The following is a 44038-nucleotide window of genomic DNA, read 5'->3' as shown; positions in this document are numbered from 1 at the left end:
TCTTCATTTGGTGTGCCATATGCATGAGAGCCAAAAAGGATGATTTTTTGGACAGAAGATACAGTTTCACGAATCTTTTGCACCAATAGGTCCAATTCCCTTTGTACCTCTTCGTTAATCCGAATCACCCCTCGGATAATGTAATTAAATTGACGTTTAAGTATATTATACATGCGTTTCTCTTCTCCCTGCTATTATATATTTTTTTTTATTGTTTTCTGGTTTTCCAACGTTTTGCAATGCTTGATAACATTTGTATACCTGCTTGAAGTCTCGCAAGAATCCACCATCAGAAATACTATGAAATCCTTTGAAGTTCTTTCTACACCAATATAAGAGATCAGAATCATCCTTAGCTAAAAAAGAATCCGGATTAGAATGAATCAAAGCCTCTGCTAAACAAGCCAGAAGTAATGGTATCATTTCAGAATCATGCTTGGATAAATCCAGTACAGATACAACGGTATACTGTTTATATTGGTAGTATTGTAGAACAACATCACACCTGTTTGTTGGTGTTAATGTACATTGTAATTGAGTGGAATCTAATTGATATACTCGCATTTTGTCCCCTCCTATATCATTACTCTTCAATTGGCGCTGCTTTCATAAAATCTTTTTGAGCTTGGAAAATGATATAGTGATTTGATACGGTCTCCTCATCAAAAATTTCATTAACAAACTATGAAACAGACAATGCAGCGAATTTGTTTGTAATAACGCGCTGTGGTTCTGAAGCAGCTAATTCGGAACAACTTAATTGACTTGGAGCTGTTTCTTCTTACTTTCTAAGATTTTTAGCTCGTTGTTTTTATGTTCAAGACCGATGAATTCACTTTTGAATTTCTTAATCGTTTTAAGTACCGGAGCAGCTGCAAAAAGCATCTTCCCCGGTTCAGTACAATCCCCACTGTTTACATTAAAGCGAGTTACTAATGTTACTGCTTCTGTACCGTCTGAATCCATTAGAATCATTCCCTTTGAATTACAATCTAATAAAACACCTTGTAATGCGGGAATTGGGTTTTTAACGTCTACAGTAACACTAGCTTTCTCTAATTTTTCGATAAATAATGTACGGTTAATAGTAAATTGCATAATAACCCCTCCAAAAAGTAATAAAAAAAGAACAGACCTCATATCCTGTTCATTCGTTTCCTTGCTGCATAAATGAGACTTAAGCTTACTTTTAAATCTCTTAAATCAGAAATAGTAATATTCATAAATGTCGTAGCTTTCGTTTTGAAGTTTTGATTGTGCGCCTGTAGCAGTGATACAGAACTGATCCATAAAAGGATTAGCTAGTTCTTTAATTTCCTCAACAATGTCATGTAAATGAACATTATTTTGTAAATTTACTTGTGATTTTTCCATGATGTTTCCCCCTTGGTAATAAAATAATCGCCTAAAGTGCTGGTTATATAATAACTTCTAACTTGAAGACAACACAAAAAGGGCTTCTTCAAGTCGATTAAAAATGTGCATAGCAAAATAAGCTATATATACACTAATCGGCTCAAAGAAGCCCTTTCATAATTGAAATAAGACGCAACTTGCTTCTACAACTCAACCACAACACAAAAAAGGTGTGGGAATAAACGGAATCAATTAAACAATAAATATATCTGTATATTAAACTATCTTTATTTTCAATGCAAGAAAAAAAGGTGAAGCTCTTGATACAACCCCACCTTTTTAGTATATAACGAATCATTTAATAATTTAACAGTATGTTTTTAAAGTCTCTATATTTTAGAAAACTTTACAATAAAACAGTACTTCCCTATTTTTTTGAAGAAACAGGATCCATTTTTAATGTTTTTATTCCTTCTTTCAATGTAAACGCATCTGCTCTTAATGTTTTCCAGCTGTCTTTCGCTGCATTCAGGTTAGGTTTTAAGAATTTAAATTTATTTTGATCTGCTTTTTGGGATGCTTTATCAATATGATTAAGCACTCCTGAATATTGAGAATCTAAATCATGCCATTGTGCTGACATATAGGTAAGAGCATTAATAGCTGATCCAATTGCATTTTGCATTTCAGTAATATTATTATACGCAACTCCAACTACACGATTTAATGTTATTTTATAGTCTACGGTTTGGCGTAATTGCGCTAATAACGGCTCTAACGTACCTAAATTATTTCTTGCTACTCCTATCATCACACCTCCAGCAATCCATGTAGGGATTGAAGGATATGATACAGTTATTATTCCATCCGATTCTACTTGTTTAAAATGTCTTATTTGCTCTAAAACATCATTTAGGCGTTTTTCATCTTCATCTATTCCAGATGCTTGATTTTTTAAAATCGATTGCAAGATATCTTTATGACCTCCAAATGCTCGGACATCTTCTCCAATACTATCTCTTAACTTAGCTAGTTCTTGTATTAAATTCTGTGTATATGCTTGGTTTTGTTTAATCTCACCTTGTAAATCTGTAATGCCCTCTTTTAATGTATCTGCATCTCCTTCATTAATTGCTTCTACTAATGTATCGTAATAATTGTCAAATGTGGTATCATACTCTACAATTCCTGTCAGGGTATCTAAAAGTTGTTTTTTTATGTGCGCGTCCCATTTTGTAGCATGCTCTCTTGCATTCTTTTGATCTTGTACAATTTGACTAGGTAGATTTGTATATCCTTTAATATCAATTCCTTCAAAGTTAACATCTGGATTATTAATTAACAAATAAGAGTAATCATTCATGGATTTTGCAAATACCCCAGCATCTTGCAAAGCTTTTTTCATCTTTCCGCTGTTTACAGAAAGAGATATATCTTCAGTACTCGTTTGTTCTATTTTACTTTCACTTGCAAAAGCAGCTACTGGGGAAACTACAGTAGTTGTTGTCAGGGTTAAAAACGTCGATACAGCAAGTAGTTTATAAGGAAAATTATTATTCACTTTAATTCCTCCTATTAATATATATTAATTTTTAGTTTGTTTTTTCTTGTTTAAAAGCAATGTCTTTTGAAATGAATTCTGCGTCCTTATGAATATCATTCCAACTTTGTTTAGCAGCTTTTAAATCGTCAGGTATTAACGAAAGTTTATGTTCTTGCATTTGATCGATATTATCATATAAATCTTTATAATTAGCTCCCATTTTATTCCATTGTTGCTGAATACTTGTTAGAGACATTATTGCTTGATCCACTGTCTGATACAAATATGTTAGAGTGTCTTTCGTATTAGTAAGTGAAATAACCGCTTGATTAGCCAGATCAGCTTTCATACTTAATTCTCCGATTTTATTCGAAATTTCATTATAAGAATTCATATGATTAGATGCCTCAACACCAGCTGCTGTTCCTAAACCGATACCAGCTGCTCCTAGAGCTGTAAGACCGCCAACAACAGCTGGTGTAGCTGTACCACCAGTCACAACAATTACTACCGCTCCTGCAATCGTTCCAATAACTAAAATAGCTGCTCCTAGTCCACCGCCAATTGACCAGGCTAATACATTATCAAAATGTGATTTCTGTGTAGAACGTAAATTCTCAATTTCGGCCTGAAGTTGTGGGACTAGTGCTTGTTTTCCCGCTAATATAGCCGTCAATCCTCCCTGTCCATCTGGACCACCAACATTATTTTTAAAATCTACAGTATTTGTATACAACTTTGTTTTGAAAGCCTCTAACATCTTAATGACGTCAGTAACTTCATTTGAATTTGTATGAATTGTATCGATTAAATCCCCTATTCCTTCTTTAAGGCTCATCTTATCTTTCTTTTTTACAGTATCTACTAATGTGTCGTAATAATTTTGAAATTGCTCATCATAATTTACAATATTACGAGCTGTTTTTTGAATGTTTGGCTTCGCTGTATCTAACCAGTAATTTGCATTGATTCGTGACAGTTCCTGATTCAGGTGGATATTTTTGATTAATTCTCCTCCTCCTGAACCTAATTCAATGTTGGATAAATTTACATTCGGTTGCTTAATCATAGTTTTTGCGTACAAATCCATTACAAGAATATGAGAGCCAGTTGCAGCCAACGCTTTCTTTAATCCTTCAGGTCCTAACGCATAATTTTCTATTTTCTGTTCTTGAGCTGTCTGTTCTTGTGCAAGTGCATGAATAGTACTACCATTCGTAGCAGTTATAACCGTTGCTAAAGTGGCTAAAGTTATGACCTTAAATGGAAATTTCATCATATGATTCTCCTCCTTATTTTCAGTTGCATTATAATCTTTTCGATAAACCTATGTTCTTAATATTAAAATTTATAAACTTGTTCTTCGAGTTGAGTTGTTACACTTTTTAATCGTCTTAATGTATCCTTTTGAGACTGAGTGTTATTGGTATCAACTTCAGTCGATAATTTTGTAATACTATTATTTATTAGATCCAAATCCTCTTTGTAACGTGTCATTAGCTCAATTTCTCCATCTACTTGGTTAGCAAATGTATGCAAATCATTTTGCATGAAAAGAATCATTGATTTTTGTAAATCTGCTACTGTTAATTTAGTTGTTAAGTCATATAATTTCTGATTTTGTTTCTCTAAATCGTTTAAATATGCACGTTGCTCTGCTGTTAGTTTATTAATTTCAGCAAAAGTATTATATGTTTTTTTAATTTTTTCAGGATCAATCACTTTCATAAGATCATACTCTTTCGTTTTTGTAACTGCAGCTGCAGCGATTTCGCCTTTTTTACTTTTTTCTATCGCTTCACGTGCTTCTTTTTTGGCAGCTTCAATTTCTATAGCTGATTTTCCCTTTTCTTTTGCTTCTTGCTCTGCTTTCTTCTCTGCGTCTAAAATGGCATTGTTTATTTCTTTTCCTTTGTTATACGCTACTACTGCTGTTTGAGCAGCCGGTTCAATGATATCTTTCGATAGACTATAAATTTCTTGGAATACCTTTAGCCCTTGTTCATTTAAAGCCCCTGGTAATAATGCTATTTGCTGTAAATCATTTTGAATTGATTTTTTTGTATCTAGCATTTCATTTTTTAACTTATCTATTTTTCCTGTTCCTTCTGAATTAAGGACACTCTGTGCTTTTATCACATCAGTATCAAGATTTTTCAACTTCTTATCTACCTGTAGTTTTAGATCTGTTAACTCATTAATTTGACGTTGCACACTTTCTTGGTTTGTTATGGTCATGTCTTGAAGGACTTCCAGTCTATCTGTAACCCCTTCTTTATCTTCCCCATTATCTATAAATCCTTTTAATGTTGGATAATAGCTATTAAATTTAGTTACAAATCCTTTACTTTTTGAATTTAATAGAATTAATTTAGGATAAAGTTCGGATGACCACTCTTTCATATCTTGTTTAATTAGAAATTGAGTTGTATTTAAAGATGGAACTTCTTCAAGTTGTACATTCGGACTTGCTAAAGCTCCATCGATAAAGGTTTGTGTTAACTTGGAGTGTGCACCTATTTTTCGTAATGCTGAGGAAATATCTATATTATCTTGTTTTGTTTCTGCCTGAACAATTGGCGTTGCGAGAGTATTGATAGGAATACTCGCCCCGGTAACAATTGATGTTATTAAAAATCCTGCCATAATTTTGCCCTTCATTCCGTACACCTCTTCACTATTATTTTTTATGATTATAATCGTATATGCTGTAAAATCTAACGTTAGAATTTCTTCAGACACACTTGAGAATAGAATTTTCTCAAAAGAGTAATTGCATCTCGTTTTTTATTTGCTTTTGATAGAATATAAGGTCCTTACTTCCCCCCCATTTTAATCACTATGTTTTTCATAAGTAAACTAGAAAATTGCATATATAATATTTAAATTTTCTGATATTAAATGTTTGATTTTTTTCTAATTATATTTAAAAAGTTTTTATACTATTATCACTTCATGAAGTGAAATAATTTTACTACTATAATTAAACATAAAATTTTTTGGTATCATTGAATCTTAATAAAAATCATATAAAAAAATGTTATTACTATAACTTTATGGGATTTTATGTATTATGTATTTTATATGAATATGTACAATTGCATACTCATATAAAGTACTATCCTTGAATAACATACAAGGCAGTCACCATACATCCCTATCAACTTAAGAGTTTTTACTTCCCCAATTGTAAAAAAGTTGTTATTTCTAAAATTTAACTAGAGCGATACCAGTAACAGAAGAATCTTATCACCGTAATTATCTAAAATACCAGGAAGAAACGTTATTTAGGAAATATGCATATGATCAGGGAGTGAATCCCCATGCATATATCGCTTTAGAAATTGAAATGCGTGAAAAACTAAAAGTTCGTGGCCATAAAGAACGCACAATTCCAAGTCATGTACGTGAATGGTTTATTGAAGCAATTGATAAACTACCGCAAGAACAACTTCGTGTGATTGAGCTACCAAAACAGTTTAATTTACTAGAGTTTATACGTATCTTCGAACGTTTAGTGCGTGCCGGTGTAACAATAACGGCTTCAGATCAGGTGCTAACCGCAATGGAAATAAGATGATAGTAACAAGCTCTCTATTTTTGAAAAAATCGAAAGTGGAGGGCTATTCGTAGTTGTTTCATTCATACTCCTTTTCTACTACTCTATTTATAAATACAAAATCAGAAGAATATTAATAAAAAAGTGAATATGAGGACAAATATGATCAAATGTGAATATTATTTTACCAATATTGTTGGGGATACTAATGTTATTGAATTCATCTAATGAAAATCATCAATAATAATGTGAGTTATGTGTAAATACTGTGTAATGTAAACAAATAGCTACATTATCTGAACAAAATATGGATAATTGGATGCTACATACTGGTTGTTTACCAAAATAAAATAAATGAAGCTTATTTTCATAGTTGAATAAATATAAAGTGATTTGTATCAATTTCTTTCCGATTTCATGTAGAAACATATAATTTTCTTTCTGCTTTTTTGTAGAATTGAAAGTCTAATAATTATTGAATCTACGGATACATTTTCTACTATTTATGATTTTTTACGTTTTAATATCCAATTTCCCCTTGTGAGAGTAAGTCTTTTCTCTATTTTTGATAGCCTATAAAAGTTTTATCTTTACTTCTTTTTAATATATAAGATATATATTTATAATAGATTTTACTATTACTAATATGATTATTAATAAGATGTCAGACCTAATTGAAAATATTTGTAAAAACCGTTATAATAATGGTAATTAAACATATCATTACTCCCATGTAAAAGGACAAATCTACGAATCCTTATTAGGACTAGATTTGTCTTTTTGTCATTGAAAATAAAAAACAACATATAAAAAAGGAAAAGGGTTGTTTGTCCGTTTTCCTTTTTTATATGCCAGCAACCGAGCGTAGCAAAGGGCGGTAGCCGGTCTTTCACTTATTTTTTGTTATAATATATGATAAGAATTTAAGTAATTATAATAAACAAAGGTATTAGTTTAGAAGTAGCATTAGAGGCATTTTCTGCTTATTTAGCAGAAAATGGACGTAATCAATCTAGGATTGAACGTTATATTTACCATATTAAAGGTTTTTATAAGTGACTAAGGGCAAATGAGAAGCTCCTACATATCAAATCATGGAGCGAACTACCTAAAGAAAATTATTAGGAGTATTTCTATGAACTAGAAAACAAGGCACTGAATATGGCCGTTCTTAAATAAATGGAACATGTCTTTAGCGATAGATACTTCAGTAGATAATTTTCACCTCTCCTTAATTCCTGATCAATCACTAAGTGATAAGGATTTTATTACCGAATCAGAAGAAAAACTATCAAAACAAACTATACTTTTAACAAAAGGATTAACAGAAAGACAAGTTAAATATCGCCCTCTTATTATGGATAGAAAGGCTTGTATAATAAATTTAGTTGTAAACTATGGGTTGTCCTTACAAGGGCTTGTATCGCTTAATATGAGCCATATACAGTTTGTTAGAAATACGTTAGTAGTTCGTGGAGAGAATATGATAAGAAACAGTTCTACAAATACTATAAAACTATTCCAGAACCTGTAAGGCCTTGACAATATACAAATAATCTCCTATTTGCGGCATTTAATTTTATTCGGGGAACATATCGTTGGGTGTACGAAATAGATGTGCCAAAGGCTTTGTCTGAGGTTATTATACAAAAGATAATACGACTTGAGGTGAAACGGTCTGAGCCTTAGCAAATTAGGCGAGTATTTGGTAATAACAGGAGGTGCGATATTTTCTTGGGAATTAAGGAATAAAGAACCGAACTTTGATACTACAAAAAAAATGTAAGCTATTTTGTGGTTAGTACGGACAACTTGCTAAATCAATAAATTTTTAGATAGTGAGGAACATAAACAAACGTATTTTGACTAGTCAAAATACGTTTGTTTATGTTTTTATTTATTTTGTAAAAGGTGTATAGGTTTAGCCGATAATGATTGTTTTGCTGCTATCCATACCACAATTATGGTTGTTATAACAGATAGGAGTATGCCTAAAATGGACCAAGTCATATCTATTTTCATCGGCATTTGGAATAAGAAGCGTAAAGTGATGCCTGAAAAAGCTAGGGCAATTCCAGCACCAACTAATCCAGCTGATAAAGAGATAATCGTATTTTCTAATAAGATGGACTTCATCAAATTACTAGAAGACATACCAACTGTTTTCATAATAGCAACATCTCGTGTCTGTTGCATTAAGCGAATGACAACTTGATTTCCAATTGTAAGAACAGCTGTTAAAAATGCGAACAGCGCTACAATTGAGAAGAAAGCGCTTTGCATTTGAATAATATACTGAAGACTATCAATTGCTGTAGCGGCAATTGAATATGCCATTGCTGAACTAGGAAGCTTTTCATTTAATTTTGTTAATATAGCATTGGTTTTTTGAGGATCACTATCTAAGGAATAAGTAATTCGGCTTGGTTTCCCATATGTAGATAGTGTTTCAGTTGGGATACGTATACCAACTGTTTTAACTACACCAGATTTAAAAAAACCTATAATTTCGCAGTTTACTAATTCATTTCCAATTTGAATGTCAACTGTATCGCCAATTTTCATACCTAATTTCTTATAGCTGTCCAAAAGAACTGCTTTTTTCCCTTTTACATCCGATAGAGATAAATCATGTCCTTCAGAAATCGTATAAGCTCTAGAATTAAGGGTTGTATCCACGCCTTCTATAGAAATTTTAGTTGAACTAAAAAATTTATCATCTTTTGCATTCTTCGTAAATATAGATGCTGCTTCTACCCCGTTAATATTTTGGAGTCTTCCATCTAGTTGATACCCTTTTTTCCATCCTTTTATGTCCTTTATAGAGTTTAGTTGTTTTTCAACTTTCTCTTCATCATGAATGGAACTGGTAATAAGAAGATTTCCCATTGCTTCTTTTTCTAATTGGCCTTGAACTGATTCAATTAAATTGTCTGCAAATACATGGCTAGAGACAACAGAAACAACACCAATAGTTAAAGTAACTGCCAATAAACCACTTCGTTTACTTGTAGTAGCCATGTTGTGTAAAGCAAGGAATAGAGCTTGTGGCATTATGTTTTTCATAGCACCAATTAATTTAAATAATAAAGAATATATAAATCCTATAAAACGGACAAAAGCAAAAATAAACAATAGAACTGCAGTTGTAAGTAAAAAAGCAAGAAACCACTTAAAGATGGCGTTGCCATTTGTATTTGTTGTAAAAGTTATATTATAAACATAAATAGAAAGAACACCACAAATAAATATAAAAAGTTGAAATTTCTTTTTAAATGGTAAAGTATAATTCACACTTGTATTCTCAGTATCACGTAACATTTGAAGTGGTGATACACGCATGCCACTTTTTACTGGTATCCAAGAAGCTATGAAGGTTACAATTAATCCCACAATAATTGTTGTGAAAATTACAGACCATGAAATTCCCCAATGTAGAGGTAGTGAAAGCACGTCTGCTAGATATGAAGTTAACCAAACGCTAGCTAATAAGCCAAGTACAATCCCACCAACTGTTCCGAGAATCGCTAGCCATAATGCTTCTAATAGAAAATATCGAATAATATATTTAGTTTTCATTCCTACTGACTTCATAACAGCGATATCATGCGTACGTGAAGCAATAATGACTTTCATTGTGTTAGAAGTAGTAATAGCAGCAATTCCAAGAGCTAATACACTGAAAAGTTGAAGAAATGGTAACAACATCCGTAAATCTTTTTGTCTCTCTAGCTCTTTATCCTGAATATCTATTACGCTACTTTGTGGTAATTGTTTTTGGATATTCTTTTTAAAAGAAGTAGTATTAACATTTTCATTTAATAAGATTAATGCTTCATTAATTGTGCCTGTAGGTACATTTAAGAGTTGCTGTACTTGATCTAAATGTAAATAGGCAGTTCCAAAAATTGAAGCATCGCCATAGGATTCTTGGACACCTTCTACTAAACCACTGATTTTATAAGAGGTCATTGCCCCAGTAGAACGATTAGGAATCTCTACTCGATCTCCTATTTTGACTTGCAAACGGTCAGCTGTATTTTTGGAGAGTAGTAGTTCATCTTTATGTAAAGTACGAATCTTAGGAAACAGATTGTCACCGAAGAAAGGATAGTGATTCGTTTCAATTCCTTTTACGATTAAGCTTGTTGTTTTTTGATCAGATTTGACCATACTTTGACCTAGTAAAGAAGTTGTGAGCGCTTTTTGTTCTTCTTTAGGTATAGAAGAAATAAGGGTTTCACGATCCATCGGTTTTAAATAGGATTGGACTGACACATCCCCTCCTAAAAGAATTTTAGAAGATTCGTGAATAGATCGAGGAACTAGCTCTACCAACATAGACATAGAAAAGAAACTAGCGACCCCTATTAAAATACTGAACACCGTAAAAAAAGTTCTTAAACGATTACGTGTTAAACTACGTAGTGCAGATTTTAGTAGCATGATGTTATGCCACCTTCTTGTTCACTAGATTTTGTATGGTTGTTAAGGGTTTCTTGAACTAGGAGACCATCTTCCATTTTTAAAACACGATCTGAAAGTTTTGCCACATGCGTATCATGTGTAGCGATAATAAATGTCATCTGAAGTTGATCACGTAGCTGAAAAATTAAGTCCAAAATATTTTTTCCTGTTTTTGAATCTAAGTTCCCAGTGGGTTCATCAGCAATAACAATGGTTGGATTATTTACTAATGCACGAGCAATTGCTACACGCTGCTGTTGTCCCCCAGATAGCTGACTTGGTAAATGGTGATATCGCTCTTTCATCCCAACAAGGTCCAACATTTTCCTAGACCTTGTTATCAATTCTTTTTGGCTTCTTACCCCAGCGCACATAAGTGCCATCATAACATTTTCTTGAGCAGTCATTGTTGTGACTAAATTATATGATTGAAAAACAAAACCAATTTTTTTGGCACGGAAATCAGCTAGCTTTTCTTCTGACATGGAGGTAATATCTTGTTGTTCAATAATAATACGTCCTTCGGTAGGTGTATCCAATGATCCCAGTATTCCAAGTAGTGTGGATTTTCCACTTCCACTAGGACCAATAATACTAACCATCTCTCCAGAATAAAATTGAGTACTAAGACCTTTTAAAATTTGGATTGTACCTGCTTCGGTTTCATAAGATTTTTTTATTTTTTCTACTTGAAGGATGGCTTGTTTGCTTAGCATCCTTTTCCCCCCCAGACCTATTAAATTTTAATGTAAGAACAATTATAGTTCTAATCAAAACTATAATTATTACAATAATGGCACCTTTTGCATTTCCCCATGTGAACGAGTCTAGTGACTTAAATAAATAGAAGGTATATCGAAGAATGAACCAGATGGCCGTGATAACTGAACCAAAATATATACTAGCATATGTAAGAAATGCAATTTTATAGTGCTTGTTCATCTTTTTAATTGTATCATTAAATTGTTCTTTATAATCAGATTTTAAAAAAAGGTATCCTAGTAAACCACTTTTTACAAGTTGAAAAGTTCTAGTATGTAAGTTTGCAATTCCTAGAGCATCAGTAAGGACCCAAAATCCATCGTATTGTAAAAATGGATATAAATTATATAGAACAGTAATAAGTATGAATTGATTTGCTACAAAGAATCCTTGATATCCTGAAATAAAATAAAGTAACTCAAAAAATATAAATATCCATAATTCAAAATAAATACCACCAAGGTCAATAACTACTCTCTGTCCTCTTGGCAATCGCCAAGTATCGCTTAGATCGACAAATAAAACAGGTCGCATCATATACAGACCAACTCCCACATCTCTCGGCTGTATTTTATATCGATAAGCAGCGACTATATGACCAAATTCATGGATAATCAAAGAGAATAATAGCAGTAAAATTGCAATAGAAAATTTATAAATTGACCCAAATGTATTCGCTATATCTTCTGTATTTGTCTGAAGAAAATAATGAATCAGGCTTATAGTGAAGCAAATACTGAATAAAAACAAGACTCCCCAAGAGTAAAGAAATTCGAAATACTTGGAGACTTTTTTTAAGTGCGAGGCGTGGAATACTGCTATTCTAAATGTAATTGCAGAGTGATGAGACGCCTTTTTTTCAGAACCAACTAAAATTCCTTTTGGTAATAGATGTTCATTTATAAGTTCTGTTAATTCGCTTATAGTAATGTTGCCATCATGGTTCTTCTGTACCATTGTACATATATCCTCTATGGATGTAGTTCCATCCATATAATTGAATAAATTTCTCAGTGATTCAGTGACTTTTAACTGTAATCCGTTATTAAATTTTATTAAATAACGAGGTCCCTCTTCCCAAACATCCATATTATAAACTTTAAATGGAATTAGCTTGGGAAAGGAGTTTTGTGATGCTGTCAAATTAATCACATCCTTTAAGAGAAATTAACTCCACAATGGTAAAAGTATTTGTGGAGTTAAATCCTTCTATTTAATTAGTTCTAAAAAGGCATTTTCATTTTTCTTAATATAAGTCGAAATGGTTTGATGTGAATAATTACAGTAAGGTTTATTAATAGCACCATTGCGCATTAAATTAGCATAAGCACATCCACCACCACAAAATAGTGAGATACTACAACTACTACACTGTTCTGAATTAGTGATGTCTTGATCCCAAATAGCATGCTTATCAGCGTCTAAATTGTATTCAGGAAAAAAGGAACCCACTGCGGTTTCGGGCTTACCTACTGCCTCAGGACAAGCATATATTAAACCTTCTGCACCAAATGCATAGAAACGGTGTTCTCGTGCACTACATTCTTTGAAATAGGGTAAGCTATGCATGACAGGAGGACAGGAATCAAGTTCACTTACCTTCTCCCAGTCAAAAGTGCGTATGGCTTGACGGATCCTAGAAGTACGAATGTTAAGGTCTGTACCAAGTTTTGCGTTAAACTTATCCATGAATTCTTCTAAATCTCCAAAAATATTATAAATCTCTGCGAGTAATTCATGCTCTGGAAGGTGATTTGGTAGATCATCTCCATAATGATCAGTAACAGGAGATACCTGCCAACCAAAATTAGGATAAGTATTCCAATTTTGATCTTCTATAAAGGTAGCTAATTCCTTTACATATGGAAGATTATCTTTATTCACATTGGTACGTAATCCTACTGCAAAACCACGCTCTAATGCCAGTGAAATATTAGCAGCAATTCGATCGAATGTTCCTGTGCCACCAGCTGTAATACGTCTTTGATCATGAATATGTTTCGGTCCATCAATAGAAATTTGAAAATAGTCCCAGTTCTCTTTGTAAGGCTCTAGAAAATCTATAAATTCATGTAAGAATGTCCCATTTGTGATGGCGTACATACGAAATCCATATTCTTCTACTCCACGTTTAACAACCTGTTCAACTGTTTTTCGAGTTGTTGGAAGTAATGGTTCACCACCATATAACATCATGCGATGAGTTGCATTCTCAAATCGACCACGTTCATGTTCCATAGATAGGATGTTATCTACTGCTTGGAACATTTTATCTACCTCTGCAGGGCTTAGAGCATGTGAAATTTTATGTATTTCATGACCTTGGTAACAATAAGGGCATCTAAGGTTGCACATATATGTTGTGCATACGTTAAATGTAACTCCGGAATTACTATTTGCTAAAGATTCCGTCATTCGATCGCGAATAATAGTAAGTTTATTTAATTCTTCATCACGGTCTTTAAAAAGATAGCCACGTTTTGTTAAAAATGAGAGAAGTTCTTCTAGTTCAGGATAAAGAGTTAACTTTTTATTACGCTTAATATCATCTAAAACCTTTTTTATGTCCGTATTAATTACATCGAGTGCGCCACTTAGTGAATTGATTAGAACGTAATTTCCATCGGATAATTTATACGTTGAATTATAGGTACTTGCTATCATAGCTTAGTTCCTCTCCTTATATCAAAATCTCTTCTTTAATGCTATTTAAATATTCGAAAACCTGTGTATCTGTTTGTGGACAATTTGGTTGATTCAAATTCCCATGAACTATAAGGGCTTCAGCAGCACACCCTCCTCCGCAAATAGGAGATGAAGCACAAGATTTACATTGTGGAATGGTAAAGGAGTTGAATTGTTTCCACTTTTCCCACTTCCAATCTTGGCGAGAGAATTTAGGGAAATAATCTCCAATTTTGAAATCTGGTTGTCCAACTAAATCAGGACAAGCATATATATGGTTATCTGGTCCAAATACAACTCGTTTCCCTTCAGCAGATTCACAATAAACTATATTTGGTACAACCATTTCAATTTTATTTTTTAATTCCGAATCTAATTGCATAATTGGCTTAAAGAAACGATACATATCGGCTCCGAAGTTAAGAGATTTTTGGTTTTCTAATTTTTCAAAATCAGGGATATCTCTTTGTAATTTTTTTACGATTTCATAACCCTTCATTAAGTCTTCGCCTAGGCCTTTACATGTATGATCTGTGACAGGCGAAAAAGAAATCGACAAATTTTCATCTTCAAATAACTTGTTTTGTTTGTAATAGTCTACAAGAAGTGGAACATAATCAATATTCGTTTGGTCTATATTGACTCTTACAATGGTACGAATACCATGATTAAGTGAATCACAAATACCTTTTTGAATTTGATCAAATGTCCCTTGACCTCCCGTCATTATACGTCGTTGATCATGAATATTCTTTGGTCCATCAACTGTAATCATAATACTCATTCGATCACGGTAGTTTTGAAAAATTTCTACAAAGGAAGAAAGGTGATAGCCATTCGTATTGCAACCGATTTTGAAGTTACGCTTAACAGCTTCTTCACAGATTTGTTTGACTATATTTTGGGTAAAAGGAAGGAGGGGTTCTCCTCCAAAAAGGTTAATCATACCGATTTTATAACCACTTTCTTTATGAAAGATGTCTATGGCTTGCATAGCTGCTTGAAGTTGTTCCTCGGTTAAAGTTGTTATTTTCTCATGAAGGCTATGGCTTTCAAAACAATATGGGCAACGGAAGTTACAGGTATATGTAGGACAAATAACATATTGCATTTCATTTCCGGCATCCACAATATTTTTAGCCTGCCATAATCTATGATCTCGATCCTCTGCGTTCTTAAATATGTAACCTCTATCAATTAAAATTTTAGTAGCTTCTTTTTCTTCATCAGTTAATTTTTTATAATCTGTATATGGTAATTTATCGATTAGGTTGATTAAGTCATGAGAAAAAAAATCTACAGCACCAGTTAAGGTATTAATCATTAGAACTTCCTCTTCTAAAGGATATCGTAAATGATACTTGTTAATAATCATAAAATCACCCTCGTATAAATATTTTCTGTTCTTGCCTAGCAAGAACAGAAAATATTGAATTTAGCACCTAAATTTATTAAAAGATATAAGCATTTTGTTTGTTTAGTTATTACTGTAAGTATAAATTAGACTTGGAAGCAGCAATTAAAGCAGCAATTATCACAGCAAATTGAGCAATTGAAGCATGCCATTTCATCTCGATTTTCTAGTGTTTCCATTTGATCAGCTAATTTTGTCCATAACTGATCGTTTTCATTAACCGAACGAATTTTAAAAGATTTATTTTCCATTTTCAAATCCCCCTCTTTTATAATTGCTATGTTTTCATATAAAATAAAATGAAAGTTGATCCTGATATAAAATAAATTGATATCGATGGAAAATTACTTTGGTATACCAGTATTTTTCCATTATTTGGAGCCGGCTCAATAATTATAATAAATGGAATCATATGTAAATGGCAACTCTATAAATCTGAATATTTCGTGACAGACTTTTTAAATATTTAAATATAAAAATAATGTTATAATTCTTAAATTAATAGTATTTAAGAACGATATTACACACGTTTGTTGGCATTAACTTATGTTGTAATTGAGTGTTTTCTAATTGATACACGCTCATATTTTCTACGATTATACCGATTCATCGGTTGATACTACGCTCATAAAACCCTTTTCCGCCTAGTAACTGATAAATTATATCCTATTCATTTTTTTCTGTAGTTTATTAAAAAAAGACATTGAACCAATAAGTTCAATGTCTTCTAGTCCCTTACAAAATTGTATATTCAAAGTACAATTTTTCAGGTTTTCCATACATGTTAAGTTCATTTTGATATACGACAGCTAATTGCTGAGACATCTCAAATCTTTCCATATAGGATAATGAAGCAGTTGCTTCTATTTTTTCTTTAATTTCATTAGGTATAATTGTGTAAGATAAGCTATCCATTTTACTTCCTAATTTAGTATCTGTAGCAGCTTCATAATAAATCTCGGTAATTAAAATTTTATTATCTTCCGGATCATACATGTATCCCCGATTAACTGTAATCATATTATATAACTCCTCTCAAGTTTCATACTCTAATTCCTTGTGCTTTTAGCATTGCAACAAGTACTTTACATATTTAAATTCCCTTGTTCTTCCCTTCCGAATGCCATTATGAATTAATACTTATTATCTTACTTCATCGTCAAATTTTGAAGTTTTCAACAATATAAAGAGGCGATAAAGGTTTGCTTTTATAGATAGTAAGTTCATAACTTTTAACGTGTTAATTAATTTTTTTCTTTTGAAAGTTTTAAATGATTTCCCCTATTGATAATGTTGGCTTATCTAAAGTAATTGCATGTACATATTTCATCATAAATATCCTCTTTTCTAAATAAAAAGCACGAAATATGTGCGTTTTATCCATATTTTTTATGCTATACTCTGTAAAAATTCATATAATCTCTCCCCTAAATTAAACAAAAAACACAAAATTTATTCTTTCTCATTTAGCATACTTTTAGTCCTAAAGGTTTATGTATAAGTGATTCCTAACTTGAAGACAACACAAAAAGGACTTCTTCAAGTCGATTAAAATGTGCATAGCAAAATAGGCTATATATACACTAATCGGCTCAAAGAAGCCCTTTCATAATTGAAACAAAAATATAACTTGTTTCTAAAACTCAACCACAACACATAGGGCGTGGGAATAGACGGAATCAATTAAACAATAAATATAGATTTATATTAAACCATTTTTATATTATATTCAATTGTTTTCAATAGAACAGGGATAAGAAGGAAGTTTATATGCAGATCCCACATGTATTGTATAATAATGCCCCTGATTCCCCTGCTATAAATCCCCTCTTATATTCAGGCCCTGGTGTTACTTCATGTACTGTATTTCAAAATATAGTTTTTCGGGCTTTTGATTTTGAACTAAATAACAAAGTATTTCCTTAATATTTTTTTCTTCTACTTCAACATTTTCCATATAGGTCATACTTTCGTTTTCCTGGACCTTTTCAAAAATAGCAATAGGTACTTTAACTGGATCAAATATCCCCATTTTACTGCCTAACTTTTTTTCTGATGTACCATCATAGAAAATTTCATTTACTATTACCTCATTATTATCAGGATCGTACATGTACCCTCTTTGTATACGTAGCAATATAGTACTCCTTTCTTGTATATTCCTCCAATGAAATAACTATATTTGTATATAATGTTATTTTATTAACAGGTGTCAAAGAATATTATTTCGCAAAATCCTTGCTTTGTATAGAGGTAGATACAGGATTATTAATTTTGTTAAGTTTTTTTGAATATTCCAAGCTAATTATAAAATAAACAAGCCACCTTGAAGCGAAAGCTTGTAAGGTGGCTTAGTTTTCTATAAATAGCTTTGTATCTAATTGTTTGATCTCCCCTTCTGCAAGAGGTTGATAAAAAGCGTGTTGTAATCCTTGAAAATGTAAAGATTCTCCTATGCATAACAATACTTTACCAGGAATTAAATCAAGTAATAGTTCATTATTAATTTGCTTTGCTTGTTTTTTAGTAGAAACATAAATAACTAAGATTGTAGGGTTATTCCCTAAGTCCTGCATAATAACATCTTTTCCTGACTCTACAAAAGTCTTCCATCTAGCAATTATTCGTTTTAATCGATCCTTTTGATCAGATAATAAGGTGGAGTATACAACAAAATTAAATTTACGTTCTTTTCCTCCATTTACTATAAAACTTAAAGAAGGGGTAAAAACCCCTTTACTAATAGATGGATGCATAATATGCCCTAAAAATGAAGGAGCATAGCGTAAATGGCAAAGTAGGTCTATATCATGCCAATAACGCAGGTGAATATATTTACCATGATTGTCAAGACGCTCTGGGGCAAAGAAGAACATATTTCCTTGCCAGTATTTTAGTAGTTTAAATCCATTGTTGGATAAGGTATATGTTTCTTCAAAGATTTCCATATCAAAAATTTCTACTTGCCATTTTTCGATAAGTTGATAGTAAAGTAATCCTTGAAGTGCATTATTAATTTTCTTCCGTGAAAATTTATTCTTAAATAGATATAATAAATGATTAAACCGAACGGATGTATGAACACCAATAAAATTGAGTATAGCATATTGTTCCTCTGTTAAAAGTTGCTTAAACTTAACTAATTCGTCATAAGAGTGGAATACATAGGTTTTATCCAAATCATGTATTCGATATATTTGAAGTCCTTGTGCATCCTCACTTGATAAATGAGGAATAGAAGGGAAATAAGTAGACATTTGTTTCTCTATTGTATGCATAATCATCCATTAAAATTTGTAAATTGACGAATTAGATTTTTTACTTTGGCCTTGCGGATAATTTAGGATACGTACTGTTCCTCTTCTATTTTTAGCATCAATATTAAGCAACTCACATGTAACAATTGTTTGGTTTATTGCGTCATCCATGGTTGGATTTGCCAGATTACGACCTTTTAGTCCTTTAAACTGAATACCTGGTGCAACCTCTACGAAAATTCCAGCAATAGCATCTATCCCTACAATTTTACCTATAAATCGGTCACGTCGTTTTTTTAATTCTAAGAGTTTTTCCATTGGATCTGTTTCTAGTTTCTTTTTATTTCCTCTAAACTCATATCGCCCATTCTTTTCCACTACTTTATCGATGATAAGCTCTACAACATCACCAATAATAATATCCGTCGAGCGGACGAATGAATGAGACCATTGCGAGTATCTTACTCCTACTGTTACACCATGAACTTCAACCAGAATAGTTTGTGCAGATGGAATATGTCCAGAAACTGTTCCTGTGTATACTTTATTCCCCTCTTGCTCTACTATTTCTTCATATAATTTTCTTTGCAGTGCAAGTTCTCCTGCAGTGATAGATACAACAGCAAAGTTCCCTTCCTCAGTTTTTTGGAAATGCTCAATAATAAAAGGTTTTGTTCTACCTATCAGCCATTGAGGATTTTTAGGAATATTTATACCTGCCTTTGTAATTGGACAATATGCTGTCGTATGAGTACCAATTTGCATTGTGAGCACTTGTATTCGCTCAGATGTCCCGTTTTTAGTTGGGAATAATTTTTCAGATACTACGGTAATTAAGCCTTTCCCTACAGTACGTTGACGTTTCATACGAGCTAATTCATCTAATTCATGTTCACGTATTCGTTCAAATTGATTGAAAGTTGTTTCTATAAAGGTTTCCTCTAGCGTGCTATCCGGTTCAAATACCATCCCTAGCTCTTTTGCAATTTGAGTATTTACTTTACCTTCTATTGTCGATAGGTAAGTCTTTGAGTTTATCTCCAACTTTTCCCCCGATCCGCACCGTACGTGCCACTTTCATGGCATACGGCGGTCTACCTAAATTGTAGTTTTCGTCTCACCTAATAATGATAAGTTCCAAGTGAACAACGCTAGTTGTTCGTTTTTTGATTCCACTTCGTTTTGTGATTCTATACAGATTTCATTGTTTTCGACTAATTTCCGCAACTTATTAAGTTTACCTAGTTGTTCCTCGTTGAGTTTTAGTTCATTGAGTAATTGGTTTATGGTCTCTGTTTTGGTTGCGTGTATTAGTCTATGGATACTTGGTTTGATGATTGTAAGGTTTTTGTAGCTGTCATCTTTTGTTTCACTCCACAATTTCTTATGGTGACAGTGCATGTCCCAAGGGAAGAGTTTCTCACCTGTTACACTACATTTTCCTTTTTGTGAGACATAAAGGGAAATTCGATTGTCACTGTACTCTACGGTTGTCCGTTTGTTTATGACTGGATTTTCTCTTAACCATTTTAGTTCCGTTTCGGTTATATCTGCCAAGATTTTATGTATCGAGGCTCGACCTTCTACGGTGTATTTGTTAATGGCTTGTTTTTTCATCATCGGGTTTTTGTTTTGAATATAAGAGATTGGTAGGATAGGACGTTTCATTAGGTATCTAATTTGTTTTGAAACTAAATATGGCTTGATACCTTTGTCTTTTCCGTTATACTCTCCTATATTCGTGTATCCGTTTGTGTTTCGTTTACCACTATTTACTACTTTTGGGAAACGGTTGTACATCATTTGGATTAATCCTAGACTTATTTTTCTGAAGTCTAGGTTGACATGTGTCGCTATTTTGTAATAGTTATGTTTGCCAATGACCATGCTGTTGTATATGCCGATTCTCTTTATTGTTTCGATAGAGGTTGAGGTTTTCTATATTTTCTTCACTTGGTTGGCTAAGTCTTGTTTTGTCTTTCTCAGTGCTTTTGGAGATACGTGTGTTTCCGCAATATATCGTGTGTCACCATTCTTCTTTTTACCTTTCTTCGCAGCCTTGAGCGTGAATCCTAGGAATTCACTTTCTTGTCTTTTCAGATTGGTTACTTTAGATTTCTCGGTTGAAATGGGTAGCTTCAAACGTTCTTCTAACCACATTTGGCTTTCTTTGAAGATTTTCTCCGCATTACTTCGTGTGTTTGTGAAGATTTTGAAGTCGTCTGCGTATCTTACGATATACATTGGTTTCATTTTGGATGTTATTATAAGTTGATTTGTTACGTTATCGTTACTCCAGATTCCATCTTTGTATCTCGGTTTTACCTTTTTGGCTTTAAACGTTTCCCATTGATCGCTTACCCACCAGTCAAATTCATTAAGATTGACATTTGCAAGTAGAGGACTAAGAATACCACCTTGTGGAGTACCTTTTGTTGGGACTATTGTTTTACCATCGGGCATTTGCACTGGTGCTTTTAGTATTTTTCGAATGATAACTAGTAGTTGTTTATCACGTATACCTAGTGTCCATAATTGGCGCATAAGTTTAGCATGATTAACTTCATCGAAAAATCCTTTAATATCTACATCCACCACATATGTAAGATTTTGTTGATTCACCTTTTTGATACTGTCCGCTATTGCATGTTCTGCTCTTCTGTTAGGTCGAAAACCTTAACTCCTTGTACAGAACTGCGCTTCACAGATAGGCTCTAAGACTTGAAGAATACACTGTTGGATAATCCTGTCCCACATACTAGGTATTCCTAGGGGTCTTATTTTCCCATTATCTTTTGGTATGTCTTTACGTCTTACTTTCTGCGGCTGGTAGTTTTGAAAGCGTTTTTTGACTTCATTCAAGAAATAGTCTTGTTCCATTCTCCCAATATCCTTAATATGTACATTGTCACAGGCTGATGTTTTACTTCCTTTGTTACCTTTGATGTTACGAAAGGCAAGAAGTATGTTTTCGTCTGATGTTATGATAGACATTAAGTTTTTGAATGAATTTCTTTTAGTTGCTTTTAGGTATAAGTTATCTAGGACAGGTTGAATACCGTAATATTCGTTGTGTCTTAATTTCTTATCCTTTAGCGTGGGCTTAGAGTTGTCATTCATGGTCTATCACCTTCTCTCATATTGATTTGGTGACCTTTTGAGTCTTACCAGAATCCATGCAAGATTAGATGAAAGTTCAGTTCCTACAAAATAGGCTTGTGGCTGTTCCTCCAGTCCCATTACAGAACCTTCACAGGTCGTACCACTACTCTCACCACTATTAAGAATACTTCCCTCGGTTACCCGTTTCGCATTCAGCTGTATCCGTCGATAGAGTCATTGACTCAACGCTAGTGGCTTTCGACGTTCCGTTCAGACTATCATTGTTTTAAAGGTCCGCAGACCTCCGATTTAGGTGCTCACTATACCCCGTGTCTAGCTCCGTTGCCTATAACAACGTTTAGGATTATTGAAAATGGCATTTCTCTAATCCTTTAGACAAGTCTTATTTTCAGACCCCGAATCATTTCTGACCCGTAACTGTATCGAGGCGTACATTCGCAAGTTCGTCAGTGTTTACACATTCTCACCATGTCGGTTGACAGCATACAATACTTAATCAGTTCCATTTGGTTTATTATTCCCAATGGCTTTCGGTTGCCCGGTCGGGTACTACGGATTTTGACTGCATGTTTTACCCTGCTTCCTACATCACACTATACCTAGCATATGCAGTTGGGAATCTCACTGGGGTAGTTTCAGGTCGTTACTCCATCATTCCTACCACTCGTCTGAACAGTTATCCTGCTCTTAATTGTTTTTGTTGTTTCTACAATCTAGAACAGTCCTCGTTGTCGCTTATGCTTGCGCATTACTTAATCGAGAACGTCTCGCACACCATTATATTTTCCTCCTAGAACGTAAAAAAGGACACACCTGTACCGTTGGAATGGTACGTAAGGTGTGTCCTTCACGTAAGTCATGACTTCTGTTTTGGTATCTATACTTATTTGTCTCCGAAATCCTTGGTCATAAAGATATCTTATCTTTTCACCGTTTTTAGTTTTGTATCGTATACCAAATTTCCCAATAGTTTTATATTTGTTGAGTATTTGTTTAACACTTTTTTTGTACTTGCTAGCGAGCGTTTTATACATACTATATTCCATTATGTATTTGTATTTATTTATAACACTTACGTTATTCGCCAACTTGTAGTATTCATATAGACCACGAATTTCTGCGTTGTAGATACTTAAAATCTCTAAGTCGTCATTATCTTTTAGATAGGTTCTGTGTTTAGGTTTCCAAGTACCTGTATTTTTATCAATTGCTAGTGCGTCTTTTTGAAATAGGTTCTTTATCCATTTGTTTTTGGGTACGTATAGTTTGGGTGTGAAAGAGAATACCCTTTTTGTCCTTCTATGGGTTGTTTTTGCTATTGCTTCTTCTCTTGAGGTTGTAATATCGTAACCGAGAAATTGTACTAATTTTTCACTATGGGTTATGAGAGTCTTTTCCTGTGACAACTCGAGTTCAAGGGTTTCTTTAAGAAAAATCGTAAGATTTTCTTTGGCTTGAATAGCGTCTTCTTTACTACCTATTATTCCTATGAGGAAATCATCTGCGTACCTGGTATATACAATTCTTTTGTAGTTTTCGTCCATAGGTTCTTTTGAATGTATAGAGAGCTGTTCTTTGTGTAGTTTGTTCCACTGTAGTTTAACTTCTCTTTTTTCGTCCTCTGACATTGGTCCCCATTGTTCCTCATGTTTTTTTCGTAGTCGGTATTTCTTATCTGAAAGGTACGCATAATCACGATTTGTCTTTCTTCTTGCTCCATTATCAAATTGTTGTTTATAGATCTTCATAAATTTGTCTAGTTCATTCAAATAAATATTTGATAGTATGGGACTGATTATGCCTCCTTGAGGGGTGCCAGAGAATGTGTTGTTATATGTCCATTCTTCAAGATAACCTGCTCTGAGAAACTTCCAAATTAACCTTATAAATTTTTCATCATCAATCCTTCTTTTAAGGATATTTATAAGTGAGTGGTGATTTATGTTATCGAAGAAACCTTTTATGTCCCCCTCAACAAACCATCGTACCCCTCTATATGTCTTTTGAATTTGAATTAACGCAGTATGACAGCTCTTTTTAGGTCTAAACCCATGTGAATCATCGGAGAACGTAGATTCATATATACTCTCAAGGATACTTCGTATTATTTCTTGTATGATTTTATCATCCATAGAAGGGATGCCTAGTGGTCTTTTACCACCATTAGCTTTGTTCCTATAAATCCGTCTAGCTGGATAAGGTTTGTAAGTCTCGTGTTTAATTTTGTCTATAAGAGTGTTAATTCTTTCAATACTCATTCCATCCGTAACTTTGGTCATGTTGCTTTCTTTGGCGTATATCTTAGAATATGCCATATAATAAAATTCTGGGTTATACAGGTTTCTGTATAGTCTCTTGAACTTGTAATCTGTATTACTAGCCATGGTACGTAGGCTGTTTAATACCTCATTTGGATTTCTCAAAGAGCCTCACGCTCCTTCCTAATTTGTATTAAACTGATAAACTGTTTCCCTTCGCCCTGTAATAGGCTTTCCCTATCTCTGACTACTACGGAAACTCCGTTACCTTATTGGATATTCAGAAGCCACATACCTTGATTTACACTTGGTATCATCCTTAATAGCCAGTTTGTATTGGCGTTCCAACTTAGGTAATCCCCATTTAGTACATTTAGAGATGAGCTTGCTATAGTGTTGGATGCGACTTTCGTCCTTTTCCACCTACAGTGGATAGTTAGTAATGGATCTCTGGATTTGAGGATGAAGACCTCGTCCTTCTATACCATTTAGCGTACACCTGGTTAAATGGTCATTACTACATAACGTTACTAGTTACCTTTCGTCATGGGGTTCGATATCCCCCCTTGGACTATCGTTTAAGCAGTTTAGCTTTCATCCTTGTCTATACGTTTCATCTGGCCATTCAGTCGTAATTTGGTAACTAATTAACTTATGGCTTTACCAACATGCTACACTCCCCGTTCAGTTTCCTTCACGGATAAGTTGGTTGATGATAGGCTTTTGTGAGACCTGAGCCTACAACTTTGCTAGAGTTGAATCTCTAAATGCCCGTATGGGCGCACATGTACATCGAAATCAAAATCGGATTTTCCAAACAAAACACGACGTATTAATACGTTTGAAGCTAAATCTTTTAAGATATTACGCAAACCCTTTACATATTCTTCTTCTTCTCTATCATAATGCATCAGTTGTCCGCGATATTTTCCTGATTTATAAACGGCCGGTTCTCCTTGGAAATCTGTTTTTTCACAGATTGTATTATATAGCAATAGGTAAGGTTTTGAGGCAATCTCCACCTTTTCCCCTGCTCCACACCGTACGTGCGATTTTCACCGCATACGGCGTTCCATCATTAAATTAACTAATCAATAATATCCAAATTACATTTCTGACGAAACATATTGAGTTTTTTCAATTGTTTTCCATCCAATTGAAGTAAGTTTTTATATTTAACAATCGTCTCTTTCTTTGTAGCATGTATAAGTGTATGAACTAATTTATGAACAATCACAAGGTTTTTAAAGTCATCTTTTCCTCCTAATTTTCTGGGGGTTACATGATGACAATGTACCTCTTCAGCTTCTAGGAATGTTCCCAAAATTGAGCATTTCCCTAACTGCATGGAGTACCTAGAGATTCGATTATCCTCGTACTCCAAGTTGTCATTTCTTTGTGTGAACATCATTTTATTAATTTCGTGTTCTACACTTTGTTTAATTCTCTTGTGATTTTTTCTTCCCTCAGTGGTGTAATTACAGATATTTTGACTGAAATTCATTGCATTTTCAGTTCGAATATCTGCTATTGGATATAAATAGACTCCCATTATTTTGTATGTTTTATAGTTGTTTTTATGAAGTCGTTTATATAAAACCGAAGGGTTTATTGGTTTTTCAAATACATGGTTTTTAAGTCGATTATATAAGGTTCGTGATAGACGATAGGCTATTAGGCGAAAATTATAATTTACATGCGTAGCAGTTCGGTAGTAGTTTTTGATTCCTAATATATATTGATTATATTTGTTGACAGATATTACAGTTGGTTTATGTTGAATTTCTTTGATTAATTTTTTGGTTTTAGCTAAAATAGTTTTTATTTGTTTACTTGAAACATGAGTATTAGCAACAAATTTATTCTTCTTTTTAACTGCTTTTAATTTGAATCCTAGAAATTCTGATTTACCCTTTGTAATATTTGTTATCTTTGACTTTTCTCTTGATATATTAAGCTGTAGGTGATTTTCAAGGTATTCTTTGACCGCATGGAATATCTTCTTTGCAGATTCGTGAGAATCTGTAAAGATTTTAAAGTCATCTGCATATCGTACGATAAACATTTCTTTTAACTTTGTAGACTTCAGTGCTCTATATTTGTGAAGGCTTGTGTACGTGTGTTTCGTATCCATGTTCTCCCATTGGTTCGAGATCCACCAGTCTAGATCATTCAGTACAACGTTCGATAGTAGTGGTGATAGAATACCACCTTGCGGTGTTCCTTTTGAAGGTATACCTACGCCTTCTATCGGTGATTTAAGCATTTTTGAAATAATGCTTAGCACCCTGTTATCTTTTATTCCAATGTTGTATAGCTGTTTTATTAGCTTGGTGTGATTTACATTGTCAAAGAAACCTTTTATATCTACATCTACTATATGATGTTTATTCCCTTTATTTATAAGAGATTGACATCTAGCTATTGCATGTTTTGTCGCTCGATTAGGTCTAAATCCATAGGAATGATTGTAGAATTTTGCTTCACATATTGGTTCGAGAACTTGTTTAAACATTTGTTGGATTAGTCTGTCTCTCATTGTAGGAATACCTAAAGGCCTTGTTTTACCGTTTTCTTTAGGTATCGCTACCCTTCGTACTTTTTGAGGTTTATAATCATTTAAAGCTGTTCTAATGTCCTTTATGAAGTTTTCTACATTTTTCATTTTGTAATTATCTATGGTTATTCCATCTGTACCTCTTGTCTTTGAGCCTGTATTGGCTTTGATATTGCGGTATGCGAGTAGTATATTTTCTTTTGATGTTATAATTTCATATAATCCTATTCCTTTTGTGCAGTTATATTTACTGCGCTCATATAGCGTGTCAAAGGTGGATTGCATACCGTAGTACTCGCTGTTTCTCAGTGTAGCGTTCATCGATGGATATATTGCTCCTTCCTTTTGGAAAGTCCCATCATCATACTCGACCTTATGAACTTCATTTGGTTACTATTGTTTAATTTCTTTAATGACTCGGGGTTATCCCTCCACTATGTTTCCATAATTTCATCGGTACTGTACCCCTGCTTTCACGAGAGTAAATCAATTTCGGCTTTATACCTTATATGAACCAACCCCAAGATAGTGGTTTAAATAGTTGTCTCTCGCTTCCCACGTTCCGATTTAACTAGCTGTACATCTAATTTTAGGTGGATACTATAGGCCTGTAAGTTCTCTATGTTCATTGTTACATAGTACGAATTTCATAGGTTCGATTCTTACTTTTCGTTGACTTACCCCATACAAGGGATACAGTTTTCACTGTATTCGAATTTTAGACCCGTACATTCGTATCTTCGTCAGACCAGTTGGTCATTCTCACCATGATTAGTTTATAGCCAACCGCATTATCAATTGCCATATACATGTTGTCATGTACTTAGGCTTTCTTCATGCGTCTTCACCTAGCTTCATACAGTGCAGTCTATCAACTTTCTCTGCATGTAGGAGTATTATTGGGAGTGTTTCAGCTCAACATGAAGGCTTTCATTCCACTCACTCGTTAAATCAGTTATTACTATCTGTGTTAATCTAGATAGTCTTCTCATTTCATAGTTATTAACTATTTATAGAGAAACGTGTCGCACCAAACCACTCATCAATTCCTTTTATAATCTTATACTCGTTTTTTTGATCACGTGAAGCAGCCCCGGTTTGAACAAAATCATATAGCTTTTCGACCTGTATTTTTAATAGTTTGTGCATACGGTGGACACGCTCTACATCGTCATACATGCTTATTAAATCATCAAAGGTGACATCTTTTTGTGGATTATGCAGTTTTAATAAGTAGATATGTTGCTTAAGGTGGTTACGCTGCGCTTGTTCAAAGAATGCATTGTTAGATTCAGACAAACCTTGAATAACCATTGCGAAAACTTCTGCTACTTTATCAACCGGTCCACGCAGAATGTTTATATTTTTGGTATCAGGATTGGTTGGATCAATGTAGTAAACCGAGCTTGCAGGAATCTTATGTGCTTGTACTAATTTATATACCTTTTGACATAGATCATTACTGGGTTCAATAACAGTGACACCATTTAAGAATGTTCCTTTTACTTCTTCTGAATCATAATCGTTCTTTTTATACACAGTTTCGAACTTATTTATGAAACGCACCATCCAGTGTAAATCTTGATTTATCATAGGAATAATTAAACTTGATGTTTTACCAGAACCAATTGGACCAATAATAATTCCATTTAACGTTCTATCTTTCCCCTTAATACGAACCATCTCTTTATGCTCAATATGAGGTCCAATTTCTACATCAGGATATATTTGTTCTCCTTGGCTATTAAACCATTTTTGTAACTTGTGATTTTTATATTCGTATTTTTGTACCCACTTTAATATTTCTTCTCTGTAACGAACAATATGGCCACTATACCAAAGTGTAAACAAGATCATAAAGACTGTAGGTAAAAAGACAAAAATCATAGTGAGTGTGTGGAAATTCCCTGTTAAGACATGACCTATGGCTTCATACTCACCAAAGTTAACATGTTTTGATTTATCCGTAAGATACGGAATAACTTTTGCATGGATCGGAGCAGTTGCAAACCATAAAAATTGAATATCAACTGCAATATGAGAAACAATTAATATTATTAATTTCCCATTTTTCACATGCAAAGCAGGAATACGGCTGTAAAACCTAAAGCTGAATTCTCCTAATAGCAAAGAGAAGAACATTAAAATAAGCGGTACATATGTAATTTCTATAGGATAAGACGGTGGTTCAAATGCATAGTAGAGTAACTTGATGTAGTTTACTAAACCGAATCCAAATGAAAGAATAAATCCGCTAATTAAGCCAATTGTAGTAAATAACGGTAATCGTTGTTTAAATGTCTGCATATAGGCTCACCTACCTCTTACAGATATAATTGAGCTTTATGCTTAAACTTGAATCGATTATTGAATTCTGGTTGGAATAATTCCTTGGATTTTTCAAAAAAGAATTTTGCTGCGTCTTCAGTTTGTTTTAAATATAAATCAATACTATCTCTATCACAGAGTTGGTTATATTCTTCTTGGGAAAGTACTGCAATATTTACTTCTATTTTTTTATTTGTTGCTGTTTCAATGATTACATCATACCAGTAGTAATTCGGTTTTCCTGGGATTTGGATATCTTGTAGAGAAACGCTAAACGTTGCGCCCTCTTCTGTCATATGTTTGAGGACTAGTTCAGGGTTTTTAAACGCTTCTCTAGCAGAGAGCCCCCCAGTATTAGAAGTTGCATATTGTAAACCCATTTTGATTTTCCACCTTTCTCCATATAAAAAAAGGCAAGCGACACCCACTGTAAAAACAGCGTGTGTCGCTTGCCTTAATTTCATATGTTCTGATTTGATTGTAGTTTTTTGTGTTTAGTTCAAACATAATTCTATCACCTTAAATAATAAAAATCAATAAAATTGTATAAAAGTATATAAAAAACAATGGATTAATATAATTCTACAAGTTTGCGTCTTTTCGGGTGTATGTTATTTGCAGTACGTACCATGATTTGTTCATCCGCGTCTATAGTGACACTTTCATTTTGGAGGGATAGCAGTAGCACATTGTCATAAGTGTCCATTAAAAGTATATCTCTAGCCTTTTTACGCTTTGGATAGATCACAACAAGTGGCACCCCCTCATCACCTTCTCTTCTTGAAAACACAACATCGTCTAATCTAGCAATCATTCGGTAATCATTTTCATTCCCAAAAATAAAGAAGAAATCTTGCATAGCCTCTTTATCTCTCCTATACGTTCGTCTAAGACCACCATCTATTGTTTCCTTAAATGTTTGAACTTTTTCAACAAATGCGTAGCGCCAATCGGCATCTCCTACTGTACGTTGAGATAAAGGTAAAAGAATATCCTGTTCAAAGTTTTGATTATCATCTATTCCTAGAATGATATCTGAAATAACATCTCCAGCATCTTTCAATGAGCAAATGTGTACATTTAGATTTGGTATATTCATTAATAGTTCATGATACTTCCGCATAGAAAATAATAGATTTTTCATACGTACGTATGGCGGTTCTGCATCTTCTGCAAGGAACATTGATTTGTCGTACATAACAAAGACAACAGTTACATCTTCATTTGTTTTTTTTGTATATTCTATGTACTTCTCTACTTTTTCAACTAAGGTAGAATTGGTTTCTTTACACATATCCATCTCAATATGGATATTTTTATCTTGATATGAAATATGTTCATCAGGAATCAAAGTCAATTGGTTGTCCTCAATTTTCACATTTTTTTTCTGGTAAAAAGAACGAATATCCAATTCATATAATATTTCATTGGTTTGTTTCTTCTTTGTAGTCGCTAAAAGAGTACGGATCATGACCTCACGTGAACACATTGTGTGAAAAGAAGTTGCTCTTGAGTAACGTCTTTTTGAACTTTTTTTTGAAATTCTTCCTATTTCCATTAAGAATTCAATTGTCTTTTCTTTTAAGGAAAATAAAGCACGTTTCGTAATACTGTCAGCCTTTTTATCTATTCTTTTAGTTAGCATAGCTCCATATTGTGAGTAACGGTCAAGTTTTGTAAATATGCTAGCTTCAGAACATTCTCTTCCCTCAAATGCACTATATAACTGAGTGATTTGTCTTGTTGTAAGTGCTCTTTTGTAATATAAAACTGTAAAGACAAAAATGTCAGCTTCTTTTAAGTGAAAATGTTTTTTGGTACCTGATCTTCTATATTTATACACTTTTCCGGACAATGCATACACCTCTTATATTGAATTAAACTTAAATTAAATACTTATTATTTTTCATATATTATTACATTGATATGGTAGTTGTAAAACAAGAAAAAATGAATAAGAGATTTTAATCTTTAGAGATACCTTATTTTGTACATCGAAGTTGAGATGATAACTGCTCTTATAAATCTCTTATAAATTATTGATTTATAAGGCTCTATTAAATCCTTTGTTTTGTTAGGACGAGCTACTACTAGACACCTAACAATAGTTATAATGAAATTCCATTTGTAAAATAATATTATGACGTCCTAACATTTATTAGATAGTAAAAATACCATTTTAATTGATTAAAATTATTCAAGAATTATAAAAAGGCTTATTGATAATAAAGAGTAATTTTCTCTATCTTTAACTCGAAATTCAACTTTTTATATGTGATGAAGCGCTCTTTCTAAATTCGGGTATTGACTCAATTTAAAATTCCAACTTTTTCTTTTAGTTGTTTTTATTGTATAGAATCATAAATTCGCTTAGACAAATATTATTAATTGTTTCTACCAAATCAAAAATAAGTTAGAAATATGTCTACAGGTACTTAACATATAGGTTTTAGTCACTTGAACTACTTCCCCTTTTGCTTCGTAGAGAAGGAGTAATCCTAACTGAAATGATAAAATTAACCAATTGTTAATTTTATGTAAGGTTATAATTGTTATCATCATTCCTCATGCATTACAAAAATTTTTATTGTAATGTAAGTATCACTTTGATGTTAATAAGATGAGATTTCACTTTTAATAATCTAGTTTGAACAAATGTTTCTTTTTCATAGTAGTGATGTGATTGTTAGCCTACTACTTTTAGAATGTCAAAGTTGATTTATCCTTGTACTTCCTTTTTAATATGTTGAATATTGAGGGTATTGATGCTGTTCATATGAAATTAACAACCTCTTCTACTGGCTTTCAAGGAATGAATGAAATTGACAAGGAATTGAATTCAAATGAGGAACAGAGGATAATTTTTCTTATAACATATATAATAATGTGAACTAACAAGTACTAAGTGAAGAACAGTGCATTAACATAACATTAACAATGAGTGGTATTATAAGTGATAAATCCTGTTAAAATAGCTAGGTAATAAAGAAAACCTTAGTGTGAATTGCTATAAGAACGTCTTGAAATCTCTTTAGTAATATAAATACACACGACTAATATAAGATGTTAGAAAATTGAAAAAACAAAGCTGGATTATATAAGTTGTACAAGTACGGTTTATATATAAGTTTTATATAAGAGTCTTATATAAATAATTTTGTTAATTTGATAGGTAATTCTTCGTTTTAATATTGATATAAAAGTATTATTTTATACATCTTATATATAAAACTTATATATAAGATGTATAAGTTTTTCTTGGATTTTCATGTTAAAAAAATAGGTGATTTTTAATCAGTTTTTTTAAATTTTAATCTAGATTTTTTAATAATCTTTGTTGAAATGTAAAACACATGAAATTTAAGATTGATATAACATGTATACGCATTATATATACGTCGTACATCTAAACCCTTATAATATATAGATTAATTCCAATTTTATTTTTATAAGTCTTATATATAAGACCTTTATATAAGTTTTATTTATAATGACTTGATATACGACGTGTAATGATGTACTATGTTTCTAGGAATAATTAACCAATGTTTTAAGGGGGGGGACAACTTGAACGAAGTTTTAAGTGAAAAATATCAAACAATCAAGTTTGCAGATGAAGTAGTAAACATGTTTGCTGATATACTTGAACAAGATGAGATACTCTATAGTGTATTTCTATACATAGGAAACATAGTAAATAAACAATTTCAAGAGACGAAGTACATGAGGGGCATATCTATTAATGAAATAGTGGAAAATGTAGTTATTGATAGGAGAGTAAAGAAAAAAAAGGGAAAATCCTATTCATTAGAGGTTGAACGTACGAATATATCTAGACGTTCAGCTGAAATAAGTGTGAGTACGCTATCATCAATGTCTTTAATCTATGAAAAAACCATGCACCCATATAAATTTTTGATCTCAACTTATAGAGGGCAACAAGTACTGATTGAGTTAGGGAAAAGAAAAAAGATAAATAAGGAGAGATAAAATAATGGCAAAAAACTTCTTAAAGAATGAAGTAGCAGTTAAAATGACGATGATCGGTTTTGGTCAAGCTGGTACTAGAATGGTAGATAAATTTGCGGAATATACACATACAGATGGCACAGCAGTATATAATTGCTTAGCACTAAATAGTAATGATGGAGATCTAGCTGAATTAAAAAATGTACCAAAAAGTAATCAAGTTTCACTAAAATTAGGTGGTTTAGGTAAGAATCCTGAGCGTGCAGTAAAAGTCCTTGATTCAAATGAGGAAGCAAAAGAAAAGCTAAAAGAATTTATTACTGAACGTGTAAGACCTACGGATGAACTTGTTTTATTTTTTGCAGGTTTAGGTGGAGGAACTGGAACTTCTACAATCATTAAGGCCATTGAAGAATTTTCGGCTTTTCATAACAAGCCAGTAATCAGACAAGAATTACAAAAGGTTGCGCAGCTATATCCAATGGCTGAAATTAAGGCGAATCAGGCAAAGTTTGCAAGAATAGCCTTTGAAAATGCTATTGAGCGCAAAGACTTTATTAAAATGGGGATTGTTGTAACTCTTCCCGTCCGAGCGGATGGGCCTGATGTATTACGACAAGTAAATAAATTTTCACAGGAAATTTGGAAATTAGCAAATGATAAATCAAAAGGTGTAGCATTTGTAGTATTTGCTGATAACCAGCATTTTTACGATGAATTTAAGGAATTAAATGAAAATGAGAAAAAAGGTGTCGCTAATTCACGAGATTATGCAAATCAACGTATTAGTGAAATTATTCATGAGTTAAATACCGCTGCTAATGGATCTGGTACATCTGTAATACTGGATTCTCAAGACTTTAAACGTATTTTACTTGAGAAAACGGGCTGTTTAGTAATTAATAAGGTTTCACGTAATATGAATCAAATAGAAAATAGTCATGCAATTATAGAAATGTTTCAAGAATCATTAAGAGGAAGCTCTTTCCATCCCCCAATTGATTTGATGAAGAAGAACGATGATGGTTCAGTTGAAGCATCAAAAGTACATCATTTTGGTATGCTTGCAATCCTAGATGAGCAAAAGAATATTAATGATTCCTTTATGGATGACGCTAAGGTAGAAGTTTCAAATAATTTACCTATAAATGGCACAGTCTTTAATGGATATTTGGTGAGTAAGAATGATTTCTTAGGAAGTGTATATACGTTCTATAAAACTGATGCATTACCATCGAGATTATCTAAAGGTTTAGTTGAAGAATTTAATGAGTTTAAAGAAAGACAAAGCCAAATTCAGTATAAAAAGTCTCAAATTAGTACGATTGAAAGTATAGATGAGGATGAGGATTTAGGTTTTGCATTTGGAGATTTTATCGATATGGGTAGTGACGAAGAAAATAATAATGCTGGAGCAAATGAAGATGAAGATCTAGCAGATTTTTTAGATCCAGATAAAATGTTTGGTACTACAAAATAATAAAAAAGTCTGGACTAAGTTCCAGACTTTTTTATTATTCTACTGAATTCATAAGAGATTTTATATACTCAATAATATTATCTTGTATGTACTGCTCTATGAAGAGTTGTTTTTTACTCAAATCTTCCTCTTTTTTAAACCAGCCTGCTTTTCTAGTACGCTCTTCCTCAGGTTTATTATTCCATAAGCTCTCTGCTTGTTTTCTTAATTCTTGGCGTGCTCTATGCTCAATAATAAAATTATCAAGCCTATCTTGGCGTTGGCGTAATTTTAACGTTTCTACATCTTCTGGTTGTGGTAACTGCTTTAATATACTCTGTACCTTCTCTTCATAATGAGATTCAATATGTTTTATTTTTTCTTCTAACTGTTTAGTTACCATTTTTTCAATAATTTCTGCAGTAGCTTGAAGGTTTAATTCAGTGGATACCTCATTTGTTTGATGTTCTGGTGACACTGGTCTTAAATCAAACTGGTGTGGTAAAAGGTCAATAATTGCATCTAAAGACCATTTCTCATCCCTTTTCTGCTTTATAAATAGAGCAATTTCAAGGTCTAAAGCATTATAGAGTTTTTCATTTGTATTTTGAGTTCTTAAAGTTTCATGAAGTCCCTTTTCTTCTAGGATATTGAACCAATTATAAACTGTATTATGATGACGTCCTACTAGTTTTGAGAATTCTGTTATCCGCCATGCTTTTTCGAAAACATTATCATCTAATATATCATCATCGTTAATTTGATGGTCTTGTTTTTCATTTTTTTGCTCAATCATTGTAACTACCTCCTCAAAAATCAACTCATAAACAACCAATTATAATTAACATGTGAGCTGAAATTAACATGTTAGCTAGTATTTCGATAATATGGGTGAAAATCCCTACCAATCCAGTGAATTATATGAAATATGAAATTAACATATAAACATACACTTGTTAACAAAACATTAACGTTCAGTATAAAATTCAGTTGAATTAGTAACTTTATTACCAATTATATATTTCAAATTGGTAATGTTTTGTTAATGGGAATATATTTATTATGTTAGTAGCACTACTGATAGTTGCTATGAGATTAACAAATTAGGCTACTTAATATTAATGATAAGGAAATAAAGCTATTTTGTAAATAAGTTATAAGGATATAATCCAGGTATATAACGGAAAATACACATAGTAACGTCCAAAATGTAATTATCACGTATAAAAACTAGTAAAAAGTAAATAATATTAATGTAGATTTAGTATTGTTCAATAAACAAAAAGGTATTTAAGGATATAGGAGCACAATCATAATACTTCGAAGAGGTTCGTTCCTACCCCCTATTTACTTGCTACGGATCTATTTATGTATATTAATTTAGTATAGAATGTACAATTTAAGCTGTATATTGCATGTCATGATAGAAATTTATGTAGTCAGTATCAACAAAACGATCTTTATCAGTATTTAAGAACAAACTGAGCCCGTGAATTAACATTGATACAAAATGTAACATTGACATGAAATCTATACTAAAACAACCTTCTAACAACACACAAACACATATTGTTAATGTTTTGTCAACTATAATAGACATATTAACCCTATGTTTACATGTTGATCTAAAAAGATTACCTTTTAACATGAAATGTGAATCGTAAACGAAGAATTTTATGGGGAATTTTGAGGAAGTATTTAAGATACTAAAGTTTGATTTAGAATAATCCTGATGATGTGTTTTTGTAGATATCCGATCTCTAGTACACGCTTGCATATATTAATAAAATCATAAATAAGATGATGAGATTGACATGTTAATCAAAATTAGATAAGTATACTTCGAATATCCATAAAGATAACATTGACATGAAATAAGAAATCGCCATGAGATTAATGTAACATTAACAAAAGCTATTCAAACTAAGGACGGATCATCCTAATTGTTAATGTCATGTTGATCAGAGATAGAAACTACCATTTAGACTTAGAGATACTAGTTATTCTAATGGGTGTTTATGACTTAAACCCCTTAAAAAGTTAATAAAAGTAATTGGTAATAAAATATAGCATGCGCTGGTTTGCTAGTTGTTACATTCTATTAACTTAAATGTAGATCTACCAAATAGTTTTGCGTTGATTTATATCTGGGTATCATCAGAGTGATATAACATCTTAAATATTGATATGAAATTAACATCTACACATTTTCGTTTCATTTCACATTAATGTCAATCGATATGTCAATCTCAATCATAGGTATTAGTGTTAGTTAATTGTTTATATGACATTAACACGTCTGGGTTGTGTACTTCAAATTATGTTGAGAATTAAATGGAGATAGATTTTTTTATAAATCTTCTTGACCAAGGAGGTTTATAAAAAGAATGGTGTAGCATATTTGAAATTTAGTTGTAATGTTCAGGTATAAGACTTATTTAGTTGGGTATACTATAAGTATGAGTTCTTTTTTATGATAAAAAGTGCAGCTAATATCTTTATAATCTATAAATATAGATTGTAGTTTTTATAGTATTTGAGTGGAAGAAATGGTTTTGAAACTTAGCTATAATAGAAATGATTTTGTACATCATTCAAATTTAAGTATGCGCAAACTAAAAGTCATTTTAATTCTTACGAGGAAAACATGGTATGGATGTATATTCATCATTTGCATGCTTTTTTGTCTAATAATTAAATTAGGAACTCAAAAGTTATTTTATAATCTTTGTTTGCGAAATATGTGATTAATAAGTTGGTTTAGGTATGAACTGGATGGGTTAGTTTAACTTATATTCATCTATCAATATGTAATTTTATGTCAATGTCAGTTGATATGTTAATGTCAACTGAACGTGTTTGTACTGCCTTACTGTTTACATAACATTAATATGTTTTAGTTGTTTGCTGTTAGTTATGCTATGAGTACTATAAAGATTGTTTTGTATCTAAAGTTCTCTAAGTAAGGAATATATTAAATGAATGGTTTTTTACTTTTGAAATTTAGTTGTAAATATAAATCGAAATTTTGGTATGAAAACCCTGTACTTAGATATACTAATAGTATTACCTGAATTAGGTGATTAAATGACATATGCAAAAAAAGAAAAAGGTTAATCAATTAGAAGCATTATTTTTGTGAGTTTAATTAATAGTTGCGAAGTAGTATTGACATTTAGATATTATAGAGATAATCTTATGCATAAGTTTTATTGTTTAAAATTAATATACAAATAGATATATATTTAATTCTTGCTAAACGGACACACCGAGGGCATATACCTGCCATTGGTGTGTCTTTTTTTATTTAATAACTAGAAAATGATAAGGAGAGTATTAAAGAATGAATGAAATTATTAGTGAAAGTAAAAGAAGATTTGATAAATATTGTAAAGATAATCAAGTTTTTGAGGAGAGAATTAATTCTCTTATTAACTACTATTTTTTACTGCTTGCTGATCGTGTAAACATTTTACAAGATAGAGAATTTAATAACGAGGTCGAAGAGAAGCAATTTAAAAGCAGTCTCAAAAGATTTGAAATATTATTCCCAGCTGCTACTAAGAATGCATTTCTAAAAGGAGATCAGCTTGGTTTAGAGTTTTTCAAACATCCAGAGACAGTGATTCCGGGTTCGCTATTTACAAATCCTAATTTTGTACAAGATATTCCTTTTGCAATCGTAAATGCTGCGGAATTTAATATTTATGAATTAATTAGAACAGATGAAACTCAGGAATTTAGTGTATTTGCTGTTCGAACGTATGAAGGCATTAAACCCATAATGGAGCAAGTGTTTTGTGAAATTGCATTGTTTGGTGCGGAAATTGCACTTGAGCATGAACGTGAGGAAAGAGGACTGAAAGTAGTAGAAGGAAAAACAACTACATTTACAAATGTTCCAGTAGATCGTTTATTTACAATTACTCCATCTGTAGCTGCTAATGTTGTGCATGCAGACGGTCGTTGTGAAATCTGGAGTCTAAACTGGAATACGAAATTAACTTTAGATAACCCTTTTATTGAATTAGCACAAGTAACCATTGTTTACAAAGACAAGACAGAAATACAAAAAAATCTTCGAGATGGATTTATATATGAACAAAGTTTATTTAGTGAGGTACCGTTAGAAGAAATTGAGGATCGTTTAGAGGTTAGAGTCAAATACAACCTTATTGATAATATGCCATGTAATTTTGAGGGATTTGAAATAGAATCACTTCTCACCAAACTATTAACAAAAATACAAAACGCAACAAAAGTGCCTTTTGAAAACATGCTATTACTTTAAAGTGATTTTCTATCAAAGAGGAGTTTTTCATAATGAAAAAGATTGTATTAGCTATTAGTGATACTGTGTATACGGCATATTTACGTGAGGATTTTGTTGGTGCAGGATTTGAAGTAGCTGATAGTGATGTCATGCACATAAAGTATTTAGATGAAATTCTAGATACGGAGCAACCTGATATTCTATGTATTAATGACAAACGATTAAATATTGATGCGGGACACGAAGATAAGCGAGAATTAATTATTTTACAGAAGTTAAGAGACATTCGCTTTCAGCGGGATATTCGCATTGTAGTATTTACAGAGCGTGAAAATAATGATGAATTTTTAGCGAAACTGATTTATCTAGGTATCTATGACATTTTTAACTCTCGTAAAATTGACATTGATAATAAAGGCATCCCGCAGCTGCTACAGGAATCGGATATTAAAAATGTAGTGGAAATTGTAGGAACAAGTCAAGCACCGCAACAAACAAAGGTGCCCAAGGTTCTTGTTGATGAGGAAGAAGAGGAAGTATCAAGTGAATTAGAGGAAGGTGGCAAAAATGAACCTTTTTCTAAATCCAATAAACTATTTAAAAACAAACAAAACCGTAAGTCTATTCAGAAGGAAACGTCAAAAGCGCCAATTATTAAAAAACAGTATAAATTGGCTTTTGAGCCAGTATATGAAAAACAAATTGGTATTGCTATTCCAAGAAGAACAATTGTGTGGCCAGCATGAACAGGAGAAGTGGTGCTACTTTTGTTTCACATCTTTTAGCTGCTTACTTAAATGAACTACAGATTGATGTGAATTATATAGAGAATCTATATGATGATGGTTATACGTATCCGTTATTAAAGGGATATACTGAGGCACCAGAAAACTATCGTAGTGAATTTATGTTGCAGCGGTATAAAGAGATGCTACAGAAGGAATTTGATATATTATCAATTCCAAAATGGAAGCAAGGCAAAATAAATTATATTGTAAAGAATCCTATTGTGGATCAAGAGCTAAAAAACAAGACAGAGCAGGATTTTGACCATTTTATTAAGGTTTTATTGGCTAACCAAGAAGCACCTATATCTATTATTGATGCGGGGAGCGATTGGGATAAAGATTTATACCATGAGATATGTGAAATGGCAGATTACATATTCTTTGTAGCGGAACCCGATCTGCATCAATTGCTAAAGATAGCACATCCTCTTACACAAAAGGAGAGAAAGCTTGTTTCTTACTTAGCTTTAGAGAAAACGAGAATCATTGGGAATAAGTTTTCTCCTTCACTTTTGAAGCATGAGGTAGTAGAAGAATGTTTTGGAGATAAGGTATTAACTGCTTTAGCATCATATGAGATAGAGGATGTATTTGAATCTCAATTAAATAGTAGTACGTTACTATCTAGTCGGAACTATTATAAAGAGCTTGAAGGAATAATGAAGGAAATAGCAGAGTTATTGCTGCCAAATCAATTGTTGAACCCCAAAAAAATTTTTATTTTAAGCGGATTTCGATTTCGAAAGTCTGAAAGTTAAGGAGGATGAAGAGGAATGCAAAAGTTTATTGTTGCAGCAAGTATGTTGCTGTTATTTGTAGGTTGTCTATTCTTTGTAACTGATGAATGTTTTAGGTCTTACGGACAGTGATATTTTTTAAAGTCAAATAGTATGGTACGATCCTAACAAAGAGGATACAAAGAAATAAAGGTGTAAACAAGGACTTGTTTTTATATCTTATCTATATAATATAAAAACAATAAGATTTTACAATAAAATATAAAATTAATCAGTTCGCATATAAGAGAAGACCTCAATATGCGCCATGTCCTTAGGGGACGTGTGCGTGTATTGAGGTCTTTTTGCGTTTTGCGAGCAAAAACACCCGGAGATGCAGGAATTATGTTGAATTGGTTGTCTGCAAAACTTATGACAACATCGGTAGGAGATTTTCTACTGGCAAAAAGTAGTTTTACGAGTGGTATTGGAAAAGGTAGTGGTGCGAATGCTCAAACCGTTCAAAATAGCATGAATACACTTGTAAAAACATTGATTGGTTTTGGTGGTATTTGGGTAGTTGCTTGTGTTGTATTCGCAAGTATTAAGCTTTCTGGTGCCCAAGGGAAGAACCCTGAAAACCGTACGCAAGCTATGATTGGTTTAGCTTGTGCAGCAATTGGGGGCTTTGTCATGATTAAGGCGTACGACATTGCTTCTTGGGTTACAACAATCTAAACATAAGAGTTTGTACAAGCTCTCCTCTATTTGGGGAGAGCTTCTCTTATACAAGGGAGGAAACAGAATGAGAAAAGTAACCGTTCCTGTTGATATGACTTCGGAACAAAAAACACTGTTAGGTGTGCTAAGCAAACGCCAATTGATTTATCTATTGGGTAGCGGAGCATCCCTTTATTTATATGTACCATTTTTATGGCGACTATTTGCACCTATTGATGCGGTAGTAGCATTTTTTATTTGCTTAATTTTAGCACTACCAACGTTAATAGGTGTTATAGCGTTTGCGTTTATTTATAAAGAAAAACAACACATGTATCTAGATAGATTTTTACTTAATGGACAGCTCATTGTATTTTTTGCTTAGCGTGGTTTTTTTCCGAAATGCTGACGATATCCCATTCCCATCAAGCTAACCAAGTAAATTAATAGATACGAAATGCTCCTAGTTTCAAAACTAGCAAGTGATAAAAAAATAGGCACGCTAAAGAAGCCTATTAAAATGCGATTTTTTCGCTAGGCAGCTTGTCTATACTTCACCGTCGTTTTATACACAATCCCTAGAATATCAAAGACGGTCATTTTCTTATACCTATGACATTTACGACCGTTTTTTTTTGAGCAGCTGATAAAGGCGATGCAGAATTTTTAGAAGTTCTTCTGTGCCAACGGCTATCGCTTGAAACAGTAACGGAAAGTAATCTTTAATCATATAAATTGCTTTGTATTCACTCAGCTCCTGCTTTTTCTTTTCAAGCAGAAACTGTCGCATTTGAAACATCGTAGAAGAACAGAGGATAATACCGATGAGTTGTCCATATAAATGGCACTCTAGGCGTTCTCTTTTTATATTTTTACATTCATCAATTTCAAAGAATGACTTCCACGTTTTAAACAAAATTTCAATCTGCCAACGAAGTGAATATAATGAATGCACGTAGTTCGTCGGTACTTCTTCTAGCGACGTGTTCGTGATATATACATTCATGCCCATTAAACGTTTACTTTTATCCTTCATGACGATGCCTTTCTTCTTTTCACGTATCGCTTGGTTTTTTAGACGTGTTTGCGTTTAATCATCGGTTAAACGATGGATAATAACACGTGCTGGAAGTTTCTGATTTTGACCAATGTATGCCTCGGGGAGTTCTATCGTTTCACCAGGGATTAGACCAGACATCATTTGTGTCATATCAAGCTGGATGTATTCTGTCTGCTTTTTTAACGTACCATTGTTGAAGTATTCTGGTTCAGGGTTCTTGATATAAATGCATGTATTCAACTTCAACCGCGAGATATAATAAGCCTCTTTATCATGAATAGTTTGTAAGTCTCCTAAATCGAAGTAACCAAGATCACGTAAACACAAATCGCCTGCTTCTACGGTTTCAAGGCAGATAGTACCGTATGTTTTATCATTATTCTTTCCTGGTCCAAGCTGTACGTTAAGAAATTGACCACTAAGTAAATCGTATTCCAATTGGATTTTCACGCCTGCGGTATTACTACTCCCACCTGAACCTTGATAGTCAGTGACGAAATGGTCAGGCAGTTGAAACACTGTTGCATCTAAAATACGGATACGATTGAAAGTAGAGATCACGTGTGCAGAAAGTGAGTGATTTGAACAGAGTTTTTGTGTGAGAAGAGAAGTAAAGACCTCTCGAAGAAATGCGACAGCTGCTGGATTAAAGCGTTGATTCAGTCCTTCTGAGCTCATAAGTGCCCCAGTGGAAACTTCTAACTGACTGCACAATTGTGTAAGTGATGTGCTAGCAATTTCTTGACTGAGCCATACGCAAAGGGCAATGAGTTCGTTTGCTTGATACTTACTAGATCGCTGTACAAAGCCAACTTGTTTGGCGATGCCTCTTATTATGTCTAAAGAATGAATACGGGCGTTTTGTTGCATGCTAATTCTCCTTTCTTACAAAGAAAAACGAGCACTATACTAGCTAGCGCTCGAATTACGTCTTGCAAAGAATCCATCATATGTAGCAGCTGAAACGGCTCCTTCTAGACGTTCAACTTCTTCACCTCTGTTATAAGCTACGATAACTGGAGTACCTGGAATATCGAACTCTTGAAAGGCACTTTGATTTTCTAGTGTAGAGATATCAATATGATAGATGGTTCTATCATGCTTTTTTGACATACGATTGATATCCGGTGCAGCTTTTTTACAAAAATGACAGGTTGGTTGATAGTAATACGCAATGAACTCTTCATGTGATTGTATTTTTTGCTTTAATTCTTCTTTGGAAATATCTTTTATATTTTCAGGTGATCCTTTTACATCTGCAGCAGATACAATTGTTTTTTCTGGTGTTATAGTTTCTGTGTTGACTGATTCATTTTTAGTTAAAGTAAAGATCGCGATACAAGCAACGCATAAAGTTGTAAAAACTGCTCCAATTTTGTAGACTTTTTTCATAGTAAATTCCTCCTTAAAGTAAAAAAAGGACAAACCTCGCCCGAGTTAACTGGGCGTAAGGTTTGTCCTTCACGCTACGTACAATAGAGTATAAACAATGGAAACAAATTTTCTATCTATATAATACCATAAGATTTATATAGAATACTATAAGAATTTTAAAAGAAAAACAAAGGAATAAATTAATCGTAAAATTTCATGTACCAAATTAAATATTAAAAACAATAAACAGCACAACAAGGGGATTCTCTGTGGTGTATCCAACTGATAGGGACACTATCCTCCTCCAATAAGCATAAAATCATTCAACAAACACATCTCAAAAAGTGTGTGTACTTATGAAGTATGTCTT

25 protein-coding genes and 11 pseudogenes are annotated in these 44038 nt (G+C 32.8%); 8 read left to right on the top strand and 28 right to left on the bottom strand.

Features of this window, described 5'->3' with window-relative positions:
- From C4S65_RS23080 to C4S65_RS23045, 8 genes and pseudogenes are all read right to left on the bottom strand, one after another.
- Positions 1–173: pseudogene (locus tag C4S65_RS23080) on the bottom strand (nucleotidyltransferase domain-containing protein); the annotation flags it as partial.
- The gene (locus tag C4S65_RS23075; RefSeq protein ID WP_103945499.1) at positions 166–564 is read right to left on the bottom strand and encodes a hypothetical protein; all 399 of its coding nucleotides are present in this window, start codon (positions 562–564) and stop codon (positions 166–168) included. The pseudogene C4S65_RS23080 and the gene C4S65_RS23075, both read right to left, overlap by 8 nt.
- A gap of 19 nt (positions 565–583) precedes the next feature.
- Positions 584–781, bottom strand: a pseudogene (locus tag C4S65_RS35350) (thiamine biosynthesis protein ThiF); the annotation flags it as partial.
- Positions 772–1098: pseudogene (locus C4S65_RS23065) on the bottom strand (DNA polymerase III subunit beta); the annotation flags it as partial. The pseudogenes C4S65_RS35350 and C4S65_RS23065, both read right to left, overlap by 10 nt.
- A gap of 59 nt (positions 1099–1157) precedes the next feature.
- A pseudogene (locus C4S65_RS23060) lies at positions 1158–1374 on the bottom strand (hypothetical protein); the annotation flags it as partial.
- 409 nt (positions 1375–1783) lie between these two features.
- Positions 1784–2917 carry an HBL/NHE enterotoxin family protein gene (locus C4S65_RS23055; protein WP_103945497.1) on the bottom strand — a complete coding sequence of 378 codons (1134 nt, stop codon included), beginning with the start codon at positions 2915–2917 and terminating at the stop codon, positions 1784–1786.
- Between the two features lie 31 nt (positions 2918–2948).
- Positions 2949–4178 carry an HBL/NHE enterotoxin family protein gene (locus C4S65_RS23050; RefSeq protein WP_103945496.1) on the bottom strand — a complete coding sequence of 410 codons (1230 nt, stop codon included), beginning with the start codon at positions 4176–4178 and terminating at the stop codon, positions 2949–2951.
- A gap of 62 nt (positions 4179–4240) precedes the next feature.
- Positions 4241–5560, bottom strand: coding sequence for an HBL/NHE enterotoxin family protein (locus C4S65_RS23045; RefSeq protein WP_103945495.1), 1320 nt, complete (start codon positions 5558–5560; stop codon positions 4241–4243).
- A gap of 562 nt (positions 5561–6122) precedes the next feature.
- Between C4S65_RS23045 and C4S65_RS23040 the strand changes: the two are divergent.
- Both C4S65_RS23040 and C4S65_RS35345 read left to right on the top strand, forming a co-directional pair.
- Positions 6123–6479: pseudogene (locus C4S65_RS23040) on the top strand (hypothetical protein); the annotation flags it as partial.
- A 915-nt stretch (positions 6480–7394) separates the two neighbouring features.
- Positions 7395–8141 (top strand): annotated as a pseudogene (locus C4S65_RS35345) (integrase); the annotation flags it as partial.
- 210 nt (positions 8142–8351) lie between these two features.
- On the opposite strand, the gene C4S65_RS23025 reads toward C4S65_RS35345, so the two are convergent.
- The 17 genes and pseudogenes from C4S65_RS23025 to C4S65_RS22945 all read right to left on the bottom strand — a co-directional run bounded on the left by C4S65_RS23025 (position 8352) and on the right by C4S65_RS22945 (position 31164).
- Complete coding sequence (locus tag C4S65_RS23025) at positions 8352–10904, bottom strand: FtsX-like permease family protein (protein ID WP_098237164.1); 2553 nt, start codon at positions 10902–10904, stop codon at positions 8352–8354.
- Positions 10895–11641, bottom strand: a complete 747-nt coding sequence (locus tag C4S65_RS23020) for an ABC transporter ATP-binding protein (protein ID WP_103945494.1) — start codon at positions 11639–11641, stop codon at positions 10895–10897. The genes C4S65_RS23025 and C4S65_RS23020 overlap by 10 nt, the downstream gene beginning before the upstream one ends.
- On the bottom strand, positions 11589–12830 hold the full coding sequence (locus C4S65_RS23015) for a peptidase (protein ID WP_098836876.1): 1242 nt from the start codon (positions 12828–12830) through the stop codon (positions 11589–11591). The genes C4S65_RS23020 and C4S65_RS23015 overlap by 53 nt, the downstream gene beginning before the upstream one ends.
- Before the next feature lie 66 nt (positions 12831–12896).
- Complete coding sequence (locus C4S65_RS23010; RefSeq protein ID WP_103945493.1) at positions 12897–14351, bottom strand: radical SAM protein; 1455 nt, start codon at positions 14349–14351, stop codon at positions 12897–12899.
- 16 nt (positions 14352–14367) lie between these two features.
- Positions 14368–15747 carry a radical SAM protein gene (locus C4S65_RS23005; RefSeq protein WP_103945492.1) on the bottom strand — a complete coding sequence of 460 codons (1380 nt, stop codon included), beginning with the start codon at positions 15745–15747 and terminating at the stop codon, positions 14368–14370.
- A gap of 125 nt (positions 15748–15872) precedes the next feature.
- Positions 15873–16037 carry a hypothetical protein gene (locus tag C4S65_RS34585; protein WP_000428865.1) on the bottom strand — a complete coding sequence of 55 codons (165 nt, stop codon included), beginning with the start codon at positions 16035–16037 and terminating at the stop codon, positions 15873–15875.
- Between the two features lie 484 nt (positions 16038–16521).
- Positions 16522–16806: a hypothetical protein gene (locus tag C4S65_RS23000; RefSeq protein WP_098237160.1), complete on the bottom strand. Its 285-nt coding sequence runs from the start codon at positions 16804–16806 to the stop codon at positions 16522–16524.
- An 829-nt stretch (positions 16807–17635) separates the two neighbouring features.
- Positions 17636–17923 (bottom strand): hypothetical protein, encoded by a 288-nt coding sequence (locus tag C4S65_RS22995; protein WP_002183131.1) that lies wholly within the window; start codon positions 17921–17923, stop codon positions 17636–17638.
- Positions 17924–18137: 214 nt separating this feature from the next.
- Positions 18138–19064 carry a hypothetical protein gene (locus tag C4S65_RS22990; RefSeq protein WP_181032142.1) on the bottom strand — a complete coding sequence of 309 codons (927 nt, stop codon included), beginning with the start codon at positions 19062–19064 and terminating at the stop codon, positions 18138–18140.
- Positions 19065–19073: 9 nt separating this feature from the next.
- The gene (locus C4S65_RS22985; protein WP_103945500.1) at positions 19074–20012 is read right to left on the bottom strand and encodes an RNA-binding protein; all 939 of its coding nucleotides are present in this window, start codon (positions 20010–20012) and stop codon (positions 19074–19076) included.
- 129 nt (positions 20013–20141) lie between these two features.
- Positions 20142–22163 (bottom strand): annotated as a pseudogene (ltrA, locus tag C4S65_RS22980) (group II intron reverse transcriptase/maturase).
- 755 nt (positions 22164–22918) lie between these two features.
- Positions 22919–24589 (bottom strand): reverse transcriptase/maturase family protein, encoded by a 1671-nt coding sequence (locus tag C4S65_RS22970; protein WP_258043884.1) that lies wholly within the window; start codon positions 24587–24589, stop codon positions 22919–22921.
- Positions 24590–25173: 584 nt separating this feature from the next.
- Positions 25174–25410 (bottom strand): annotated as a pseudogene (locus tag C4S65_RS22965) (conjugal transfer protein TraG); the annotation flags it as partial.
- A 101-nt stretch (positions 25411–25511) separates the two neighbouring features.
- Positions 25512–27302, bottom strand: a complete 1791-nt coding sequence (gene ltrA, locus C4S65_RS22960; RefSeq protein ID WP_098447822.1) for a group II intron reverse transcriptase/maturase — start codon at positions 27300–27302, stop codon at positions 25512–25514.
- Between the two features lie 711 nt (positions 27303–28013).
- Positions 28014–29288, bottom strand: a pseudogene (locus C4S65_RS22955) (conjugal transfer protein TraG); the annotation flags it as partial.
- A 17-nt stretch (positions 29289–29305) separates the two neighbouring features.
- Positions 29306–29689: a hypothetical protein gene (locus C4S65_RS22950; protein ID WP_103945489.1), complete on the bottom strand. Its 384-nt coding sequence runs from the start codon at positions 29687–29689 to the stop codon at positions 29306–29308.
- 191 nt (positions 29690–29880) lie between these two features.
- Complete coding sequence (locus C4S65_RS22945) at positions 29881–31164, bottom strand: replication-relaxation family protein (RefSeq protein WP_103945488.1); 1284 nt, start codon at positions 31162–31164, stop codon at positions 29881–29883.
- A gap of 1712 nt (positions 31165–32876) precedes the next feature.
- On the opposite strand from C4S65_RS22945, the gene C4S65_RS22940 reads away from it, so the two are divergent.
- Both C4S65_RS22940 and C4S65_RS22935 read left to right on the top strand, forming a co-directional pair.
- Positions 32877–33299, top strand: a complete 423-nt coding sequence (locus C4S65_RS22940; RefSeq protein ID WP_001006726.1) for a hypothetical protein — start codon at positions 32877–32879, stop codon at positions 33297–33299.
- 4 nt (positions 33300–33303) lie between these two features.
- Positions 33304–34758: a cell division protein FtsZ gene (locus tag C4S65_RS22935; protein ID WP_001097011.1), complete on the top strand. Its 1455-nt coding sequence runs from the start codon at positions 33304–33306 to the stop codon at positions 34756–34758.
- Between the two features lie 34 nt (positions 34759–34792).
- On the opposite strand, the gene C4S65_RS22930 is transcribed toward C4S65_RS22935, so the two are convergent.
- Positions 34793–35533 (bottom strand): MerR family transcriptional regulator, encoded by a 741-nt coding sequence (locus tag C4S65_RS22930; RefSeq protein ID WP_098838762.1) that lies wholly within the window; start codon positions 35531–35533, stop codon positions 34793–34795.
- A gap of 2547 nt (positions 35534–38080) precedes the next feature.
- Here C4S65_RS22930 and C4S65_RS22920 point away from each other — a divergent pair.
- The 4 genes and pseudogenes from C4S65_RS22920 to C4S65_RS22905 all read left to right on the top strand — a co-directional run bounded on the left by C4S65_RS22920 (position 38081) and on the right by C4S65_RS22905 (position 41619).
- Positions 38081–39028 (top strand): hypothetical protein, encoded by a 948-nt coding sequence (locus C4S65_RS22920; protein ID WP_103945487.1) that lies wholly within the window; start codon positions 38081–38083, stop codon positions 39026–39028.
- Positions 39029–39060: 32 nt separating this feature from the next.
- Positions 39061–40556: pseudogene (locus tag C4S65_RS22915) on the top strand (hypothetical protein).
- A gap of 279 nt (positions 40557–40835) precedes the next feature.
- Positions 40836–41252 carry a hypothetical protein gene (locus tag C4S65_RS22910; RefSeq protein ID WP_098838765.1) on the top strand — a complete coding sequence of 139 codons (417 nt, stop codon included), beginning with the start codon at positions 40836–40838 and terminating at the stop codon, positions 41250–41252.
- Positions 41253–41319: 67 nt separating this feature from the next.
- On the top strand, positions 41320–41619 hold the full coding sequence (locus C4S65_RS22905) for a PrgI family protein (protein WP_001233536.1): 300 nt from the start codon (positions 41320–41322) through the stop codon (positions 41617–41619).
- A gap of 149 nt (positions 41620–41768) precedes the next feature.
- Here C4S65_RS22905 and C4S65_RS22900 read toward each other — a convergent pair.
- Together C4S65_RS22900 and C4S65_RS22895 are read right to left on the bottom strand one after the other, a co-directional pair.
- A pseudogene (locus C4S65_RS22900) lies at positions 41769–43164 on the bottom strand (IS4 family transposase).
- A 39-nt stretch (positions 43165–43203) separates the two neighbouring features.
- Positions 43204–43686: a thioredoxin family protein gene (locus tag C4S65_RS22895; protein WP_103945486.1), complete on the bottom strand. Its 483-nt coding sequence runs from the start codon at positions 43684–43686 to the stop codon at positions 43204–43206.
- Positions 43687–44038 lie beyond the last annotated feature (352 nt).

Source organism: Bacillus sp. ok061 (assembly GCF_900108285.1).
Taxonomy (GTDB): domain Bacteria; phylum Bacillota; class Bacilli; order Bacillales; family Bacillaceae_G; genus Bacillus_A; species Bacillus_A thuringiensis_S.
Note: the sequence above shows the minus strand (reverse complement) of the source record. Positions and strands in the feature narration are given on the sequence as shown.

What these genes read in the sequence shown, in the direction of transcription:
- C4S65_RS23000 (WP_098237160.1), bottom strand. Translation starts at nt 16,806, where the DNA reads ATGATTACAGTTAATCGGGGATACATGTATGATCCGGAAGATAATAAA.
- C4S65_RS34585 (WP_000428865.1), bottom strand. Translation starts at nt 16,037, where the DNA reads ATGGAAAATAAATCTTTTAAAATTCGTTCGGTTAATGAAAACGATCAG.
- C4S65_RS23025 (WP_098237164.1), bottom strand. Translation starts at nt 10,904, where the DNA reads ATGCTACTAAAATCTGCACTACGTAGTTTAACACGTAATCGTTTAAGA.
- C4S65_RS23075 (WP_103945499.1), bottom strand. Translation starts at nt 564, where the DNA reads ATGCGAGTATATCAATTAGATTCCACTCAATTACAATGTACATTAACA.
- C4S65_RS22920 (WP_103945487.1), top strand. Translation starts at nt 38,081, where the DNA reads ATGAATGAAATTATTAGTGAAAGTAAAAGAAGATTTGATAAATATTGT.
- C4S65_RS23010 (WP_103945493.1), bottom strand. Translation starts at nt 14,351, where the DNA reads ATGATAGCAAGTACCTATAATTCAACGTATAAATTATCCGATGGAAAT.
- ltrA (WP_098447822.1), bottom strand. Translation starts at nt 27,302, where the DNA reads ATGAACGCTACACTGAGAAACAGCGAGTACTACGGTATGCAATCCACC.
- C4S65_RS23050 (WP_103945496.1), bottom strand. Translation starts at nt 4,178, where the DNA reads ATGATGAAATTTCCATTTAAGGTCATAACTTTAGCCACTTTAGCAACG.
- C4S65_RS23045 (WP_103945495.1), bottom strand. Translation starts at nt 5,560, where the DNA reads ATGAAGGGCAAAATTATGGCAGGATTTTTAATAACATCAATTGTTACC.
- C4S65_RS23005 (WP_103945492.1), bottom strand. Translation starts at nt 15,747, where the DNA reads ATGATTATTAACAAGTATCATTTACGATATCCTTTAGAAGAGGAAGTT.
- C4S65_RS22895 (WP_103945486.1), bottom strand. Translation starts at nt 43,686, where the DNA reads ATGAAAAAAGTCTACAAAATTGGAGCAGTTTTTACAACTTTATGCGTT.
- C4S65_RS22910 (WP_098838765.1), top strand. Translation starts at nt 40,836, where the DNA reads ATGCGCCATGTCCTTAGGGGACGTGTGCGTGTATTGAGGTCTTTTTGC.
- C4S65_RS23020 (WP_103945494.1), bottom strand. Translation starts at nt 11,641, where the DNA reads ATGCTAAGCAAACAAGCCATCCTTCAAGTAGAAAAAATAAAAAAATCT.
- C4S65_RS22950 (WP_103945489.1), bottom strand. Translation starts at nt 29,689, where the DNA reads ATGGGTTTACAATATGCAACTTCTAATACTGGGGGGCTCTCTGCTAGA.
- C4S65_RS22985 (WP_103945500.1), bottom strand. Translation starts at nt 20,012, where the DNA reads ATGGTATTTGAACCGGATAGCACGCTAGAGGAAACCTTTATAGAAACA.
- C4S65_RS22990 (WP_181032142.1), bottom strand. Translation starts at nt 19,064, where the DNA reads ATGCATACAATAGAGAAACAAATGTCTACTTATTTCCCTTCTATTCCT.
- C4S65_RS22930 (WP_098838762.1), bottom strand. Translation starts at nt 35,533, where the DNA reads ATGATTGAGCAAAAAAATGAAAAACAAGACCATCAAATTAACGATGAT.
- C4S65_RS22935 (WP_001097011.1), top strand. Translation starts at nt 33,304, where the DNA reads ATGGCAAAAAACTTCTTAAAGAATGAAGTAGCAGTTAAAATGACGATG.
- C4S65_RS22905 (WP_001233536.1), top strand. Translation starts at nt 41,320, where the DNA reads ATGAGAAAAGTAACCGTTCCTGTTGATATGACTTCGGAACAAAAAACA.